The 57671-nt window shown below is 54.6% G+C and carries 54 protein-coding genes and 1 pseudogene (2 of these 55 running past the window's edge); 33 read left to right on the top strand and 22 right to left on the bottom strand.

Annotated elements, in window-relative coordinates; genetic code table 11:
• On the top strand, positions 1–628 hold the 3' portion of the coding sequence (locus PHA01_RS22280) for an NAD-dependent epimerase/dehydratase family protein (protein ID WP_271898535.1). The gene continues 356 nt to the left of window position 1, outside the view; the window shows 628 of its 984 coding nt (coding positions 357–984); its start codon lies beyond the left edge, outside the window; it ends in the stop codon at positions 626–628.
• A gap of 1085 nt (positions 629–1713) precedes the next feature.
• Positions 1714–2523: a VOC family protein gene (locus PHA01_RS22275; RefSeq protein WP_271898555.1), complete on the top strand. Its 810-nt coding sequence runs from the start codon at positions 1714–1716 to the stop codon at positions 2521–2523.
• 521 nt (positions 2524–3044) lie between these two features.
• Here the strand turns inward: PHA01_RS22275 and purB are convergent.
• The 5 genes from purB to PHA01_RS22250 all read right to left on the bottom strand — a co-directional run bounded on the left by purB (position 3045) and on the right by PHA01_RS22250 (position 8005).
• Positions 3045–4361 carry an adenylosuccinate lyase gene (gene purB, locus PHA01_RS22270; protein WP_271898534.1) on the bottom strand — a complete coding sequence of 439 codons (1317 nt, stop codon included), beginning with the start codon at positions 4359–4361 and terminating at the stop codon, positions 3045–3047.
• 84 nt (positions 4362–4445) lie between these two features.
• Entirely contained in the window at positions 4446–5174 is a 729-nt protein-coding gene (locus tag PHA01_RS22265; protein ID WP_271898533.1) for a DUF2259 domain-containing protein, read from the bottom strand.
• Positions 5175–5176: 2 nt separating this feature from the next.
• Entirely contained in the window at positions 5177–5848 is a 672-nt protein-coding gene (gene rpe / locus PHA01_RS22260) for a ribulose-phosphate 3-epimerase (RefSeq protein ID WP_271898532.1), read from the bottom strand.
• Between the two features lie 70 nt (positions 5849–5918).
• Positions 5919–6923 (bottom strand): P1 family peptidase, encoded by a 1005-nt coding sequence (locus PHA01_RS22255; RefSeq protein WP_271898531.1) that lies wholly within the window; start codon positions 6921–6923, stop codon positions 5919–5921.
• Positions 6923–8005: a branched-chain amino acid ABC transporter substrate-binding protein gene (locus tag PHA01_RS22250; protein WP_271898530.1), complete on the bottom strand. Its 1083-nt coding sequence runs from the start codon at positions 8003–8005 to the stop codon at positions 6923–6925. The genes PHA01_RS22255 and PHA01_RS22250 overlap by 1 nt, the downstream gene beginning before the upstream one ends.
• 225 nt (positions 8006–8230) lie before the next feature.
• Here PHA01_RS22250 and PHA01_RS22245 point away from each other — a divergent pair, with 225 nt between their 5' ends.
• From PHA01_RS22245 to PHA01_RS22210, 8 genes are all read left to right on the top strand, one after another.
• Positions 8231–8686, top strand: coding sequence for a flavin reductase (locus PHA01_RS22245; protein WP_271898554.1), 456 nt, complete (start codon positions 8231–8233; stop codon positions 8684–8686).
• Positions 8687–8699: 13 nt separating this feature from the next.
• Positions 8700–9611 (top strand): AAA family ATPase, encoded by a 912-nt coding sequence (locus PHA01_RS22240; RefSeq protein ID WP_271898529.1) that lies wholly within the window; start codon positions 8700–8702, stop codon positions 9609–9611.
• A 1-nt stretch (position 9612) separates the two neighbouring features.
• Positions 9613–10845, top strand: a complete 1233-nt coding sequence (locus PHA01_RS22235) for a vWA domain-containing protein (protein ID WP_271898528.1) — start codon at positions 9613–9615, stop codon at positions 10843–10845.
• 21 nt (positions 10846–10866) lie between these two features.
• Positions 10867–11199, top strand: a complete 333-nt coding sequence (locus PHA01_RS22230; protein ID WP_271898527.1) for an XdhC family protein — start codon at positions 10867–10869, stop codon at positions 11197–11199.
• Positions 11200–11201: 2 nt separating this feature from the next.
• Entirely contained in the window at positions 11202–11915 is a 714-nt protein-coding gene (locus PHA01_RS22225) for an XdhC family protein (protein ID WP_271898526.1), read from the top strand.
• Complete coding sequence (locus tag PHA01_RS22220; protein WP_271898525.1) at positions 11912–13531, top strand: molybdopterin-binding/glycosyltransferase family 2 protein; 1620 nt, start codon at positions 11912–11914, stop codon at positions 13529–13531. Before PHA01_RS22225 ends, PHA01_RS22220 begins: the two co-directional genes overlap by 4 nt.
• A 9-nt stretch (positions 13532–13540) precedes the next feature.
• Positions 13541–14416, top strand: coding sequence for an alpha/beta hydrolase (locus PHA01_RS22215; protein WP_417021011.1), 876 nt, complete (start codon positions 13541–13543; stop codon positions 14414–14416).
• Between the two features lie 124 nt (positions 14417–14540).
• Positions 14541–14963 (top strand): hypothetical protein, encoded by a 423-nt coding sequence (locus PHA01_RS22210; protein ID WP_271898524.1) that lies wholly within the window; start codon positions 14541–14543, stop codon positions 14961–14963.
• Between the two features lie 48 nt (positions 14964–15011).
• On the opposite strand, the gene PHA01_RS22205 is transcribed toward PHA01_RS22210, so the two are convergent.
• Complete coding sequence (locus tag PHA01_RS22205) at positions 15012–15923, bottom strand: diacylglycerol/lipid kinase family protein (protein ID WP_271898523.1); 912 nt, start codon at positions 15921–15923, stop codon at positions 15012–15014.
• A 71-nt stretch (positions 15924–15994) separates the two neighbouring features.
• Positions 15995–17293 (bottom strand): glucoamylase family protein, encoded by a 1299-nt coding sequence (locus PHA01_RS22200; protein ID WP_271898522.1) that lies wholly within the window; start codon positions 17291–17293, stop codon positions 15995–15997.
• Positions 17294–17448: 155 nt separating this feature from the next.
• Between PHA01_RS22200 and PHA01_RS22195 the strand changes: the two genes are divergently transcribed.
• The 4 genes from PHA01_RS22195 (at position 17449) to PHA01_RS22180 (ending at position 23115) form a co-directional block, all read left to right on the top strand.
• Positions 17449–18144, top strand: coding sequence for a fumarylacetoacetate hydrolase family protein (locus PHA01_RS22195; RefSeq protein ID WP_271898521.1), 696 nt, complete (start codon positions 17449–17451; stop codon positions 18142–18144).
• A gap of 301 nt (positions 18145–18445) precedes the next feature.
• Entirely contained in the window at positions 18446–18925 is a 480-nt protein-coding gene (locus tag PHA01_RS22190; RefSeq protein ID WP_271898520.1) for a hypothetical protein, read from the top strand.
• A 189-nt stretch (positions 18926–19114) separates the two neighbouring features.
• On the top strand, positions 19115–21736 hold the full coding sequence (gene mprF / locus PHA01_RS22185; RefSeq protein ID WP_271898519.1) for a bifunctional lysylphosphatidylglycerol flippase/synthetase MprF: 2622 nt from the start codon (positions 19115–19117) through the stop codon (positions 21734–21736).
• Positions 21733–23115, top strand: a complete 1383-nt coding sequence (locus PHA01_RS22180) for a virulence factor family protein (protein ID WP_271898518.1) — start codon at positions 21733–21735, stop codon at positions 23113–23115. Before mprF ends, PHA01_RS22180 begins: the two co-directional genes overlap by 4 nt.
• A 42-nt stretch (positions 23116–23157) precedes the next feature.
• Here the strand turns inward: PHA01_RS22180 and PHA01_RS22175 are convergent, their stop codons facing one another.
• Together PHA01_RS22175 and PHA01_RS22170 are read right to left on the bottom strand one after the other, a co-directional pair.
• Positions 23158–24957 carry a GGDEF domain-containing protein gene (locus PHA01_RS22175; RefSeq protein WP_271898517.1) on the bottom strand — a complete coding sequence of 600 codons (1800 nt, stop codon included), beginning with the start codon at positions 24955–24957 and terminating at the stop codon, positions 23158–23160.
• Between the two features lie 143 nt (positions 24958–25100).
• A complete protein-coding gene (locus PHA01_RS22170) occupies positions 25101–25850 on the bottom strand; it encodes a DUF1868 domain-containing protein (protein ID WP_271898516.1) in 750 nt (249 codons plus the stop codon).
• A gap of 259 nt (positions 25851–26109) precedes the next feature.
• Between PHA01_RS22170 and PHA01_RS22165 the strand changes: the two genes are divergently transcribed.
• The 4 genes from PHA01_RS22165 (at position 26110) to PHA01_RS22150 (ending at position 30506) form a co-directional block, all read left to right on the top strand.
• Positions 26110–27129, top strand: a complete 1020-nt coding sequence (locus PHA01_RS22165) for an iron ABC transporter substrate-binding protein (RefSeq protein ID WP_271898515.1) — start codon at positions 26110–26112, stop codon at positions 27127–27129.
• 208 nt (positions 27130–27337) lie between these two features.
• Positions 27338–28852 (top strand): ABC transporter permease, encoded by a 1515-nt coding sequence (locus PHA01_RS22160; RefSeq protein ID WP_271898514.1) that lies wholly within the window; start codon positions 27338–27340, stop codon positions 28850–28852.
• Complete coding sequence (locus tag PHA01_RS22155) at positions 28849–29910, top strand: ABC transporter ATP-binding protein (RefSeq protein WP_271898512.1); 1062 nt, start codon at positions 28849–28851, stop codon at positions 29908–29910. The genes PHA01_RS22160 and PHA01_RS22155 overlap by 4 nt, the downstream gene beginning before the upstream one ends.
• A 23-nt stretch (positions 29911–29933) precedes the next feature.
• Positions 29934–30506 (top strand): DUF1349 domain-containing protein, encoded by a 573-nt coding sequence (locus tag PHA01_RS22150; RefSeq protein ID WP_271898511.1) that lies wholly within the window; start codon positions 29934–29936, stop codon positions 30504–30506.
• Here PHA01_RS22150 and PHA01_RS22145 read toward each other — a convergent pair.
• Entirely contained in the window at positions 30503–31207 is a 705-nt protein-coding gene (locus PHA01_RS22145; RefSeq protein ID WP_271898510.1) for a GntR family transcriptional regulator, read from the bottom strand. The two genes, PHA01_RS22150 and PHA01_RS22145, sit on opposite strands and share 4 nt — an antisense overlap.
• A gap of 83 nt (positions 31208–31290) precedes the next feature.
• Between PHA01_RS22145 and PHA01_RS22140 the strand changes: the two genes are divergently transcribed.
• From PHA01_RS22140 to PHA01_RS22125, 4 genes are all read left to right on the top strand, one after another.
• A complete protein-coding gene (locus PHA01_RS22140; protein WP_417021010.1) occupies positions 31291–32889 on the top strand; it encodes a sugar ABC transporter ATP-binding protein in 1599 nt (532 codons plus the stop codon).
• A gap of 20 nt (positions 32890–32909) precedes the next feature.
• Positions 32910–34208, top strand: a complete 1299-nt coding sequence (locus tag PHA01_RS22135; RefSeq protein ID WP_271898552.1) for an ABC transporter permease — start codon at positions 32910–32912, stop codon at positions 34206–34208.
• 71 nt (positions 34209–34279) lie between these two features.
• Positions 34280–35212, top strand: a complete 933-nt coding sequence (locus PHA01_RS22130) for a substrate-binding domain-containing protein (protein WP_271898551.1) — start codon at positions 34280–34282, stop codon at positions 35210–35212.
• A gap of 183 nt (positions 35213–35395) precedes the next feature.
• Complete coding sequence (locus tag PHA01_RS22125; RefSeq protein WP_271898508.1) at positions 35396–35788, top strand: hypothetical protein; 393 nt, start codon at positions 35396–35398, stop codon at positions 35786–35788.
• A 337-nt stretch (positions 35789–36125) separates the two neighbouring features.
• On the opposite strand, the gene PHA01_RS22120 is transcribed toward PHA01_RS22125, so the two are convergent.
• Positions 36126–36539 (bottom strand): DoxX family protein, encoded by a 414-nt coding sequence (locus tag PHA01_RS22120; protein WP_271898507.1) that lies wholly within the window; start codon positions 36537–36539, stop codon positions 36126–36128.
• Positions 36540–37055: 516 nt separating this feature from the next.
• Here PHA01_RS22120 and PHA01_RS29480 point away from each other — a divergent pair.
• The 4 genes from PHA01_RS29480 to modC all read left to right on the top strand — a co-directional run bounded on the left by PHA01_RS29480 (position 37056) and on the right by modC (position 40050).
• Entirely contained in the window at positions 37056–37307 is a 252-nt protein-coding gene (locus tag PHA01_RS29480) for a DUF982 domain-containing protein (RefSeq protein ID WP_417021009.1), read from the top strand.
• 103 nt (positions 37308–37410) lie between these two features.
• Positions 37411–38205, top strand: coding sequence for a molybdate ABC transporter substrate-binding protein (gene modA, locus PHA01_RS22115; protein WP_271898506.1), 795 nt, complete (start codon positions 37411–37413; stop codon positions 38203–38205).
• A 73-nt stretch (positions 38206–38278) separates the two neighbouring features.
• Positions 38279–38980 (top strand): molybdate ABC transporter permease subunit, encoded by a 702-nt coding sequence (modB, locus tag PHA01_RS22110; protein ID WP_271898505.1) that lies wholly within the window; start codon positions 38279–38281, stop codon positions 38978–38980.
• Complete coding sequence (gene modC / locus PHA01_RS22105; protein ID WP_271898504.1) at positions 38977–40050, top strand: molybdenum ABC transporter ATP-binding protein; 1074 nt, start codon at positions 38977–38979, stop codon at positions 40048–40050. Before modB ends, modC begins: the two co-directional genes overlap by 4 nt.
• Here the strand turns inward: modC and PHA01_RS22100 are convergent.
• Positions 40022–40435, bottom strand: coding sequence for a winged helix-turn-helix domain-containing protein (locus PHA01_RS22100; protein WP_271898503.1), 414 nt, complete (start codon positions 40433–40435; stop codon positions 40022–40024). The genes modC and PHA01_RS22100 overlap by 29 nt on opposite strands.
• A gap of 185 nt (positions 40436–40620) precedes the next feature.
• On the opposite strand from PHA01_RS22100, the gene PHA01_RS22095 reads away from it, so the two are divergent.
• Positions 40621–41262, top strand: coding sequence for a cysteine hydrolase family protein (locus tag PHA01_RS22095; RefSeq protein ID WP_271898502.1), 642 nt, complete (start codon positions 40621–40623; stop codon positions 41260–41262).
• A gap of 217 nt (positions 41263–41479) precedes the next feature.
• Positions 41480–41665 carry an NUDIX domain-containing protein gene (locus PHA01_RS29475; RefSeq protein WP_417021008.1) on the top strand — a complete coding sequence of 62 codons (186 nt, stop codon included), beginning with the start codon at positions 41480–41482 and terminating at the stop codon, positions 41663–41665.
• Positions 41666–41703: 38 nt separating this feature from the next.
• Here PHA01_RS29475 and PHA01_RS22090 read toward each other — a convergent pair whose 3' ends face one another.
• The 6 genes from PHA01_RS22090 to PHA01_RS29470 form a co-directional block, all read right to left on the bottom strand.
• A complete protein-coding gene (locus PHA01_RS22090) occupies positions 41704–43653 on the bottom strand; it encodes a TniQ family protein (protein WP_271898501.1) in 1950 nt (649 codons plus the stop codon).
• A complete protein-coding gene (locus PHA01_RS22085; RefSeq protein ID WP_271898500.1) occupies positions 43653–44735 on the bottom strand; it encodes an ATP-binding protein in 1083 nt (360 codons plus the stop codon). The genes PHA01_RS22090 and PHA01_RS22085 overlap by 1 nt, the downstream gene beginning before the upstream one ends.
• A complete protein-coding gene (locus tag PHA01_RS22080) occupies positions 44732–46990 on the bottom strand; it encodes a Mu transposase C-terminal domain-containing protein (protein WP_271898499.1) in 2259 nt (752 codons plus the stop codon). The genes PHA01_RS22085 and PHA01_RS22080 overlap by 4 nt, the downstream gene beginning before the upstream one ends.
• Before the next feature lie 72 nt (positions 46991–47062).
• On the bottom strand, positions 47063–47692 hold the full coding sequence (locus PHA01_RS22075) for a hypothetical protein (RefSeq protein ID WP_271898498.1): 630 nt from the start codon (positions 47690–47692) through the stop codon (positions 47063–47065).
• 273 nt (positions 47693–47965) lie between these two features.
• A complete protein-coding gene (locus PHA01_RS22070; protein ID WP_271898497.1) occupies positions 47966–48619 on the bottom strand; it encodes a PIN domain-containing protein in 654 nt (217 codons plus the stop codon).
• A 609-nt stretch (positions 48620–49228) separates the two neighbouring features.
• Positions 49229–49471 (bottom strand): helix-turn-helix domain-containing protein, encoded by a 243-nt coding sequence (locus PHA01_RS29470; protein WP_417021014.1) that lies wholly within the window; start codon positions 49469–49471, stop codon positions 49229–49231.
• Between the two features lie 464 nt (positions 49472–49935).
• On the opposite strand from PHA01_RS29470, the gene PHA01_RS22065 reads away from it, so the two are divergent.
• From PHA01_RS22065 to PHA01_RS22050, 4 genes are all read left to right on the top strand, one after another.
• On the top strand, positions 49936–51603 hold the full coding sequence (locus PHA01_RS22065; protein WP_271898496.1) for an AAA family ATPase: 1668 nt from the start codon (positions 49936–49938) through the stop codon (positions 51601–51603).
• Positions 51603–52382: an FtsH/Yme1/Tma family ATP-dependent metallopeptidase gene (locus tag PHA01_RS22060; RefSeq protein ID WP_271898495.1), complete on the top strand. Its 780-nt coding sequence runs from the start codon at positions 51603–51605 to the stop codon at positions 52380–52382. The genes PHA01_RS22065 and PHA01_RS22060 overlap by 1 nt, the downstream gene beginning before the upstream one ends.
• Positions 52383–52480: 98 nt before the next feature.
• Positions 52481–52780, top strand: a complete 300-nt coding sequence (locus tag PHA01_RS22055; protein ID WP_271898494.1) for a hypothetical protein — start codon at positions 52481–52483, stop codon at positions 52778–52780.
• Positions 52777–53106 carry a hypothetical protein gene (locus PHA01_RS22050; RefSeq protein ID WP_271898493.1) on the top strand — a complete coding sequence of 110 codons (330 nt, stop codon included), beginning with the start codon at positions 52777–52779 and terminating at the stop codon, positions 53104–53106. Before PHA01_RS22055 ends, PHA01_RS22050 begins: the two co-directional genes overlap by 4 nt.
• Positions 53107–53242: 136 nt before the next feature.
• On the opposite strand, the gene PHA01_RS22045 is transcribed toward PHA01_RS22050, so the two are convergent.
• From PHA01_RS22045 to PHA01_RS22035, 3 genes are all read right to left on the bottom strand, one after another.
• A complete protein-coding gene (locus PHA01_RS22045; protein WP_271898492.1) occupies positions 53243–53548 on the bottom strand; it encodes a hypothetical protein in 306 nt (101 codons plus the stop codon).
• A gap of 122 nt (positions 53549–53670) precedes the next feature.
• Entirely contained in the window at positions 53671–54354 is a 684-nt protein-coding gene (locus PHA01_RS22040) for a nucleotidyltransferase domain-containing protein (RefSeq protein WP_271898491.1), read from the bottom strand.
• Positions 54355–54642: 288 nt separating this feature from the next.
• Positions 54643–55020 carry a hypothetical protein gene (locus PHA01_RS22035; RefSeq protein WP_271898490.1) on the bottom strand — a complete coding sequence of 126 codons (378 nt, stop codon included), beginning with the start codon at positions 55018–55020 and terminating at the stop codon, positions 54643–54645.
• Between the two features lie 273 nt (positions 55021–55293).
• On the opposite strand from PHA01_RS22035, the gene PHA01_RS22030 reads away from it, so the two are divergent.
• Positions 55294–57024 carry an adenylate/guanylate cyclase domain-containing protein gene (locus PHA01_RS22030; protein ID WP_271898489.1) on the top strand — a complete coding sequence of 577 codons (1731 nt, stop codon included), beginning with the start codon at positions 55294–55296 and terminating at the stop codon, positions 57022–57024.
• A gap of 368 nt (positions 57025–57392) precedes the next feature.
• Here the strand turns inward: PHA01_RS22030 and PHA01_RS22025 are convergent.
• Positions 57393–57671 (bottom strand): annotated as a pseudogene (locus PHA01_RS22025) (ImmA/IrrE family metallo-endopeptidase); it runs 462 nt beyond the window's last position.

Here is a 57671-nt window from a genome sequence, read left to right as displayed (position 1 = left end):
AGGTGTGCCTGCCGCCTGGATCACCGAGGATGTGCGGCCTGTCCCGAAGAACATCTATGGGGTGACCAAAGCGGCAGCCGAAGACCTTTGCCAGCTGTTTCATCGCAACCAGCGCTTGGCGACGATGGTGTTGCGCACCTCGCGGTTTTTTCCGGAAGAGGACGACGATAAGGGCGTGCGAAGCGGCTTTGCCGATGAAAACACCAAGCTGAACGAGTTTCTCTATCGCCGGGTGGATATCGAGGACATCGTCAGTGCGCATCTTCTGGCGGCCGAAAAGGCGCCGGCACTCGGCTTTCGCCGCTATATCATCAGCGCGACGACACCGTTTACAGCAGACGATCTGGCTGATTTACGCACCGATGCCCCGCGTGCCGTGCAGCGCCGTGTGCCCGAATACGCGGCCGAGTTTGCGCGGCGCGATTGGAGAATGCTTCCAAGCATCGACCGCGTCTACGTCAATGAGCGGGCGCGAACCGAACTCGGCTGGCAGCCGAAATATGATTTCCGGTATTTGATCGGGCGGCTGGCTCGCGGCGAGGACACACGCAGTCCCTTGGCGCGCTTGATCGGCACAAAAGGCTATCATGCGCGGAGCTTTACCGAGGGGCCATATCCGGTCGAATGAGCCAAGGGCGAGCGGCCCTGCCTCCCTCATGGGGCGTTTCTGCATTGCTTAACATATTGATATTACAGCGAAGTTAAATATTTATTTTTAGTGCCGCTGCTTGTCCCAATGGATATTCTTGTATTTGGCCGCCAGCGGCTCGTTCAGATACCACCGGATATGAATTGCCGCCGCGCTACATCAAGCTTGTTCACATCGAATCTCCAATCATTGGAGTTGAAGCGCTGGCGCTGGCGCGGATCGAAGTGGATGAAAACCATCATCGGCTTATGCGGTTGGTTGAGACGGTCGCTCAAAGATGGCTTTGATCGCCATCATCGATCCGTCCTTCTTTCGAACGAGCATCTTCATAAACAAGCGTGAATCCACGATCTCGAAGAATGCCCTGAACGGTGAACCCGCCAGATAGCCAGCGTCCCTGCTCCAATGGCCGTTCGCAGATGCCGACCTGGATGAGTCCGAGACATTTTGGGCAGTGGCGTTCCATCCATTATTCGCATTAACACTGAGCAATGCGCCCGCGAATTTGAATTCAACTGCGCAGGTTCGGCATTCGCCAGCGGTAGAAGCAATCTGCTGCCACTTACCTTCGAATGATGTGCCGCCGGCATGGGCGGCGCTTATTTGCAATGCGATGTATGTGAAGGATATCAATAGACAGCGAACCATTCTTCAAACTCCGTTGGGCGTAGCCAGCTTAAAGCGGTCTGTTTCCAAAAGGCGTTGCGAAAATGCCAAGCATTTTACCGATATGTAAGATTGTAGCAGGCGGCGACGCGGTTAGACGGCATTTTACGAGCGCCCTCATGGTGAGCTTGTCGAACCACGTAAAACAGTGGTGCGTGGTTCGACAAGCTCACCATGAGGGGCCTTGTGCTGTAAACAATCTCCCTCGGTGGGTTCAGTATTTGTGAACAAGCTGTTCGCTCGTGCCGGGCTTGTTTCGAGCCTCGATAAATCCGACGTTAGCAACAACGAAACTGATATGTTGCGAGGGGATGGGTATGAAGCTCACGCGCCGGAATGTGGTTGTTGGCGCTGCCGCCCTTGCTGTATCGACGGGAAGTTCCCGCGCGGAGACAAAAATGGACAAGATTTCCTTTGCAGCAACGGCGCCGACGCACGTGTCGAAGGTTGGCATCAAGGCCAGGGATGCCGATGCGCTGGCGAAATATTATGAGGACGTTGTTGGCCTGCGCGAGATTTCACGCAAGGGCCAGTCGGTCATTCTAGGTGCGGGCGAAACGCCGCTGCTCGAGATCGAGCAGGCCTCGGCCATCCGTGCCGATGATCCGCACAGCGCCGGCCTCTACCACACGGCTTTTCTCTTGCCGGCCCGCGCCGATCTCGCCCGCTGGGCCCGGCGGGCAATTGACAAGCGCACGCCGATCGTCGGCGCTTCCGACCATCTGGTCAGCGAGGCCATCTATCTGACCGATCCGGAAGGCAACGGCGTTGAAATTTATGCCGACCGTCCGCATGAGAGCTGGAAGTGGAACGGCTCATCCGTGCAGATGGGCACCGAGGCGCTCGACGTTGGCAATCTGCTCGGCGAACCCGGCAACGAGGTGCCTTTCGACATGGCTCCTGACGGGACGATGGTTGGCCATCTGCACCTGCGTGTCGGCAACGCCAAGGAGGCCGAAAGCTGGTGGCAGGATGAGCTCGGGTTGCAGACGGTTGCCGGGTTTGGCGGCAGTGCGGTGTTTATGTCAACCGGCGGTTACCATCACCACGTCGCCGCCAACTCCTGGCAAAGCCGCGGCGCCGGGCGCCGCGACAATGATCGCTCCGGATTGGCCTGGGCCGAGTTCAGCTCCGCCGATGCCAAGGACGAACGCGAGATCGTTGACCCCTGGGGCAATGTCATCAGGATCGTTCCGGCAAAGGGTTAGTTGGCGCTTACGCGACGTCCTTCGTCCTGGATCCATCTCTCCGTCATCCTCGGGCTTGATCCGAGGACCCACGGCTGAGCAGCGCTATCGTGTCGTGCTCCCACGGAATCCAGCCGGACGATTTCTCGGTGATAAGCTGCCTCACCATTTTTCAATAACTGGACGCCGCCACAATGGTGGATATCGCCTCGCTCCTTTGCCATGGGTCCTCGGGTCAAGCCCGAGGATGACGGACAGGCAGGTATTTGATGATAAAGCGAGAGCTCCGTACCCGCCGTCACGGCGTTTCAACCAATCAAACGTCAGCGCGCGCAAAATCCCGGTAAAATTAATCGAACGCTCGTTCAATTAATTTCGTGAACCATCCCGTTCTTACTGGCGGTTTTTCGCTGTTGCACCTGATGTAACCGCTATTTGGGCGGGTGAATTACGCAACTTCGTCCGATTCACATTCAGGAATGTTCAATTCCTATGCAAGAATCCTCGAATCCGGAATGCTTTTATCAATCTGGGGCTTTAATCTAGTTGCTGCCGGTTGAGCCAAACACGCGTCTGAAGATCGTATCGACGTGTTTGGTATGATAGCCGAGGTCGAACTTCTCGCGGATCGTCGCTTCGGGCAGGGCAGCCCGAACATCGGCGTCGGCGAGCAGTTCTTCGAGGAAATCGGCCCCGTGCTCCCAGACCTTCATGGCGTTACGCTGCACCAGACGGTAGGAGTCCTCGCGGGAAACCCCGGCCTGCGTCAGCGCCAGAAGCACTCGCTGCGAGTGGATCAATCCGCGGAACTTGTTCATGTTTTTCAACATGTTATCCGGATAGACCAACAGCTTTTCGATGACGCCGACCATACGCGCCAAGGCAAAATCGAGGGTGATTGTCGCGTCGGGGCCGATCATGCGCTCGACCGACGAGTGCGAAATATCGCGTTCGTGCCACAGGGCTACATTTTCCATCGCCGGCAGCGCAAAAGCGCGAACCATGCGGGCGAGCCCGGTCATGTTCTCGGTCAACACCGGATTGCGCTTGTGCGGCATGGCCGATGAGCCCTTCTGGCCTGGCGAAAAATACTCTTCCGCCTCCAGAACCTCGGTGCGCTGCAGATGGCGGATCTCGACGGAGAGGCGCTCGACCGACGATGCGATGACACCAAGGGTTGCAAAGTACATGGCATGGCGATCACGCGGGATCACTTGTGTCGAAACCGGTTCTGCCTGCATTCCCAATGCCTTGGCGACATGTTCTTCCACGCGCGGGTCGATATTGGCGAAGGTACCGACAGCGCCGGAGATAGCACAGGTTGCAATCTCCGCGCGTGCGGCGACGAGACGACTACGGCAGCGTTCGAACTCGGCATAGGCCTGCGCCAGCTTGACGCCGAAGGTCGTCGGTTCGGCGTGGATGCCATGGCTGCGCCCGATGGTGACCGTGTCCTTGTGCTCGAAAGCGCGCTTTTTCAGCGCTGCCAAAAGGTTGTCCAGATCGCTCAGAAGGATATCGCTGGCACGCATCAACTGCACATTGAAACAGGTGTCGAGCACGTCCGACGAGGTCATGCCCTGGTGAACGAAACGCGCGTCCGGGCCAACGATTTCGGCTAAATGTGTAAGGAAAGCAATGACATCGTGCTTGGTCTCGCGCTCGATCTCATCGATACGATCAATGTCGAAAGTGGCTGCGCCGCCCTTTTCCCAGATGGTTTTGGCCGCTTCCTTCGGGATGACGCCAAGGTCCGCCAGCGCGTCGCAGGCATGCGCCTCGATTTCGAACCAGATGCGGAATTTCGTTTCCGGGGACCAGATGGCGACCATTTCGGGACGCGAATAGCGCGGGATCATATGTTTTCCTGTCGTTTTAGGCTTTAAACGCGGTCTATCAGAGGTGGGGCGATCACTCAACGCGCCATTTGGCGACTTTTCACACTATCGTTGCTGGGTGACTGCCAGCCAGCGATAGTCGGGGCCTTCGAATCCTGTGCCGCGCACCGCAATCATCACCGCAATTACCGGTTTCCCGCCGTCCGGATATAGGGTCTGGACCGCGCCGATACTATAGCCGAGCGGACAGCCGCGACTGGCCGGAACGGAGGCGTCTTCGTGGAGCATTTCGGGCTTGGCGTCAGTCTTGTCTTCAAGCAGCGTCAGGCGGAAGCCCTTGATTTCACCCAGATTTTGACAGGTTTCACTCGGCGGGACGGCGATCTCTTCAAGCTGTATCGTCAGCGCTGCGTCAATCGCGGGAAACACGAATCGCGGGTTGATTTTGACCTTGAACGGATCAGCCGAAAGCTCCGTGACAGGGTTCGAAGCTACCGCATTGCCGGCATTGGCGCGCAATTCTTCATCGCTGAGCGATGTCACGCCTTGTGCATCGCGGCCGACCTTGTCGCGAGCGTTTTCAAGTGACGAATTTTCGTCGTCGAGCCTGACCCGAACCGGCGTTTTGGCCAGAAACTTGTCGGTTGCCGTGTCGATATAGAACCGGTTGGCGTAGGGGAAACCAGAGCCATCCTGGACGCCATATTCCTCGAAGGCGAATGTGCCGCCATCCTTGGAAAAGCCAATGATATCAAGCTTTGCAGCGTCTCCGGCCCATGCCGCGACTGGCGAAGACGCAACGACAAGGCTAAGAAAAACGCGGCGTAATATCATTGTCATCCTTTGTGGACCGAACTTCGGATGAGGTCAATGTTGGATCTATAGGCCGCTTCGCTTCCGCCTTTGTAAACAGCGGACCCGGCGACAAGTGCGTTGGCGCCAGCCCTTACTGCCAGCGCAGCCGTTTCAGGGGTAATGCCGCCGTCGACCTCGAGATCTATAGGTCGGTCGCCGATCATAGCCTTGATTTTCTTGATCTTTTCCAGCGTTTCCGCAATGAATTTCTGCCCGCCAAAACCGGGGTTGACAGTCATGACGAGGATGAGGTCGACGTCGTTCAGTACATATTCGATGGCGGATTCTGGCGTCGCGGGATTGATGGCAACGCCAGCCTTCTTGCCAAGCGCCCGAACAGCCTGAAGCGAGCGGTGCAGGTGTGGTCCGGCTTCTGCGTGGACCGTGATGATGTCCGAACCGGCCTTGGCGAAGGCTTCGAGATAGGGGTCACAGGGCGAAATCATCAGGTGCGTATCGAAAACTGCGTCCGTCAGCGGACGGATCGCCTTTACCACTTCCGGACCAAAGGTGATGTTCGGGACGAAATGCCCGTCCATCACATCGATATGGATCCAGTCGGCGCCTGCCCGCAAAACCGAGTTTACTTCCGCGCCAAGTTTTGAAAAATCCGAGGCCAAAATGGAAGGTGATATGACGAGCGGACGGCTCATGATCTGTCTCCGGTAGAAATTCTGTGGGCGCCGGTTATCACGCGCGGCTGTATCGCACAATCGAAACTGTTCAGCGAAGTGATCGCCAGACCGGAAAGGGATCGTTATCCGCAGGCGTAGCGGAATAAACGCCTCGTGCTATGGCGCGGGCCATTGTTGAGGCCGCCGCGGCACAAAGGTCAATGAATTCAGCAATTTCCGGCGTTCTGCCGCTGGTTCCGGTGGCGAGGGCGAACACCAGATCACCGTCAAAAGGCGTATGTGCCGGCCAGACTGCGCGGGAGTAACCATCATGGGCGGCAATGGCCAAGCGCTTGGCCTGAGCGCTCGTAAGGATCAGATCGGTAGCGATGACCCCTATTGTCGTATTGGCATCCCGCGCCGCGTCGCTGAACTTGGTCCCGATTTCGGCGGCGTCGGCAGGAAAGGGATGCGGCAGGCCAAGTCCGCCGAACTCGTTACCGATTTCGAAAGGTGCAGCCCAGAAATGCCTGCTTTTTCCGATGGTTACCATACCAAGCGCATTCACCGCGACGAGGGCGCCGATGGTCACGCCACTTTCGAGGATCGACGAGGCTGAGCCCAGCCCGCCCTTCAGCCCTTTGACAGTTGCTCCTGTCCCGGCGCCCACGGTCCCAAGCGTGAAATCACTCGATGCCGACTGCGTTGCTTCATAGCCAAGCTCACGATAGGGCGGGTAATGACCCCACTCCTTGTCGCCGCCATTCAGCAAATCGAAGAGAACGGCGCCCGGGACGATTGGAACACGCTGCGCGCCGACTTCAAAACCAATGCCCTCTTCTCGAAGGGCGGCCTGAACGCCCGACCCGGCATCCAAACCGAATGCCGATCCGCCCGACAAAACCAACGCATTGACCTGCTCAACCGTGTTGTGCGGCTCGAGTAGGTCGGTCTCGCGCGTGCCCGGTGCGCCGCCGAGCACCTTGACTGCCGCGGTTGCCGGGTTCTCGCATAACACGACTGTACAGCCGGATTTGAGTTTGCTGTCGGAAGCGTTCCCGACTTTTAACCCAGCGACGTCAGTGATGAGGTTGCGTGGACCGGCCTTCAACATCAATTAGTCTCCAGCACGAACTGGTTTCCATCGAATTTCTGCAGGCGGTAAGTATCGGCGATGCGCTCGCCTTTGGCATCGAATTGCATCGTGCCAAGCGCAGTTTCAAAGACATTCGTGTGCAGAATCTCCTGCAGGGATCCTGCCTGTGATTGCGCGGTAGTGAGAGCTTGCATTGCCACTTCGGTCGCAGCGTAAGCCGGTATCGTATAGCCTTCCGGCACTTTTCCGGCCAACTCGATGGTATTCTTGGCGTTTCGAGCACTTTCCAGAGTTTGTGGCTCGCGTGGTGCGATCATCAACGTGCCGATGGCGAGCGCGCTGCCATCGCCTGCCGCCTCAAGAGCCTCGCCACTGGCGATGACAAGCGAATAGTTTAGCGCCGCCGCGCTTCGCCCTATGGCTGCAACATCATCGCGTTCACCGCCAACGAAAACTTGTGTGGCGCCTGCGCGTTTCAGCCGGCTGACCAGTGCATTTTGATTGTCGAGGCCGGGGCGATATGTATCGGCAAAGACCGGTTTCAGGCCTTTTTCCTCCAGACGGGCCCGCGCCCCTGCTGCAAGTTCCCGCCCGAAGATCGTGCCGTCATCGATGATGGCAAACGGTTCCGAATGCCACAGACCGGCCAGGATATCACCGGTTTCGTTGGCCTCATTGCGACCGGATGGCGCGGTTCTGAAGACGGGATAAGGCTGATCGGCGCGCAGCTCGGTCAGTGTTTGGGCCCGTATTGCCGGAGTGACGATTGGAATGCCCTTCTGGCTAAGGATAGGCAGAGCGGCCTCGAGCGATTCAGTGCAAAGAAAGCCAATGACTATCGCAACATCCGCCTGAACCAGCTGTTTTGCTGCCGCGTCGCCGCCTGCCGCACTGCATTGGTCATCGGCCGTTGTAATTGATATCGCCTGGCCGCCTTTGTTCGCAGCCACCGCAATCGTCGCACCATCGACAACTTGCGTTCCAAGGCGCGCAAAGGGACCGGAAAGCGGCGCGATAACACCAATCTTGTCTTCCGCATGTGCGACACTTGCGGCAGCTATGCAAAGGCCAAAGGTTGCGGCGCGTATTGTGGGGTTCATTGCGAAAATGTCGTTTCCTCTTTGATGGGTATTAGTTGCACGTTTTCGGTAGCTGTTTCCTTCATTCTTAGCAATCTCGCGCTATATAAAAGGAAGTTATCGTAAAATATGACCTGCCCCTATGGTTGGGACACATGTTGCGATAGTGATGGTTCGGACAACGGAAATAGAATTGTGCTAATTGCCAAAGATCAGAAAATAGAGCCGCTCGCATTTCGCAATGCCATGAGCCATTTTGCCGAGGCGGTTCATATCCTTACCACCGATGGTCCGGCAGGCCGCCGCGGCCTTACAATTTCGGCAGTATGCTCGGTTTCGGACAATCCGGCGACGATGCTCGTGTGTCTCAATCGCAATCATGATTTCAATCATCTGTTCATCGAAAATCAGGTTTTCGCACTGAATACGCTCTCGTTCCAACAGCAGGCGCTTTCCGAAGCCTTTTCAGGCAAGGGCGATCTGTCCCAGCCGGACAGGTTTGCGCTCGGGCATTGGCAGACACTGCAAACCGGTGCTCCAGTGCTCACCAACGCCTTGGCGAGCTTCGATTGCCGCATCATAGCTACACACGAAGTCGCAACGCATTATGTGATCTATGGTAAAGTCACCGCCCTCAATATGGGCGACCCTGGCCGTTCATTGATCTATCTCAATCGCTCCTATCACAGTTCGGGAGACTAGCACCGGAGACGCCATGGCTGAACTGCCGCAATCGATCGAAGAGACGCTGGCGCTGCTCGAGGCTGGCGGATATGTCGCGGACCGTGCGTTGGCGACGGTGCTGTTCCTCAGCTTGCGAATGAAGAGGCCGTTGTTCCTGGAAGGCGAGGCGGGCGTCGGAAAGACCGAGATCGCCAAAGTACTCGCGGCAACGCTGGACCGACCGCTGATCCGCCTGCAATGCTATGAAGGGCTCGACGTTTCTTCTGCTGTTTATGAATGGAATTATGCAGCGCAGATGATCGAGATTCGCCTCGATGAAGCAAGTGGCAAGGTTGATAAGAAAGCCATAGAGCGCAATGTTTTTTCAGAGAAATTCCTGATAAGGCGGCCCGTTCTGCAGGCGCTGTCGGGCAACCCGGGTAAGGCCCCGGTTTTTCTTATCGACGAACTTGATCGAACCGATGAAGCCTTTGAAGCCTTCCTACTCGAAGTGCTGTCGGACTATCAGGTCACGATTCCGGAACTTGGAACGATCCGTGCTGCCGAACCACCAATCGTCATCATAACGACCAACCGGACTCGTGAGATCCACGACGCACTGAAACGCAGATGTCTCTATCATTGGGTAGACTATCCCTCCGCTGCACGGGAACTTGAGATCGTCCGCCGCAAAGTCCCTGCTGCGAATGAACGCCTGTCGGATGAGATCGTCCGGTACGTGCAGAAATTGCGTGATATGGACCTATTCAAGCTGCCGGGTGTGGCCGAAACCATCGACTGGGCGGGGGCCTTGACCGAAATGGACAAGTTGGCGCTCGATCCGGAGACGGTATCCGATACGATCGGTGTTTTGCTCAAATATCAGGATGACATAGCCAGGATTTCCGGCGGCGAGGGGCGGCGAATACTCGATGAGGTCAAGGCGGAACTGAACGCGGCGTGACATGGAAACATTCGCCTCATCACCCGAGATAGCAAGGACGGAAAGCCGCCTTGCGGACAATATCGTCTATTTTGCCCGCACCTTGCGAAAGGCCGGGTTGCGGGTTGGCCCGGCTTCCGTCAGGGACGCGATAGAGGCGGTTTTGGCCGGTGGTATCGGCTCTCGGGATGATTTTTATTGGACATTACACAGTGTGCTCGTCAACCGCCGCGAGGATCATGCGACATTCGATGAGGCGTTCCGGCTTTACTGGCGCTCCCGCGAGTTGATCGAGAAAATGCTGGCCATGTTCTCGCCCGTTGCCTTGGCGCGCGAACGATCGAAGCCAAGGGCTGCCGAAGCTCGCGTGGCCGAAGCGCTGTTCAAGGAAAGCTCGCGCAACCAGTCTGGAGAACTCCCGCCCGAGATCGATGTGGACGCACGTTTGACATTTTCCGGCAAGGAGGTGCTGCGGACCAAGGACTTTGCCCAGATGTCGGCCGATGAGCTCAGCCAGGCGCGCCGGGCGATGGATGACCTGACGCTGCCCGTCGATGAAGTCGAGACGAGGCGTTTCCGAAGTGACCCGAAGGGCGCGCGTATCGATCCGAGAGCGATGATGCGTGCGAGCCTGCGGACCGGTGGTGATCTCATTTTACCAAAATTCCGCTCGCGTCGCGAAGTGCATCCGCCATTGGTCGTGCTTGCCGATATTTCGGGTTCAATGAGCCAATACACCCGCGTTTTCCTGCATTTCATGCATGCGATGATGGCCAAGCGTCGCCGGGTCCACTGCTTCGTCTTTGGCACACGGCTGAGCAACATCACGCGGTCCCTGCGCTATCGTGACCCGGACGATGCGATTGCCCATTGCACGGGTGCTGTACAGGACTGGTCGGGCGGTACGCGCATTGGCGAAACCATGCGGGAATTCAATCGTTGTTGGTCGAGACGCGTTCTCAGCCAAGGTGCGGTGGTGCTGCTCATCACCGACGGACTGGAGCGCGAGAATACGAGCGGCCTGGAAGCGGAGATGGAGCGCCTATCGAAATCTTGCCGTCGGCTGATCTGGCTCAATCCCTTGCTCCGATTTGAAGGTTTTGAGCCACGCGCCCGTGGTGTAAAAGCTATGTTACCCTATGTTGACGACTTCCGTGCTGTGCACAATATGGAGGCTTTGGAGGATCTGTGCCGGGCACTCAGCCGACCGCGCGGTAACGATGACGATCCGAAGCGCTGGTTGCACCAATCTTGAAGTTTGTGGTACTGTCATACAATGCAAAATCCGACTGAACAAATACGCGATCCGTTGCTGATCGCCGAAAGCTGGATGGCCGAAGGCCGCGACGTGGCGATTGCTACTGTCGTTGAAACCTGGGGATCGGCACCACGCCCCGTCGGCAGCCATCTTGTGATCGACGAGGCGGGCCATTTCGAGGGCTCGGTTTCTGGCGGCTGCGTTGAAGGTTCGGTCATTGCCGAAGCCATGGATGTGATCAGCCAGGGCACACCGCGCATGCTTGAATTTGGTGTCGCCGACGAAACCGCCTGGCAGGTCGGTCTGTCCTGCGGCGGACGTATCAAAGTCTATGTCGAACGGCTGGGCTGAGCATGGATCCCTATTGTCTGAAGAAACTCAATGCAGAACGGCAAGCCCGCCGTGCGGCATTATTGCTGACCGATCTCGGCGACGGGCGTGACCGCGTGATCAGGGAGGGCGATCCGGTTGCCGGTCTGCTCGGCGATGCGGTCAAGCAGGCGTTCCTGTCAGGAAAATCGGGCCTCGCCGAGATTGAGGGCCGCTCGTTCTTTCTGAACGTCCATGTGCCGCCGCCGCGTCTGGTGGTGATTGGCGCTGTGCACATCAGCCAGGCCCTGGCGCCGATGGCAAAGATTGCTGGATACGATATGGAAATCGTCGATCCACGTACAGCGTTTGCCACGCCCGAGCGCTTTCCGGATATCAAACTCTTTGCAGAATGGCCGCAGGATATACTGGAGCAGCGACCGCTTGATCCCTATACGGCGGTTGCTGTCGTCACGCATGACCCGAAAATCGATGATCAGGCGCTGGAGCGGGCTCTAAAAGCGGGATGCTTTTACGTCGGCGCGCTGGGTAGCCGCAAGACCCATGCAAAGCGTGTTGAGCGGCTCAAGGCGCTGGGGTTCAGCGAGGATGAGATCGCTTTGATTCATTCGCCTATCGGCCTTGATATCGGTGCCGCCAGCCCCGCCGAGATCGCCGTTGCAGTTATGGCCGAGGTGATCAAGGCATTTCGTGCGAGAGGACTCCAAACCGCGCGGCATCTGGAAAAGACAGCATGATCTTTGGTGAAATTCCTCTCAAGGACGCTCTTGGCGCTATCCTTGCACACTCAACCCATACCGGGAATCTGAAGCTGAAAAAAGGACATGTCCTCAACGAACATGACCTTGGGCAATTGCGCGAAGCGGGCGTGACTCATGTCATTGCCGCGCGCTTGCAAGACGTTGATCTCGAAGAAAACGAAGCGGCCAGACGAATAACTGCAGCATTGCAATGGTCGGGCGTGCAGGCGGGGCCAGCATCGACCGGCAGGGTCAATTGCTATGCCGAAACGGCCGGGCTTTTCACAGTGGATGCTGACTTGATCAATGCCATCAATGCTGTCGATCCTTCCGTGACGATCGCCACGTTGAAAGCGTTCGACAGGGTTGAGCAGCAGCAGATGGTTGCCACTATCAAAATCATCCCTTTTGCCGTTCCTGTGTCTGTAATTGATAGGATCGCGGAGCTGGCGCGTGGTCGCACGGCCTTTGGCGTGCGCGGTTTTGCAGGCTCACGCATCGGCTTGATCCAGACGACGCTGCCGTCAATCAAGCCGACGGTACTCGAAAAGACGCGCCGCGTCATCGAAGCACGGATTGCAGCCAATCATGGAGTTGTGACATCCGAACTGCGCCCGCCCCATGCGAGCAAACCGCTTGCGGAAGCCATACGCAAATTGCAGGAAGCAAATGACTTCGTCGTCGTCTTTGGCGCCTCCGCGGTGGTCGATCAGGACGATATCGTTCCCGCGGCAATCAGGGAGGCAGGCGGCGTCGTTAGTCATATCGGCATGCCGGTCGATCCGGGAAACCTGCTGATCCTTGGCGAACTTGATGAAAAGCCTTTGATTGGCGCTCCCGGTTGCGCAAGGAGCCCCAAGGAAAACGGCTTTGATTGGGTGCTCGACCGGTTGATGGCGCATGTGCCTGTGACCAAGGCAGACATCGTTGGAATGGGTGTCGGGGGTTTGTTGATGGAAATTCCAACGCGTCCGCAGCCACGCGATCCACGCCCGTCGGTGGCGCGGCCCCATGTTGCGATCGCGCTCCTCGCTGCCGGCCAGTCGACCCGCATGATGGGTCCAAACAAATTGCTGGCCACTTTCGATGATGTGCCGCTGATACGCCGCTCGGCTCAGACTGCGATCGAGGCGGGTGGGCGTCCTGTCGTCGCCGTGCTCGGGCATATGGCAGAGCAATGCAGCGCTGCGCTGGATGGGCTCAATGTGATGATTGCCCTTAACAAGGACTATGCCAGCGGGCTAGCCTCATCGCTGCAAACCGCGATCAGGAACGTACCATCGTCGTCCGATGGCGTGATGATGCTTCTGGCCGACATGCCTGCTTTGTCCGTGACCGATCTGCAGGCCATGATCAGGCGTTTTCAAAGCGCCGGCGGTCAATCAGTCGTGAGGGCGACTTTCGAGGGTAAGCGCGGCAATCCGGTGATCCTGCCGCGTATCTTGTTCAATGAAGTATTCAGTCTGGCCGGTGATGTTGGTGCACGTCATTTGATCGAGCGTGGTGATATTCCTGTCATCGATGTGGAGCTTGGCGAGGCGGCTGCCCTTGACGTCGATACGCCGGATATGCTGCATCGCGCGGGTGGTACTATTACCGAGCCCATCCGATAGGAAATTCGCTTGATCAGGTCCTTTATTCTCGGCGCATTGGCGTTCGTTTGCCTTTCGAGCCCCGCGGCGGCATTGCAGCTCGAACCCTACAAAGATGATCTCTTTGCCTATCCGGGTATTTTGAAGACCGGCGACGGTGGTGACTATGTCGTGGTCGATTATAACGAAATGCGGGATATCAACGGTCGCGATCAGGTGCCGGAACGACGCGTCAAACAGAATTACATCTCACTTCAGCCGAAACGTTCGCAAAAGGACCTTGTCGTTACGACAGACAAGGGACCGCTAAAGGTCATGACGGTGGGGAAACTTTCAGGCGCGTCTATCATTACCATTTATCTGCACGGCCAGGGCGGCAATCGCCAGCAAGGCATGAACGACTTCACGTTCGGTGGTAACTTCAATCGTCTGAAGAACCTGATGGATCGCAATGGAGGACTCTATATCACACCAGAATTCAGTGACTTCGGCGACAGGGGCGAAAGCGAAGTTGCGGGTGTGATAGATTATTTCAAGGCGCAATCGCCACAAGCAAAGCTCTTCGTCGCCTGTGGATCGATGGGGGGCTCATTGTGCTGGAAGCTGGCGCAGGATGCCGAAACATCCAAAAACATCTCAGGCCTGATCCTTCTCGGATCGCTATGGGATGAGCACTTCATTGGATCTGCTCCGTTCAAACGCCGTGTGCCGGTCTTCTTCGCCCATGGCAGTCGTGATCCGGTTTTTGCTGTCGAAAAGCAGCAGGCGTTCTACCAGAAGATACGGACATCGGCACCGGGCTATCCCGCGCGGTTGCATCGATTTGAGAGCGGCAATCACGGTACGCCAATTCGCATGACAGACTGGCGCGCGGTACTCAACTGGATGCTGTCGGCCTCCCGCTGACGGACTGGGATGGACTTGTGGCAATAAAGTCCCATTGTGGCAGTTGTGCCACTAGACAAATGATAAAAACCGAATAGTTTCCGGCCTATATCCAGTCCTGCGATAAGACTTTGCGGAGAGAACCATGCGCCTGCCTACCGATATTTTAAGCCGGATTGCCCCCTTGGTAATCCTCATTCCAATGGCCGCATGTTCTACCACCGGCGCACCCAGCATGATGCCGACCATGCCGACTTTTGCGCCCGTACGTCCGCCTGTGAACGCCGCTCTAGCTCAACCGTGCATTGCTGCAGCGTCTTCCAAATATTTCATGGGCGAAAGCAACATCAAGGCCGTCGATGCCGAACCAATGGGTGGCGGCCTAAATCAGGTGCGCTTGAAGGTCGATATCCGCGACGCAATGTGCACCGTTACCGACAAGGGTAAGGTGCGCTCTGTCGTCGACACGATGCCGAAGAGCGCCGATCAGCTCGCTGCCGAAGAGGCCGCCGCAAGGAAGGCGGCCGGAGAGCCGGCGCCAGTCAAGAAATCAAAGAAAAGTAGCTGACATCGTATCCAGCTAGACTTGAACGGCGCGGTCAAAACCGCGTCGTTTTCATATGGAAAGTGTGTCTTGAGGGACAAGAACCTTAAGTTCTCCCGCATGAATGGCAATTTTGACGTCTCGTGGGAGCGGGATCAACTCTCCGTCGATGGTCGCTTTCGCGCTGCGCCGCAGGTGCGGAAAGTGCAACTCAACTTCCTTGGCAAGGGTTTCGTCGACGTCGGGGTTGCGGCGCCATGACCCGGTCAGAACGCTAAACGCCAACTTTATTATTGTGCCAGGGGTCAGGCCTCCGGCAACGTAAACGCCCAATTCGCCGTGGTCGACTTTGTCAGGTACCGGCAAAACGCCGCTACCATAAGGATTATTCGAAATCGAGATAGCGGAAACGGTTCGCTCTGTCGGGGTGCCGTCGATGACCATGCGCACGGCGAAGCGCGGCGGATTGCCCATGGCTTTTGCAAATGCGCGGATGCTTGCAAGACGCTTACCCCAGCGGGAGCGATACTCCAAGGTGTTGCGAAGCTTGATCATCTGCGGCTGGAAACCAATCGAAAACTGATGAACAAAGCTTTCCTCATTGGCGGTGGAAATGTCGACCGCCTGAATGGTGCCGCTGGCGAGGCTCTCCAAGGCTACGTTTAGGTCCAGCGGAATTTTCAAGGCGCGCGCAAAGAGGTTCATAGTTCCGGCGGGTAGTACCGCGAGCGGCACCTTGGCCTTCCAGGCAACATCAGCGGCGGCCGAAATCGTGCCGTCGCCGCCGCCTGCCATCAGAACGTGCTCGCCCGCCTCGGCAGCAACTTTTTGCAATGTCTTCACAATGCTTTTGCCAGCTACAATCTCGCTCTCGAACGTATGGCCATGCTTTTCAAAAATTTCCTTGGCTGTTTCAGTGAACAACTTGATATCCATGGTGCGAAACGTACCGCCATCGCGGTTGAAAACAGCATGGATTTTCATGTTTGATCCTTGATTGGGAGGATGCGGAGTTCGATCAGAAGATGATCAATTGCCCCGACAGAAGCAATGCCTCAACCCTTGTTTGGTTCCCGTGGTCCGACCAGATGAGGGCTTGCAAAGCCAAGGTTTTGGAGAGAATTCTGGATTTCCGGCGCGCTCATGAAGAGCTTCCACAGTAGGCCGCTTCTGTGATTTTCGATCATGGCAATAGTCGGGCCCTGATCTATGGCGAGGTAGGTTCTGGCGAACCATTTTCTGGAAGGCGAAAACGCATCGACGAAACCAAACCTGCCATTCACCTTGCCAAGGGGAAGTGTCAGGAAATGACGCAAGGCGCGCATCGAGAATTCTGGTACGTAGGGCAGGCTGCTGAGAGCCGCAGTGGGCGCAATCAAACCGAAATCTGAACCGGGCGAACTTACCCGGTAGCCTCTCGGACCGTGACTGGAAGATAGGCCCCAGCAATCTTGACCATAGCCGATATAACCATTTGGATTGTGAACGCTGTGCAGGTAGTTGATTTCCGCGTGGCTGCAATTTTGCAACCAGTAGTCGGCGTATTGGTCTATAAGGCCCCGCGGATCCAGACCGCAGAAAGAATAGTGCGCAAAGAACATGGGGCCGCCAAAGTCCGGGCCCAGTGGTAACCTGACGCCGTAGTAGTCTCGCCCATTGATGAAGGCGCCATTTGACGCAAAACCTTCGTGATAGATCTCTGGATCGATACCATGGTCAGGGGAGGCGGCAGCCAGGACGTAAGTGATCAACGCTTCGTTCCAGCCCCGGATCGGCACATTGCGCGCCCAGCCAAATTTTGGACTGTGGTGCCAGTAGAGAACCTTTTCCCCCGGTTTGATGTGGGAATCCCACTGGACCGATCGCCACAGCCGATTGATCCTGTCACGGATGGCGGTGTCTTTGGCGCCGTTGGAGGCAAAATATTGCCGGACACAAATCATTCCTTGAACGAGAAGCGACGTTTCAACCAGGTCACTACCATCATCTAGGCGGGTGAAGGGTACGGTCGTGCCATCCACTCCGTTGATGAAGTGCGGAAAGACGCCTTGATAGCGTTTCGTGCGTTCGAGCGCCGACAACATCTTTTCAATGCGGATCTGTGCCTCATCGCGTGTAATCCAGCCGCGCTCAATGGCAACGAGGATAGCCATGAAACCGAAGCCCGATCCGCCAATAGCGACGAGGTCATTATTTGGATCAGAAGTCCGGCCGGAGCGGTCGCGCGCGAGACCGCTCCGCGGATGAGCGCCTTCCCAGAAATAGCGGAAACTCGCCCGCTGGACTTGTTCCAGCAGGAAATCGTCGCTGTCGTCCGCATGCAACGGATCTTGCAGATCAAGTCTCTGATGCATGGGAAAGGTCGAAATCCTTGTTGAGGGCGTTATGCCGCTGCATATGACAGGTTGCATTGGCGATTTGTCTGATCTCTATAACACCTAGTATGTGTCATGCTGTCTGAGAAGACTGAGATCGAGGTCAGCCAATTAATTTGAGGTGAGGCGTAAGAATGCATCAGAATGAATTTGTTTTCGAGCCGCTTCCGCAACCGACTTTGCGGGTGATCGGCTCTGACAAGCTGTTTCCGGTTCATCGGATTTATTGTGTCGGGCGGAATTATGCTGATCACGCCATCGAGATGGGACATGACCCTGACCGCGAGCCGCCGTTCTTCTTCCAAAAAAATCCGGATTGCCTGCTTACCGATGGCCGCGATTTCCCCTATCCGTCTGCGACGAAAGATGTCCATTTCGAAATGGAAATGGTTGTTGCTCTTGGAAAGGGTGGCTCCGACATTGCCACTGAAAATGCGCTCGATCATGTATTTGGCTATGCGGTTGGTCTCGATATGACCCGCCGCGATCTGCAAGGGGAAGCCAAGAAGCTTGGCCGTCCTTGGGAAGTTGGAAAGGCATTCGAAGCTTCTGCGCCCTGTTCGGCTGTCGTGCCTGCCACACACATCGGTCATCCGGCCAAGGGGGCAGTCTGGTTGAAAGTCAACGGAGCTGAACGACAGCGCGGCGACCTGGACCAAATGATTTGGAAAGTGCCGGAGACGATCGGTTACCTCTCGACACTGTTCACGCTGCAAGCTGGTGATCTCATCTATACGGGCACTCCAGCTGGTGTGGGCGCTATCTTACCTGGCGACGAGATGATCGGAGGTGTGGACGGAATTGGTGAAATACGCGTGCGTGTTGTCTGACGCCGATGTTTTGTCAACGAAATGAAACAGTTGCCTCTGCCAATCTGCAAAAAGCGCAAAATAAATTTCATCGCATTGTTTTCGAAAAGGCCGCAAATATTCCGACGAATAATTCGGTTTTGGCTCAGAAATGGATGTTTCCGCGGGGATTCCCCGTTGTTGATTTTAACTGCACTGGTAGTGTGTCGGCTAAGTTAAAAAAGCTCAAAATTCCGTGAAAGACCTGAGTATTGTCTTTGCTGAAAAATGCTCTATTGAGGAACTCCCTTAGTCATAATTCTGTCACTTAAAGTCACGCTACATGAACCACCGCATTCTTTTTGGCTCCTATCCAATCCCGCGTTTCGCGGGGATTGTCAGCCATAATTTTGTTGTCTGGACCGATGACACCGGCAGGCCACTCTACGAAATCAATGGTGGTGCCGCCCATGCGGATGGCAGTTTCAACTATTGCGCGATTCGCGGGCCCCTGACTGCCGTTGTCACTGATTATACTAAACGCGACCTTGTATATTGTCCTGAATTCTATGTGCGGCCTACGTCGCGCACGACGCTGCTTCTGGAAGGTAGTGTTTCGTCCATTGCGGCGCGTTGGCGTACAGCGGTGGATGTTGCCGAGCGGATTCGGCTGTCCAAGCTGCGTTATTCTTTTCTCGTTCAAAACAGCAATTCTGTTGCGACAGCCATTACTGAAGGCATGGGACTAAAACCGCCATCGGCCGCCGTCGGTCGTGTCAAAGCACCGGGAAGCCATCGCCACCTGGTACTGGATGCGACTTAAGTCGAATTGACCATAGAACCAGTATTCAAATAACAGGTCCAACGTGCTTAATCGACGTTGATGCAGGCGTTGTTTAATTTGCCTTTGTTCTCGGCTCAATCCCGCCATTATTGCAGGGCTAATGACGCCGTCCCAATTTCATGGTGAAATCGAAATTACTTTAATCCGTTTATAGCTTCGGAACCCCTTATGACGTCCATTCCTGACAACGAAAAGCAAACACGCAGGATTGAAGCCCGCGCGCAGTCAAGACTGCCGTGGGGCAAGAAGACAAAATCCGCGTTGTTCGCGTTTTTCGGAATTGCCGTTGCCGTGATCGGTTTGCTGGTTCTGGATCATCTTTCCAGCGGCATTTCGATCCGCGATGTCAAGCAGTCGCTCCATGCCATACCAGGCAGTGTCCTGTTGACTGCGCTATTCTTTACATTTGTGAGTTTCGCAGCCGTTGCGCTCTATGATGTGGTTGCTGTCGAAACGATCGCACCGGGGCGGGTGCCTTATCACATATCAGCCATGGCAGGTGGTGCGGGATATGCAATCTCGAACGCTCTCGGGTTTTCCCTGCTTACCGGCGGTGCACTTCGCTATCGGGTCTATGCTGCAGAAGGCATCGATATTGCGGATATTGGCCGGATTATCGGTACCTCCTGGATGGCGATCTGGTTTGCTTTCACCATCCTGATTGCTGTCGCCCTCGTCATTGATCCCTCACGGATACCCTGGATATTATCGTTCGGACCGGTTCTCGATCAACTGATCGGTATATTGGTTCTCCTTGCTGTGGCGGTCCTGTTGTACTGGCTTTCTCGCCGCGAGCGCACGCTTAACATCGGCCGGCTATCTGTTCGCTTGCCCTCGTCGCAGGGCGCCCTGCTGCAGATCTTGGCCGGTCTGGTCGATGTGGCTGCGGCGGCTGCGACGCTCTATGTCCTGCTTCCGGCAGGCTCTGTGAACAGTGTTCCTGCGTTTGCTCTTGTCTATGTGGTCGCTGTTGCTCTTGGTATCATCAGCCATGCACCCGGTGGCATCGGTGCATTTGAAGCAACTATTGTTGCGGGCCTTGGGCTGGGGCAAAACCCCGACGCCATAGCGGCGCTTGTCGCATACCGCGTCATCTATACCCTCATTCCGTTTCTGGTAGCGATAGCGGGTTTCGTCGTTTCTGAAGTCTTGCGCCGCCGCCATCTCATCGCCGGTCCAACCATTTCCGCTGTGCGAATGTTTGAGCCGCTGATCCCGCCACTCTCGGCTGGTATCGCCTTTCTTGGCGGTATCGTTCTGCTGATTTCCGCAGTCATTCCCGATCTTCACCACCGGCTAGAAATGCTTGCTGACATATTGCCGATGCCGTTTCTGGAAATGTCTCATCTTGGCGCGAGTTTCGTCGGGTTGGCCTTGTTGATCGTCGCGCGGGGCCTCGCACGCCGTCTCTGGCGCGCCTGGTTCCTTGCGCTGATCCTCTTCAGCTTTGGGGCGATCTTCGCACTGACCAAGGCCCTTGCCTGGGAAGAAGCGCTCATGCTTGCCTTGATGGCAGGCACGCTTCTTCTGTTTCGCGATTCATTCTATCGCAAACCGCTGGGGGAACATTTCAGCTTGTCCTGGGGCTGGCTGGCCAGCGTCGGCACAACGGCGTTTGCCATTCTCTGGCTCGGTCTTTTCGCCTATCGGCATGTCGAATATGCGAATGAACTGTGGTGGGAGTTTGCATGGGATGCGCAGGCATCGCGTTTCCTGCGCGTCTCCGTACTCATCCTGACCGTTCTCGCGGCGATAACGATCAATACGATCATCAATGGCGTCGGCCGGAGCAAACTGCGCGCTCAGCCCATTCCCGAACAAGTGCCCGATCTCGTTGCTATGTCCCCGAGCGCTTCAGATGCGCTTGCCTTGCTTGGTGATAAGCGCTTCCTGATGGATCCCCAAGGCAAAGGCTTTGTCATGTATGCCCGTTCGGGCGGGAGCCTGGTTTCAATGGGTGAGCCAGTGGGCAGCGATGATGTGATCGCCGATCTGGCCTGGGCTTTTCGAGGACTGGCAGATCGCACCGGCACTAGAACGGTATTCTATGGCGTGGGTCCGGAAAGACTGCCTCTGTTCCTGGACATGGGCTTGACCGCCCTGAAGCTTGGCGAAGTCGCACGCGTTGATCTCAGCGATTTCTCGCTTGAGGGCTCCAAGCGCCAGCCCTTGCGGTATGCCGCCCGGCGCCTGGAAAAGGAGGGGATCAGCTTCGAAATCCTTCCAAAGGGCCAAACCGCGGATATCATGGATGAGCTTCGCGCCGTGTCCGATGCCTGGCTCGAAATGAAATCTGGTTCCGAGAAGCGTTTCTCGCTTGGTTCGTTCGAAAATGCCTACCTTTCACACTTTGACATTGCAGTCCTGCGCAAAGAAGGCGCGATCGTGGCCTTTGCCAATGTGTGGCGCGGTGCAGGTAATCAAGAAATTGCCGTCGATCTGATGCGGCATGTGCCTGATGCATCCAGCGTCATCATGGATGGGTTGTTCGCCAATCTCCTGATGGCTGCGAAGGACGAAGGCTACCGCTGGTTCAATCTTGGCGCTGCGCCCCTGTCAGGCCTTTCCGATAGCCATCTGGCCTCCCGGTGGAACCGTATCGGTTCATTTATCTACCGCCGCGGCGCTGAATTTTACCGGTTTGACGGACTGCGCGCTTTCAAGGATAAGTTCGGCCCGAAATGGACTCCCTATTATCTGATTTGCCCCCCGGGCCTCGCGACACCTCGTTCGCTGATCGATGCGACAAATCTGGTGAGCGGCAGCCCCTTCGAGGTCTTTAAACGATGAAATTCATTCGCAGGCCCTACCTCTTCGCCATACTTGCACTTGTTCTCGTTAGCGTGGGTCTCTCCGCAACGCTCCATTTTTTCCCTCGACTTGGTTTCGGGTCTTCGGGCGGCCGAATCCTCATTTCGTCCGAGCGCCTTAACGACGTCCCGCTGTTGAAACCGTCTGGCAAGCCGACGGGTATTGCCATCTTGGTGTCGCAGAAAGGTGGACTTGGCACTGATGACGAAACCTTGACGAACCTGCTGCTGGATCGCGATTTTCTCGTACTGACGGTTGATCTGGAGAAATGGCGCAAGGAACTCGATCAGGACACGGGTGATTGCACCTATTTTGTTTCCGATCTTGAAGGCATAGCAAAGGAAGCTCAGCGCCAGATTGCCATCGATACCTATATGCATCCGGTGGTTATCGGTATCGGCGAGGGTGGTGTCATGGCTTACGCGTCGATGTCCGATGCACCGGCCGCAACGCTTGCCGGTGCGGTTTCAATCGATCCATCAGTAGCGCTCAAAACGAAGCTCCCCTCGTGCGAAGGTGCGGACTACGAAGCCGTTCCGGGCGAGGGGTTCAGCTACTCCTATGACGCCGATCTACCCAATCCGGCGACGATTGTGCGGGAGAAGCCTGACACTGATCCCAAGGGTCCTCCGAGTGCCGGATTTTTTCTAGCGCAGGAAAAAATTGGTGCCACCAAAGCTGAGCGGTTTGTAATAGCGGCTGATGCAGCAGTCGATATTGCCAAGGAAGATGCTTCAGCGGAGGCCTTACCCACCATCGACGTTCCTGCCGCTGATGGCCAGGCTAAGTACCTCGCGGTATTCTTCTCGGGCGATGGCGGCTGGCGTGATATCGACAAGTCCGTTGGCGATATTATTGCGAAAAGGAGTGTGCACGTCGTCGGCGTAGATTCGCTCCGCTATTTCTGGTCGCTGCGCAAACCGGAAGACATTGCCAAGGACATTACGAGGATTGTCGCCAAGGCTGACCCCTCCGGCAAATTGCCCGTGGTTTTGCTCGGCTATTCCTTCGGCGCCAATACGATCCCGTTTTCTTGGCCCTTTCTACCGAAACAGTTGCAAGATCGCATCAGTCTTGTCGGCTTGATCGGCACGGAAGAGACCACGCCGTTCCAGGTTTCTGTTGGTGCGTGGCTTGGCTTGGGCGGCGATAATGAGGTAGCGCCGGCGGTTGCGAAGCTGCCGTTGGACAAGGTCCTATGCGTTTATGGTTCGGAAGAGGATGACACGGCGTGCACGGCTCCATCGCTTTCTGCAGTTCAGAAGATCGAGCTTGCCGGCGACCATCACTATGATGAGAAATATGAGATGCTTGCTGGCAAGCTGATGGAGGCTGTTGCATCGCGGCAGCCAAAGTAACGACCATGTCGTGGCCTCGGCTTCTGTCCGTGGGCCGCGACGCTACATTTCGCTCAATCCGCTAAAAACCAGGCCTGTCACGCTTTCCTTTGCCGAAGCCTTGATGGTGGCGATTGATGCGCTAACGCGATTTACGTCGACCTGCATATGGCCTTGCGCGATTTCCAGTACGGCGACGCTGCACCGCATCAGTGGGAATAGACGTTCGCCGCCCGTCCTGTCATGGGCGAGGATAACACCAGCTGCGCGGTCTTCCGGGCTGTAAAGTTCGCGGACTTTGACGCTGAAATCCAGCAACAGTTGTGTCAATACTGGTTCCAGCTCGCCGCGTGTTCCCCCTGTAATGCCGACGAAAAAGTCATCGCCACCGACATGGCCCAGGAATTTATCTTCTCCGACGAAATGGTGTCTGAGCAAAGAGGCGAAAAGAGCAATGGCGAGATCGCCCTTCTGAAAGCCATAGTGATCATTGAAGGGCTTGAAATTGTCGAAGTCGAAATAGCAGAAATAGCGCGCGTCGGAGCCGTCGCGCATGACATCCTGGACATAGTCGCGAATGGATCTGTTACCCGGAAGGCTGGTTAGCGGATTCTGGTCCTGGGCCGTCTTGAGTAGCTTTTCATTGATGATTTTCAAAAGCGACGAAGCTGAGAGCACGCCCGCATAACGCAGATTTTCTGTCAGGATCACGCAATCGCTGCCATTCATGCCAGCGAAGATTTTAAGCATTTGCTCCGCAGGCGTATTGATATCCGCGATGGGTGCCCCGGTGACGAAGTGCGCTATCCCGCGCTGATAAATGCGGTTCTTCAATAGGTCACGACCGAATGGGTGATAGATTTTGCCCTTGACATGATGCTCATGCAATACGCCGCGTGGCTCGTCATTAGCACCGAGGATGGGAAAGAAGCTTTGTTGCGGGTTATTGCGGAAAAGCTCGAAAACCTTGTCGAGATCATCATTTTCTCGCACGGCCGGCAGGCGCTGTACCTGCGCTCTGATCAGGATGCTGTCCAGCGTTGTCGTCTGCCTGCGCAAGGATCCCGCCTGTTCGAGATGAGGATACGAATCCTGCAGTTCGCCAAAATGCGTGGTAGGGCGTGCGATGAAATATCCTTGCACCAGATCACAGCCAAGTTCCCGGCAGATTACGAATTCTGCTTCGGTTTCAACCCCTTCAGCGATGATCCTGGCGCCAAGCATATGCGCGGTCTGAACGATCTGTTTGACGATGTGCCGTTTGCGCGGTGTAGAATCCAGCTTTGACACGAAATGGCGATCGATTTTGACATAGTCCGTTGCGTAGTCGCAGAGCAGCTTAAGGCCATTGAAGCCGACACCAAAATCATCGATGGCCAGCTTGAAGCCGGAATGACGCAGCTTTTTGATGAGTTCAGAAAATGCCGGATCCTGCGCGTTGTCGAAGCGTTCGGACAGTTCGAAGCAGATTGAGGAGGGGCGTATACCCGCTTTGGTTAAATGATTGGTGAGTCGTTCCACGATACCGGTACCGAGGCCAATGAGCCTTGCATCCATGTTGATAAAGAGCATTCGCTGGTTATAGCCGGGCAGTCCGCCGAACTCGGCAAAGGCGCGACTGTTGACCATTTGCTCAAGCTCCAGCAATTGATCGACGTCGTGAGCTTTGTCCAGGAGCTCCAAGGGTGATTGGAAGCCCAGTCGGTCATAGCCACGCATCAACGATTCATAGCCAAATGTCGCGCCGCTTGCAGCTTCAACGACGGGCTGAAAGGCGGTTTCAATAGCTAGTTTTGCGAGTGTAACGAGCTGATCATCGCCAAAACGACGCAAAACCAACATTTCCGCTGGACGAAAACTCATGGGAAAACTCCGGGGAGGGGATAATCATTTAGATGTATATTTTTCCCTGACCCTTCAATTTTTCGTTTCCCAAGTATGACAGTTTTATGAAGTTATGGGCTGCGGCGCCCGGCAGTCGACGCAACCGGAACGGCGATGCAGGCCTATTTCGCCATGCTCGACGCAGATGCTAGATGATGCTTGTTGCCCAGAACCAGCAACTCTTCAAAATGATTCATGTCCGTGAAGCTGCAAAAGGCGGGTGGGTGAATTTCGATAATGGGCGTTGTCCTCACAAGATAGAGGAGGCACTCGTCCAGTAGCTTTTGCCAGGCGGGAAGGCGGTCATCAGTCAGCCATTCAACGGGATAAGCGAAGGTGATATGAAAGACATAGGCATCGTGATCCGGATGGCGGTAGCCGAACGGAACGGCGAGTGCGTCGCGCCATTTCTTTATGACAGCTTCGTCTTCCGAAGTAGCCCCGCTGACGGTCAGACCCACAGGAGTAACGTCGATCACCTTGATTCGGAACGACCCGAGGCTTTCGAATTGTCTGAGCCGATCCAGGTACAGCCGTGTCATCTCGTGAATGCCGGTATTGAGAGGAATATCCAGCGGCCAATATGGCAGCGCGCGACGATATTCGATGATCCCCTGAAACAACGTCATGTGCAGGCTGGACACAGGCGTGAATGTCAGTTTGCCAGAATCGGGCATCGATAGCATTCGGTCTCGCACCTCAATCACAGCGCGCTCTGAGGCTGAGCCGTCCACCAGATGACAGACAACGGTATTACCCGGTTCCGGCAGGAAGGTTCCAATCACATCATAGCGTGTTCCCAAATGTCGAGGAATGTCGAAATTGGTGCTTGCGGCGTATCGGGCGAGGGACGGTTTGATGGATTGAGACATACAAATTCCATAGCATGCAGTTCGCATTGAGCGCCTGCGGTTCGGTAATTAGCAGCCCGTGCGAATCGCACAGTGAACCCCAATTTGCCCGGTGTATTTGTCAGCGAGATGAACGCAATCGGGTGCAGCAAAAATCGCTGGTGCATGCCACTCGGCAAGCCTTCCGGATGCGATATAAGTTGACAATTTTCATCATAAATGATTATCGGAAAGCAAGGTGTAGCTGTCCAAGCCGCATGCTCATAAAACGGAGGTCGCCATGAAATTCTCTTTATCATCCTTGGCCGGAGTTGTGGCATTTGCCGCAGGTCTTGCCGGCTCAACAATGCTGGCAACGGCACAGAGTGAGTCGGAAGGCATTGTTGTCTACAACGCACAACACGAAAGCCTGACCGAAGCCTGGGCGGCTGGCTTCACCAAGGAAACGGGAATCAAGGTAACTTTGCGCAACGGTAGCGATATGGAATTCGCCAACCAGCTTGTCCAGGAAGGAGCAGCTTCACCTGCGGACGTATATCTGACGGAAAATTCACCAGGTATGGCGCTCGTCGACAGCGCTAACCTCTTCGAGCCTCTAAATGCGGATATTCTCGCACAGGTGCCCGAAAATTATCGCCCGACCAATGGTCATTGGGTCGGTGTTGCAGCCCGCTCCACCGTTTTCGTCTATGACAAGAACAAGCTGACCGAGGACAAGCTGCCGAAATCGTTACTGGATCTCGCAGAGTCCAGCTGGAAAGGCCGTTGGGCTGCATCACCATCCGGCGCTGACTTCCAGGCAATTGTTGGTGCACTTCTCCAGCTCAAGGGCGAAGAAGCGACTGCTGCATGGCTGAAGGCGATGAAGGAAAATTTCACGCCCTACAAGGGCAACAGCACGGCCATGAAGGCCGTCAATGCCGGCGAAGTCGAGGGTGCAGTTATCTACCACTATTATTACTTCGGGGATCAGGCCAAGACCGGAGAGAACAGCAAAAACATCGCCTCACACTACTTCAAGAATGAAGATCCGGGCGCATTCGTAAGCGTCTCGGGTGGCGGCGTTTTGGCCTCCAGCAAGCAGAAGGAGCAGGCACAGGCATTCGTAAAGTGGGTTACCGGCAAAGGCGGCCAGGAGATCCTGCGAGACGGCACATCCTTCGAATATGCCGTAGGTGAGGGAGCCACATCCAACCCCAAACTGGTTCCGCTTGCTGACCTGCAAGCCCCTAAAGTCGAGCCGTCGAAGCTCGATAGCAAAAAGGTCACCGATCTGATGACCGCTGCTGGTTTGCTCTAGCCGTAATACACTGGTCGAGCTAACAGTTCGCCAGCGACATCCCCGGCGCTTCTTTCGGGGATGTCGTTCAATTCCAAGCAGCTACAGTCAGTTGTTGACTGAACTATAGCTGCAACAATGAAAGCAATTTACTTTGCCGCCAAGCCAGTCACTTTACCAGCCAGGCGACCTTCTCCAAGCTTCCCACCCGCTCAACCGGCGCCGTTGGATGTCGAATGCGCCTGTGGTTCTGGCAGCAGCGATCGTTTCGCTTGTCTCACTGCTGCCCGTCGGGTTTGTCATCTGGATCGGCATACAGACTGGCTGGGAAACCGCCTCGGCCCTGATTTTCCGCCCACGGGTGGGTGAGCTTCTGATCAATACCGCAATGCTGGTGGCGGTCACGATACCGATATCCATCATCCTTGCAGTTACGCTTGCATGGCTCACGGAGCGCACCGACTTGCGCGGAGCGCGCATCTGGTCCTGGTTCGCAGTAGCACCACTTGCGGTCCCAGCTTTTGTGCAAAGCTATGCTTGGGTTAGCCTGATACCCGGCCTGCACGGGCTTTTCGGCGGTGTTCTGGTGTCGGTTTTGGCATACTTTCCATTCTTGTATCTACCGGTTTCCGCCCAGCTCCGCCGGCTGGATCCGGCAATCGAAGACGCCGCCGCTTCGCTGGGCAACGATCCATGGCGTGTCTTCTTTTTCGCAGTATTACCCCAATTGCGTCTCGCTATTTGCGGGGGCTCGTTGCTCATCGGGCTTCATCTCCTTGCCGAATATGGTCTCTACGTCATGATACGTTTCGATACGTTCACGACGGCCATTGTCGATCAGTTTCAGTCGGCCTTTAATGGTCCCGCAGCCAATATGCTCGGTGGCGTGTTGGTCGTTTGCTGCTTCGGCCTTTTGGGCCTTGAAGCACTTTTGCGAGGCAATGAACGCTATGCCCGGGTCGGCTCGGGCGCTGCACGCGATCCGATTAAACAAAGATTGGGCTTGCTAGCGATACCCGCCTTTCTGATTTGCCTGATCACAGCCGGGCTGTCTCTCGGCGTTCCATTCGTTACTCTCACCCGTTGGCTGTCTCTCGGCGGCATAGGCAGCTGGCGCTTGGACCTGATTGGCACGGCTCTTGGCCAAACTATTATATTTGCGGTTGCAGGTGCTCTCCTGACCACGACCATCACCGTGCCAATGGCTTGGCTTTCAGTTCGCGCGCCGGGCCGTTTTCAACGGATTATGGAGGCGTGCCACTACTATGTCGGATCTCTGCCGGGAGTGGTGGTGGCATTGGCACTGGTGACCGTAACCGTACGCGTCGCGCTTCCTCTGTATCAGACAGTGTTCACGCTGCTGCTCGCCTACGCCTTGCTGTTTCTTCCCAGGTCGCTCGTTGGCTTGCGCACCAATATTGCGCAGGTGCCGGTCGAGCTTGAGCAGGCAGCCATGGCGCTTGGACGGTCACCCGCGCAGGCAGTCAGGCAGATTACCATGCGCCTTGCTGCTCCCGGCGTTGCGGTCAGCATGGCGCTGGTCGGCCTGGGAATAACCAACGAATTGACGGCGACGCTGATGCTGGCACCAAACGGCACCCGGACGCTTGCGATGCAGTTCTGGTCGCTCACCAGCGAGATTGACTATGTGGGTGCGGCACCCTACGCGCTTATGATGGTGCTCTTGTCCCTGCCCATGACGCTTCTGCTTTATGCACAATCGAAGAGAATGGGCGGACGATGACATTTTTAACGGTCACCGGCATTAGCAAGCGCTACGGCAAAGTTGCCGCTCTCGACGATGTCACCATCGATGTGCCGGCGGGCAGTCGCACTGCTGTCGTGGGCTCCTCCGGGTCTGGAAAAACTACGCTGCTACGTTTGATCGCTGGGTTCGAAGTACCTGATACCGGTCGGGTCGTGTTGGACGGAAGTGTTCTGGCGAACGGACCGGCCGTGGTGCCTGCACATCGTCGCAGTATAGGCATCGTCGCACAACATGGTGCCTTATTTCCGCATTTGACTGTCAGCGACAACATCGGGTTTGGGCTCGAACGAAATACTCCGCAACGCGACAAACGCATTCTGGCCCTGATGGATCTGGTTGAACTCACACCGGCGATGCGGGATAGACGTCCGCATCAATTGTCGGGAGGTCAGCAGCAGCGTGTTGCACTCGCTCGCGCACTGGCCAGACAGCCGAAACTAATGCTTTTCGATGAGCCGTTTTCCGCTCTGGATGCGGGTCTCCGCGAAGGTATCAGGACATCGGTGGCCGAGGTGCTGCGTACTCAGAAGATCACCGCCATATTGGTTACCCACGATCAGGCCGAAGCTCTCTCGTTTGCTGATCAGGTTGCCATTTTGCGGGAGGGCAAGCTTCTGCAAGTAGGTTCACCCGAAGATCTCTATATGAATCCCCGCGATCCATACACTGCCGCCTTTCTGGGTGACGTCATCATCCTGGATGCCCAGCTCAACGATGGCTGGGCCGTTTGCCGACTCGGCCGTATAGAAACCAGTTCACTTCACTCAGGTCCTGCGAAGATCATGCTCCGGCCGGAGCAGGTGGTTCTTTCTCCGGTCTCTGCTGACACCAACGATGATACGGGTTTTTACGGGAATATCACCCGGACTGAATTCGGCGGTGCTTCTTGTTCTATCGCCATTTCACTGACTGATCCTAGTCATGGCAAGCCGGATAAGCCTTCGCTGGTGATCAAGACGACAAGTATCAATTTGCCCGCGGTTGGGAGTCGTGTTCAGATAGTCGTGCTTGGTAAGGCACATGTCTTCGAATAAACACAAGTGCGAGATCTGGATCCATGGGCAATTTATTCAGCTGGTTGAATGAACCGGCGGCCTTCAGCGGCGATGCCAACGAACTCCACCTTGCGACCAAGGAAAAGACCGACTTCTGGCAGCAGACGTTTTACGGTTTCAAGCGTGACAATGGCCATGCCTATTTGACGCCGGTTAGTGGTGATTTTACAGCCAGCGTTACGGTTTGCGGTGATTATCAACAGCTCTACGATCAAGCGGGATTGATGCTGCGCATCGACCCGCACCATTGGATCAAGACCGGTATCGAATACACGGATGGACTGATGCATTTCAGCGTTGTCGTCACTAACGGCACGTCAGATTGGTCTGTCATCCCCCTTCATGGTTCGAGTACTAAAGATGAGATAAACGTGCGATTGACGCGTCACGGGGACGCAGTGCGCGTGCAGTTCTCGCTCAACGGTGGAGCATGGCAACTAGCCCGTCTGGCCCCATTTTCATCGGGTGACGGTTCAGTAGGTATCATGGCGTGCTCACCCGAGAGAGGCGGTTTCGAGGCGACGTTTCGCGATTTGACTGTCGGTTCTGCGATTTCGCGCAATCTTCACGACTAGCTTCCAAACAGTTCCGGGCGTTTGTTTCTGAGATGCAAGAGCATTTTGCCCATCTGGGCTATATGTGCTTCCATCGTCTTGGCGGCCTTGTCGGGATCCTTGTCGGCGATGGCAGAGATGATCGCCTCATGCTCCGCCAAAGTCTCGATCATCCGGGTTTCGTAGTGAAGCAAAAGTCTTCTGACGCGATCGATCTGACTGCGTTCCTTTGAAGCGATCTCACGCAACCCCACTAGTCCTGCGGCATCGCAAATAAGATCATGCAGCGCCTCATCGAGTTCGTAGAACTGTTCGAAATCCTGTTTGTCGGCGGCCTTGCGCTGACGTTCCAGATTTTGCCGAAACCCAGCGATGGTTTCAGGTGTTGCACGCTCTGCAGTGCGGCGAATGGCGGCTGTCTCGAGCGCGACGCGGACGAACTGCGCCGTTTCGATCTTGTCGAGCCATAGTCGTGCGACGAAGGTTCCTGTCTGCGGATAGATCTCAACAAGGCCCTCATCCGCGAGCCGGTTTATTGCATCGCTGACCGGGGTGCGGGAAACACCTAATTGCACCGCAACAAGCTCCTTGCGAATGGTTTCGCCCGGTGACAATTGCGACGAAATGATCGCCTGTCTCAATATTGTATAAACTTGGTCCTTGCGCGTGACCGAGACAACTTTTTGCTCTTTGAAGTTTCTGCTCGGAGAACGAAGCTGCAAGTTCAGACCCCCATTGTTTCTCTGCGAAAATCCTGTGAACGCTCAAAACTAAAATATTTGACTCTGATCCAATAACATCTAACATGTTACACACCAACTTGAAAGAATGTTTTGGGAGGAGCATTTTGGAGAGCCAGTCCCCAATCGTCTCGTTACGCGGGATCAGCAAATCCTTTGCTCACGTCGAGGCCCTGCGAAGCATAGATCTTGATGTTTATGCTGGCGAAATCCACGCTGTGATGGGTGAAAACGGTGCGGGCAAGTCAACACTCGTCAAGGTTTTGAGCGGTGTTCACCGTCGAAGTAGCGGACAAATGACGGTTCGTGGACGCGAGGTCGATTTTGCGACCCCCAAGGAAGCGGAGCGCAACGGCATCGCGATCATCCACCAAGAACTCAATCTCATTCCAAGTCTCAGTGTTTCAGAGAATATTTTTCTGGGACGGGAACCGCTCAAAGCCGGTTTGTTTATCGACTACAGCGAAATAGAAACCCGAAGTGCAGAAATTCTCGCAAGGTTCGGCATTGATATCGACCCACGTGCGGACGTCGAGAATTTGCGTGTTGGAGAGCAGCAACTTGTGGAGATTGCACGCGCGCTTTCCCTGGACGCGGATGTGCTTGTGCTCGACGAGCCAACATCAGCCTTGTCGGAGGCAGAGGCACAGCGCCTCGCCAGCTTCGTTCGCGGACTGGCACGCCAAGGGGTGGCGATCGTCTATATCTCACATCGTATGAGTGAAGTTTTCGCGCTGGCTGACAAGATCACTGTTCTGCGTGACGGCAATTTTATTGCTACGCGGCGATCGGGCGAAATCAGTGAGCGCGATGTGATCCGGATGATGGTTGGACGCGAGCTGAAAAAGCAGGAAAAGAAAGCATCAGTGACCAGCAATCCGGTCGTCTTGTCCGTCAGAAATCTCGGCCTTCAGAGACCGAACTCGCGCGGCCGGATTCATGGTGTGGTCGATGACGTGAGTTTCGACCTTCATGCCGGTGAAATACTGGGCATTGGCGGTCTCCTTGGCTCGGGCCGGACCGAAGTGCTGGAACTCATATTCGGTTCGGCAATTGGCAAGCGCTCAGGTTCGATTCAACGTGCAGGAGCAAGCTCTGACGCTCAGTCCCTCACACCCCGAGGTTCGGTGGCCAGGGGTGTCGCGTTTCTCACAGAAGACCGCAAAGGTACGGGTCTTTTGATGCAGGCGGATATTCGGTCGAACGCGGTTCTTCCTTCACTGCCATGGATCGCGCCGCTCGGTTGGGTGACGCGATTTCAGGAGAATGCCGTTGCCAATCGAATGATCAAGGCTATGCGCGTTCGCTGCCAAAGTCCGGATCAACAAATCGATGAACTGAGTGGCGGAAATCAGCAAAAGATCGTTCTTGGCAAATGGCTCGAAACGAATCCAACGGTTGTCTTGCTTGATGAGCCGACGCGCGGGATCGATGTTGGGGCAAAGGACGAGATCTATGATCTTTTGAGAAAGCTTGCCCAATCGGGGGTGGCAATTGTGATGGTCAGTTCGGAACTGCCGGAACTGTTGGCGCTTTCAAACCGGATTCTTGTTATGTGCGAAGGCAGAGCAGTGGGGACCATCGAGAGCCATGAGTTCTCAGAAGAACGGGTAATGGAGCTTGCTACACCCCTGGGGAATGCGCTCACGGGAGAGGCTGCATGACGAATACAAGCGAGCAGATCATGCAATCATCAAACAGCACTGAACGATTGAAGAGCGTTCTTAAGTCCACAAAGCTCTATTGGGGACTAGCATTGCTTTTTCTGGTGGGTGTTATTTCCTCGCCCGTCTCATCAAAAGGTCATAACATCTTCTTGTCGTTCGGAAATCTTTCCGACGTATTCAGACAAATCTCCGTTACCGGCATCACCGCGGTAGGAATGACGCTGGTTATTCTCATCGCTGGAATCGATCTTTCTGTCGGTTCGGTATTGGCATTGGGATCGGTCGTTTGCGCAATGCTTTTGACCAATGAGGGATGGTCCTCCGCTTATCTACTAGGCGTCCCGGCGATATTTCTGTTGGCGTTTTTAGTAGTATTTGGCGCTCTCACTTTCGGCATAAAATTGCAGCGAAGGGCTATACTCGACGCGGGCGCGAACCAGCCGGCCATCTCAAAATTGCTGCTGGCCGTTGCAGCAGCAGCAGCTCTTGTCCTGGCATTTGGAGTAGCGTTGACCTCAGAAGGAAAGGCAGGAGTTATCCTCGTCCTCCTGGTCGTGCCGGCAGTCGGTTTCATGCTTGGTACCATCAACGGATTGATCATCGTCGGCGGCCGGTTGCAACCCTTCATAGTCACCTTGGCCATGATGGTCGCCGGCCTCGGAATCGCGCGATTGACTGCCGGCCAGAACACTGCCGTCTGGCCTGTTTATACGGGAAGCAATGCCACGGAAGATTTCGAGGCGCTGCGCTCGTTGATATTCGGGATCATCCCGGTCCCCGGTGTCATCTTTGCCGGCATAATCGTCCTTTTTTGGGTAATCCTGAAATTTACGAAATTTGGGCGCTATGTGTACGCAATCGGGGGAAATGAAGAAGCTGCCCGCTTGGCCGGTGTGCCTGTTTGGCGTGTAAAGATCACCGTCTATGCCATATCGGGCTATCTGGCCGCTCTAGCCGGGATTCTTTATGTTGCGCAGTATCGGCAGGGAAAGCCGGATGCCGGGACGGGACTTGAGCTCGACGCCATCGCGGCCGTTGTCATTGGCGGTACGAGCCTAATGGGCGGGCGAGGGTCGATGATCGGCACACTCGTTGGTGTCCTGATATTCGGGTTTCTCAGCAATATCCTCCAACTCAACAACATCGACAGCAACACCCAGCTTGTTCTGAAGGGCGCGATCATCATCATCGCTGTTCTGCTGCAGGAGCGGCGTTCCAGCGGATGGTTGTTCTTTCTGTCGCAACTCCGGGCACGCGATGTGATCGACAAATCCGAACCCCATCAAATCAAGAATCCGCAAGGATCGGACGACTAACTCACGGCAGTTAAACCCAAAGGGAGAGAGAGAAAATGAGTATTAACCGCAGACAATTTGCAAAATGGGCCATGGCGACAGCCTTGATCGCGCCGCTCGCATTCAACGCGTCCGTCGCAGGTGCGAAGGATAAGTATGTGATCGGCTTCAGCCAGACGACGACCGTTGAGCCTTGGCGCGTCCAGTTCAACAAAGACCTTGAGACTGAGGCCAAGAAACACGCCAATGTCGAGCTCCTCGTTGCGGACGGGCAGGATAAGACGGAAAAACAGGTCGCCGACGTTGAAAACTTCATTCGTCAGGAAGTCGATGCGATTTTGATTTCTCCGAAAGAGTCTGCAGGCCTCACAGGTGTTGTCGAGAAAGCCATGGATGCAGGGATTCCAGTCATAGTGCTGGACCGTAACGTTGACACAGAAAAGTACACGCAGTGGATCGGCGGCGACAATGTCGTCATCGGGGAAGCGGCGGGTAAGTATGCGGTCGAACTCCTTGGTGGCAAAGGTAAAGCCAAGGGTACTGTCGTCGAAATTTGGGGCGGGCTCGGCACGCAGGCCAGCCACGATCGCAGTAATGGCTTTCACAAGAACACCGACGCTGAGCCAGGGATCAAGTACCTTCTCGACAAGCAGTCAGGCGACTGGAAGCAGGATCAGGCCTATAACATCATGGCGACTGCGCTGCGCAATCATGAAGACATAACGCTCGTCTATGGTCACAATGATCCCATGGCTTATGGCGCCTACCTGGCCGCAAAGGACGCCGGCCGCGAGAAGAACATTCTCTTTATCGGCGTGGATGGCCTACCGAACGAAGGCGTTCAATGGGTTAACAAGGGAGAGTTGGCCGCGACGTTCCTTTACCCAACCCCCGGTGCCGAGGGCTTGCGTCAGGCTTTAAAAGTGCTTGCAGGCGAGAAGGTGGAAAAGAAGATCGTCCTGGATACGCAAGCCATTACCAAGGAAAATGCTCCGGAGATACTGAAAGCCAACGGGCTACAATAATCAAAAGAAAACGGCGGGCCGCGCTCAGTGTGCGGCCTGTCAATATTTACCCTACCCTTCGTTTTTACGTCGAATTCTATTTTATCACGGAAATATAGTGGTAAAATGTATGGGTTGATCACGATCACGTTTCGTACTGCAACTGATTCTGATCTTGTGGCATTGAAGGGCAGGAGTAACGAAATGAACGTTGTCAAATCTCTCGCAGTCACAAGCGCACTTCTGATCTGTCTTTCTACTCAATCCAAAGCAGAGCCGCTGAAGACGATGGACGATGTAGGGCGCGCTATCGACACGTGCTGGCAAGCACCGTCCGACGCCAAAGGTTCCGTAACCTTGAGCTTCAGTTTCAAACGAGATGGAACGCTGATAGGCAAGCCGCGGCCAACGAGCATCGCTATCGACGGGGACGACAAGGTCCGTCAGCAATTCATTGCATCGGCAATCGATGCGCTTAGCAGTTGTACGCCGCTGACTTTTTCGTCGGGACTCGCCGCAGGAATCGCAGGGCAAGTATTCACCATGCCGTTCGCCGCGCCAAAAGATTCGTCTAGCCCGATGGTCACCACGCAGTAGTGTTCATCTGCCGAATTGCCAGCGTTGTCTGGTAACGCAGATCAGGGGGCTTCGCTTACCAAGCCGGCATTTGGAGTATGGCCGGCCTTAGCCGTATCCATGAAGCTTGTACCCACAAGCCAGCATGCCCCCAGAACCAAGACAAATAGAATCGCAAGGATCAGAAAGTCCCGAGGTTCAAGCTGTCTGTGGTGAGTTCCACGCATTTGATTGCCATCGTGTTGACTGTGCTCGCTAAATCCTAAGTAGATTGACTTAAATTCGTGTTAAAATTGCACGAAGTATATGTGTCGCTATAAGGGTTGTAGAAACGACTTCTGGCATCGGCCCAGTTCGACTAACTGGTCAAGCCAATCAGCGATCGGACACGAACATCGCGCAGATACAAGCCGCCCCAGACCATCAGACCGAGATAGACGCCAAACAACAGATGACTGAAGATGGGACTGCCGACACGTAGTTGTGTGGCGATCGCTCCGCCAAGGTAACCGGTCAAAAGGATTGCGCCGAGCACCGAAGTTCGCGGAAATGCGTAAAGCGCAGTGCAAGCGAGACCGAGCACTCCGAGGCCCCGGGCGAGATTGACGCTGTCCGGATACCCCAGTTGAGCATTGGTTTGCATGACGATGTCCAGTGGCACCAATTTGATAATGCCGTCGAATAGCATGAACAAGATGACGAGGCCGCTGAGAATGCGACCAGCCCAAACTGCTTTGTTCGAGACAGTTGTTGTCTGTGAAGTGAATTCCATAATGTCGTCCTCCAATGGTTGAAATGGTTCAAGATTTCACCAAGGACGGGCCGGGTATGATTGTCCCGACAGCTAGGCACGAATATTTTTTCCGGCTGCTCGGTTGTATCAATTTTGAAGTTTCAGTTTAACAGATTGACAAGCGGCGTACGCTATAATGCACATATGGAAAAAGCACCGAACTACTATCTCATCGGCCTAGCCAGCATGTTGGTGCTGTGGACATCGATATTGTTGATGATGCGGACTGCCGGCATCTAATCAAACTCGATCAAGCCCCGGTTCACTACCGGCTTGCTTGTGGATTGTTTCGGGAACACTTTCGCCCGAGCTATTATCTCCATTTTCCCTGCATCTTAGCGACTGAGTCTCCGGTGGATCGAATTTGCCGACGAACTTCCGCGCATCGATGAACACTCTGGGCTGCGGCGGGATAGGCGAATCCGCTTAACTCTTTGCCGGTAGGTTTCAAACACCGGTGTTGGAACTCAAATTGAACCATCGCGTTCAATCGATATGACAAGAATGGCTTTTGAACATGTCACCATTACAGATCGCATGCGTCTTATAAGACGTGTGTCATGCGTTGAATCGGCTGCCGAAGTTCTAGCAAAATACTGGCCAAAAAACTGTGGCGAAAAATATGTGACAGCACAGCAAGCATGCCTCGAAGCCGGGGCGGGACGGTTGGATCCTGACGAAGTCAGGCGCGCCTTCATTGATGCAGCCAAGGAGGCGTCAATCTACGTCAATGAGCGGTCACGCTAATGATCCGTTCTCCATTCAATATATTCCTGAAAATATAACACTAGCTATCCGCGAGGCACCGATATATTTAGGAAAATATTTCGGAGTCTATCGGAGGTTGGATATGGGAATTCATCGTCGTCAATGGATTAAAATGACTGTCGCCGCACTTGCGGTCGCATGGCTTGGTATAATTCCGCTGGCAGGCTCTGCACAAGCTGCAGAAAAGGTAACCGTTTTCGCAGCGGCTAGTCTCAAGAACGCACTTGATGACATAACAGCCGCATGGCAGAAAGAATCTGGCAAGGAAGCTGCAATCTCCTACGCAGCGAGTTCGGCTCTGGCAAAGCAGATCGAGTCTGGCGCGCCTGCCGATATCTTCATCTCAGCTGATCTCGACTGGATGGATTATGTTGCAAAGAAAAATCTGATCAAGGCCGACACGCGCAAGAATCTTTTAGGCAATCGGATCGTTCTGGTGGCATCGAAAGACAAGGCAGAGCCCGTCGAAATCAAGAAGGGTTTCGATCTCGCGACACTTTTGGGCGAGGGACGTCTCGCTATGGGTGCTGTGGATTCGGTTCCGGCAGGCAAGTATGGCAAGGCCGCTCTTGAATCTCTTGGTGTGTGGTCGTCAGTGGAAGGCAAAGTTGCCGGCGCGGAAAGCGTGCGCGCGGCGCTATTGCTGGTGTCGCGTGGCGAAGCGCCCTATGGCATCGTCTATCAAACGGACGCGGCGGCAGACAAAGAAGTCAAGATCGTAGGTACGTTTCCCGAAGACAGCCACCCCGCAATCATTTATCCCATCGCAATTCTGAGCGACAGCAAGAATGCTGATGCGGTGTCGCTGTTTGATTACATCAAATCAGAAAAAGCTATGCCATTCTTTGAGAAGCAGGGATTCACCGTACTCAAGTAAAATGCCGCTGGCTCCGCTTCTAGCACTGCGGGAGCCTCGCAAGAGCACACGACCGGACAGGGGGCTGACATTTTTGGACTGGTTCTCACTGAGCAATGAAGAGTGGACAGCAGTTCACCTTACTCTTCGAATTGCGTTCGTCGCGATGCTCGCCAGCCTCCCTCTCGGCATTCTTGTCGGTCTGTTGCTCGCGCGAGGAAAATTCTGGGGCAAATCCATCCTCAATGGCCTCGTCCACCTTCCTTTGATTCTTCCTCCCGTCGTCACCGGCTTTATTCTTCTCATACTCTTTGGTCGGCGTGGCCCGGTCGGAGCGTTTCTGGCCGAACATTTCGGCATCGTACTGTCGTTCCGCTGGACGGGCGCAGCATTGGCCTGCGGGGTGATGGGTTTCCCTTTGATGGTTCGCAGCATCCGGCTGTCCATAGAAGCAGTGGACCGCAAGCTCGAAGATGCCGCCGGTACGCTTGGTGCAAGTCCGCTATGGGTATTCGCGACGGTCACCTTGCCGCTCATCCTGCCAGGCATCATCGCCGGCATGATTCTTTCGTTTGCCAAGGCAATGGGCGAATTTGGTGCGACGATAACGTTCGTTTCCAATATCCCGGGAGAAACACAGACACTGTCAGCTGCAATTTACACCTTCACACAGGTGCCGGGTGGCGATGCGGGTGCTTTTCGCCTGACCATCATATCAGTCATCATCTCCATGGCCGCGTTGATGGCTTCCGAATTCATGGGCTACCTTGTCGGACGCAGGGTAGACATCGAATGATCCTGACTTTTGAAGCAAAACATATGCTTGGAAAATTCGTACTTGACGCCGCCTTCACGTCCGACCGCGGCGTTACGGCGTTGTTTGGACGTTCAGGTTCAGGAAAAACATCGATCATCCGCATCATTGCTGGCCTTTCACGGCCGGACCAGGGCAGGGTCGTTTTTGACGGCGACGTACTGGTTGATACGAAGAAGGGTATATTCGTTCCCAAATACAAGCGCCGTTTCGGGTACGTATTTCAGGAAGGCCGGCTTTTTCCCCACCTGACGGTTCAGCAAAATCTCAATTACGGCCGCTGGTTTACTCCCAAATCGCGACGCTCGGAAGATTTGTCGAAGATTGTCGAACTCCTTGGTATTGGCGATATTTTGGACAGACGTCCTGGCAAACTGTCAGGCGGAGAAAAGCAGCGCGTCGCGATCGGCCGTGCCTTATTGTCGTCGCCACGTATGCTCCTTATGGACGAACCGCTAGCGGCGCTCGATGATACAAGGAAGATCGAAATCCTTCCCTATCTTGAAGCTCTGCGCGATGAAATGAATATCCCGATCATTTATGTGAGCCACTCGGTGTCAGAAGTGGCGCGTCTTGCCGATCGCGTCATTGTTATGAGCGAAGGCAAGGTGGCAATGGCTGGCACCGCAGCCGATGTCTTGAGCCAAACCTCAATTTCAATCGTAACCGATCGCCGCGAAGCAGGTTCATTGGTGGAGGGGAAGGTCGTAAATTACGATCCAAAGCACAAGCTGACGACCATCGGGTTCCAAACATCCAAAATTTATATTTCAGGAACGGAGGTTGCTGTGGGAAAGGGCGTTCGCGTCCACATCCTTGCCAAGGATGTGATGCTTTCGACGATTCGACCTGAACAGCTAAGTGCGCTCAATATTCTCGAAGGGACCGTAAGCGCGATTACCTTCGAGTCGGGCATAGCCGATGTTCAAGTCGATTGCCAGGGAACGATAATCTTGGCACGCATTACTGAGTTATCCTGCGGAAGGCTTGATCTGCGGCCGGGCATGCTGGTCTTTGCGATTATCAAGACCGTCGCGTTGGAGCCTCACTGATATCGGCCTCGGATGCCGAGGATGTGCTTTTGCTGCGATTGGCATCAAGCCAGGCGATATCTGACGCAACTGCAGTCTCGATTTTCTCTTCCATTGTACGAAAGCGGCTGAGCAATTTCTCGCCGAATTCTGTGACCACCGCGCCGCCGCCTTGTTTGCCGCCGCGCTGAGAATCCACCACGGGGTGGGAGAACATGGCGTTCATCGCGCTGACCAGAAGCCAGGCGCGACGGTACGACATATCCATGGCGCGGCCAGCGGCTGAAATAGAGCCGGTTTCGCGAATGTGCTCGAGCAACTGCATCTTTCCACGACCGATTTTCTCATTATGAGGAAAATCGATCCGCAAAACTGTTCTCAAATTTTTACTTGAAGATGGACCCATAGTCGTGACCGCACCGTTGGACTGTCGCATTTATCTATAGCAATGCGCACAGTGATGTACACGGCCATCTCGACTTTGTGCCTTCTCTTGGTGGCCGGTTGTAATTTCTGAACGCGATGGTGATAACGTAGATTCTTGATTTGGCGAAAAACAAGTTGCCCAAGGTCAGCCAAGGAGAAGACTCGATGCAGAATTTTCTCGGCCTTATCGTTCCCGAAAACCTCGCTGAAGCCGCATCACCCGAGACGACAGCTCTTATTGTCTACGACATGCAGATTGGCATACTGCGCCAATTGAAGGATGGCCCAAAGATCTTGGAACGCGTGCTGCAGGTTCTGAAAGTTGCCCGTTCGGAAGGGATACGCATATTTTTCATGCGCCATATGTCCATGCCGAAACGGATGGCTGGCGTTTTCCAGGTTCGGCAAATGATGGCTTGGCAACGTAAAACATCGGCGGACGACGTGGAACCATGGTTTCTGCGCGATAGCCCAGGCTTTGCACTTGCCCCGGAACTCGAAGTTGGTGATGACGAAGTGATTTTTGACAAAATCACATTCTCGGCCTTTGAGGGCACGCCTCTGGCAATTGCCATGCGCGACTCTGGTTTGAAGAGTTTTGTTATCTGTGGCGTTGCAACTGAAATTGGAATTGAACCCACCATAGGTCATGGTGCAGATCTTGGACTTATTCCGATCATGGTGACCGATGCTTGTGGCGGTGGTGACGTGGAAGCGGCCAGCCGGGCTATGGAAGGCATGAAGTACAAGGGCGATGCAATGTTTTGCACGATTGAGGAATTGTCGACAGTCTGGGCCAGTAGATAAGCTGCGGAAAAGGTGGTGGGGGTGTTTCCCGTCTGCAAAAACCACAGCGGTTTTGATAAACGAGACTGGGCGATATCGAGCTCTCGATATCGCCCAGTGATTTGTCGTGCCCCTATTGTGTGGGAGGAGACTACCTCCTCCTCCTATCCTATTGGACGGAGACCCAATGTTCCGTATTTGCCTATCTGCAAGGTATTGAAATTGTTGACGAATAAAATTGGCTATTTTCTGCGGACCCAAAGTTCTGTTCCAAACGGACCCAAAGTTCCGTTCAGGGTCGCCAAGAACTCATTCATTTGCTTCTGGTGCGTTCACGGCGAAGGCTTCAGGGGAAGGATGGAGTCTGCCCGCTGGTGCAATCGAGCCTGGCGAGACGCCGCAGGCCGCTGTCAGGGCTGCTTGAATAGAGAGTAGTATGGCAAGGACGAAAGTATTCTTGCGTCAACCAATATGGACCGGATTACAGTCGACTCGTTTTGCCAAATTCTGCGCTTGAGCCTTATCATATTGCCAGAAATTTGGATCAATGTTCTGGGCTTTGTCCACCTGCTCGCGCTGGTAAAAAAATGATTGGTACTCGTCCGGATCAAAAGACGCCTCAATTCCTACCGCCCTTAACAACAATCGCACCTGCTTGTGGTGCAAGCCGCTGCGCTGAGTAAGCTCACCCAGCGAGACGTAGGTATCGAGAAACTTCTGCGCGCTGGACCTCGAAACGACAGTCGAAATTCTCCTGGCTTCCGGATTGAATTCTTCCACGGTTTCAAGCTGACCATCGCGAATGAATTTTGCGACGGAGTCGCGGCCCATGCCCGGAATGAAGTTTTTTAACTCGACCTTGGTCAGCCCGATCTTTTGGACGTCGGAACGAACAATCCGAGTAATCTCATCGGCATCAACCAGCAGGCCAGTGTAGTCAGACGTGCCTGCAAGCCGTCCCTTCCACTTTAATTCTCCGACCATGATCAGCGACAAAATCTGGGAATTCGAAGCGCAGGCAGCATGCCTGGCATATTGTACCGGCAGTTGCCTTTCTCCCGGATCTGTTACTAAAACCGCTCCCTCAAAAAGCCTATCCATGAGGCAATCGATTTCGCTCTTTGAAAAACGGTGTTTGGCGTATGCCTTGCCTGTAGACCCTGTAATCGTTGACAGATAACCGTCAGCGATGAGCACTTTTAGCGGAATTCGTGGGATACCCGTCATTTTCTCGACTTGAGGGGTGCTGAGTGCATTCCTTAAAGATACGACAACGCTATGAATCTCAGAGGCATCGACAGTTACCCGGTGATCGACAAGTCCTGACGCGTATCTGCCGTCGGTGATACCGCGCCCCTCAAAGAGTTTACGGATCGTAAGCGCATGCGCTCCGGAGTCACGAGATGCAGTTCGAATTGTATGAACGACCCGTTTATGGACGACTACACCGAGCACATCTGTCCCGGGCTCGATGGGCATAGTTTTGATGGCAAATTCTCGGACCAACCGCCGGAATTTATCGTAAGCAGGATCGCTCACTGTTTTTTGTAGAAGACCGTAGACCAGGCCATAAGTGTCTCGCGGCCCCCAAACTCCTCGGGTTTTGGATTGCAGTTGATTGAGTTTTTCAAGCAGTGCGCAAATGGCGTCAGGCCCCGCGCGCGCGATCGCATAGCCTCTGTCGGCGGCTTCAGCCCATTGAGGTTCGGTTAACAAGCTCGTTTTTACTTTTGGCGGATGCAGAGCTGACACGCCCAGCGCTTCGCAAAAGCTGACTGCCGCATACAGCGGCACATCGTCCAGCCAATTCTCTTCATTTTTTCCACCGTCAATCCTGTGAAGTAGCCAGTCCTGAAAAGGAGATGGGAGAGCGTTCACAGAAGCGACAAGGATTTCCCCAAGGTTCGGGATAAGCCCCGCGACTGCCCGAGAGAAATCGAAAGGCTCGAATCTTCTGCGGTCCGGATGATAACTGTCGAGAAAAACTTGATGACGTACGCAAGAACGAAAGTGAGTGAGAGTCCATTCCAAGCGTAACCAAGGACGCGCGGTTGGCGGGCCTTCGTAAGATCGGAGATCTTCTTGGATACAGTGAGCGCAGTAGCGAAAATACGTACGGCTGATTGACAAGCGTCCAAACTGCTGGCCGTTCACAAGATAGAATTTATCGCCCAGCGGTTCGGGAGTATATCGAGATAGCATTTCGCAATTCGCGTTGCCGAGTATGGCGACTGCTTTGAGGGCTGCCGTGTCAGATTTGTCGACAGTTCTGGGGTGGATCATCATGTCGCGAAGAAAACGCGGCATGCTTCTTCCGTTCAATGCCGCCAGCCGCGAAGCAAATCCTGCAACGGTTTCGCGCCGCTCCAGACCATGGTGCCAATCGAGTGGCTTATGTACCCGTCCACGCATCAGTCATCGCGCCACTTTTTTAAGAATGAACCCGGAGGCAACCGTTCCCAGTCGTCAACGAGAAACGGGTTCATCTCATCATGACCTCTAGCGTGCGATAGTCCAAGGTACGCGTAGGCGAAGTGTTCCCGGCTTAGATGTGGATCCCCTCGTTTCAACGCAACCTGAATTGCTTCCAACATGACTTGGGTAATGCGACCAAATCTATATCGTGCCGCATGGGTGATACGTTCCGGAAGATCGCTGTTGACGACCTTGTCTGCTTGTAAGCCCGCCGCTTCAGCAGATTTGTTGATGATCTTTAGAACTAGGGCGCGGCTCTCCGGTAGTTCAATATCCGGTAGATCGATGTAGTACCCGCGTCGCTCAATTTGTTCATCGAGTCTCGCAAGCTCCGTTGTTTCCGGCATTCCCGACATGATGAAGCTTACCGGCCATGGTTTATAATTCATCACGCCTTTGAAGGCTTTTGCGAGGTTCTCTCGCTCCGTGTCGGTCTTTGTCTGCTTCAACATGTGTTGAGTTTCGTCAACATGGATAATGAGAACTTTTCGGTGGTGAAGCTGGGCTGGCAACATGTCCCAGATCTCGCCCTGTTCCATGTTCTGGACCAGTTCGTATCCTGCTTGCCGCAAGATACTCCGACCGAGAATTTTGAGTGTGGAGGGCCCTAGCAGCGCAACCGAGATCACGGGTTTGATAGTTCCAAACGACTTCACCTGGGGTTGCATCGTCTCGTTCTCGGCTAGCAGATGTTCGATCGAATAAGTTTTTCCGGCACCACTAGCGCCGGTGACGAAGAAAGCACGCCCGTCGTCCCGGAGCCCGTTGCGTCGTGCAAACATTTTCTCTAGAAAATCGTCAAACGAGTTCTTCAAAACAGCGTCTCTACCGCTGGTGATATATGTGCTCTTGACCTTACTGATGATTTCGATCGTTTCCCGACTTTTGGCCGGTAGTTTGGTAATAATTGAATCGAAGAAGTCGTCATCAGAAAAATCATCAAGTGGTGTAGCCGACGCTTCGCTTGGCATAGATGAAGAGGATTTGACTGGCCTTCCAAGAGCTTTCACGCGGGTCATTCGTCTTCTCCTGGCACGTTCATTGAATCAGAGAATTTGAGCGGCCGAGGCAAGGAGGCGCTGTCCTCAACTAATTGTTTTACGATGACATCGGTTGGACCAGAGGACTCTAACTCTGACGGTGTCTTGCCCGGAGCACGTGGTTTAGTTCGAGCGGATTCGGCGACGACTTTGCCAGGTCGACCGCTCTCGGTGATCACGGGCGCTTCGGCATAGTTTACGCCGGTCAGCGCAGCTTTACCCTTACGCTCCAGTCGACGTTTAATGGAGTCATAGTCTTTTTGCGTAATTTCGGCCGCCGGCACCCCGGCAATACGTTGGCCATCCTCTGCAATATCGAGCAATTTGCCATGGGCCGCCAAGCGGATTGGCCGGCCTGCCTCTTGCTGCTTTCGGACTTCTTCCATAACGTCTTTGTTGGCTTCCAGCACATCAACCAACGTCACGCCTTCTCGAAACGCCGTCTGACATTTAGCCTCGATATAATCCTTGTTTTCAAACGCTTTGCGGTCCTTCACATATTTTGGAACACGGACGAGGATCATGCTGAGGTCATCAGGATCGATAATAATATCGAGCAACATATCTCCAACTAAAGGATACAATGCTCCCAAGTCTTCAGAATGGTACTGTTGGTTGACATAGGTAATGCCTTCTTTGTCAACTTTTCTGGTGTCGCGCAGGCCAAATGCCACAATAATCTGCTGTCTGGAACGGGTAGGGGGAAGACCTCGAGAGGCCTCCGAATGCCATTTGCCATACGGAGTTCCGCCGTTTAGACCGCGATGAGCTCGATGGTGATAATAGTCCACGATAAAAATGATGAGCGACTTATAGAATTCCTGATAAGTTAACGATGCCATTTTTTCGGCGGGGTAGTCTCCCTTTTCGACAACGTTGGCAAACGACCTTCCAGCAAAATAGCGACAAAGCCGTTTGAGCGTCCGAAAGAACGATTCTACCGTCCCACGCATCCTCGGATCCTTTTCGGGCAGACTCCGCGAAACCGCCGACATGCGAAGAGCTTCTTCATACTCTCCGAGAAAAACTGCCCCACCGTCGGTCGACAGATATTCTGGTGTACCGTGCATGTTCCAGTCGCTCTTTGCTCCCGCGAACTTGGCTTGCGGCGACTTGTCGATCATGATGGAGCGAAGCGCCGATTTCGCTGTGGCAGCTGAAGGAGGGTGGGGACTCAGATGCATCCCGACGACACATCTACTCAACTTTTCGATGCCGATAGTGAGGGTGCAACGGGTACGTGGGACCTTTGCTTTAGCCTCTTTAGAAAGTTTATTCCAGACGCTGGACTTCACAATGAGCGTGTGTAGGTCGGCTTCCCAGTCATCCATCTCAGTGTGCTCGAGCAAGCGCGTCACAACCATTCCCCTGCCTACGGGGGTATACTTACGCAAAGCATAATCTTCACCATATCGAGCAGCGTCTAAAAGAAAGGGGTCCATCATGTGGATTCTTCTGCGGACTGCTTTGTCGCTTACCTTGATATGATGTTTCCCGTCTAAGTTCTTGTTAAATTCATAAAACTTTGCTTCAATATTCTCATAAATATCGCCCATAAGCGGTCGGAGAACGCTGCCAAACTTTTTGACCTCTTCCTCAATGAGTGCCAGAGCGCGCGTGTCGAGCTGATTGCGATTTCCACACTCCGCGTAGTTCGGACGGAAGGCGTCCATGCGATATTTGAATTTAGCGAAAAGCTTCAACCAGTCGCGAAGTGTGCTTGCGCTGGGATAATCGAATGCCTTTCGGAGTTCTCCTTTTCGACGGCGGCCTGGCGGACGACGTGTGCCGAATTGATCCAAGTACCATTGATCCATGTTGTCCATCTCATTTGAAATGAACTGCTTCATATCCGCCGGATTGCGACTAGGCCTCCAAGCCGCGGCTCGATCTCCGGAGTTCGTAAGAAACCTGACGCACCATTCTTTTTTCCAGGCCACGGTGCGCAGCTCATCTTCCGATAGATCACCGAGGTCGGAGCTGTCGTATTTCATACGCAACAGCGACAAGGTCTTCGAAAAGTATCCCTCATCGATCCGAAGCCGATTTTTTGAAATCAGATCATTGATTTCTCGGTCAGTTTTAGTGACGAAGAAATCTTCGATCAGATTGTCGTTGATTAGTTGCAGGTAGTGGACACCTTTTACTTTGTCGTCGACCCTGTAGCACTGGCCGTCGATGACCAAACGGTCATGGCGTCCGAATAGATGCGCGCGCTCCCTTCGATCTGTCATGTTATCCCCGCCTAAGCTCGTTGATTTCGACGTGCCGGTTGGAATCTGTTAAATAAAATCGGTGACCAATGTTTAACGCGCTTCACATCCGTGAAGTGCGTTAAAGACCAATGCGCTAGGTTCAAGCGGTTTGTTCGCGGCGCAAACAAGATCGCCACTCTGGACCAAACTCAGAGCTGCGCGGTACCCGCGTTCGCCAAGGCCAGTTGCACTAGCGATTTCGCCTAGCCGTACTTCGCGGCCAACTGAGTGCAACAGCATCCTCACGGCGCGTTGTCCCTCGAAGTCGAAATCCCGTGCACTGGCAATGATCAGTTTCGAATTTTCAATCGTGATCTGGTCGAAGTCAGTTTCGCTTAGGGTGGAATATTCGTCGGCGACAACGTCGCCAAGCGAGTCCCTGATCGCACATAAGTCAAGCAAGAGCTCGCGGTCGATATCCTGACTGTACTTAGCAGCAAATGCTGTCACCGAGCCGTCGGTCCAGCGGACAATAAAATCAAAGAAATGCTTACGATCACGCCCCTGTCTGACGAACCTGACTAATTGTTGTTCTCGGACTTCCGCCACAGTCGGCATTGCCACGAGTACACTAAGCAAATTTTCCTCCAGACCACTCTCGTACCAGATCTTCCGTCGCCGGAAGGGATCGATAATAAAGCCAATCTTCGACCCACGTTTCCTTTTCTTAGGCTCGCGCATCGCTACGGATTCATCAATATGGATGGCGGGCCTGTCACACGACCAGCTGTCGTCATTGGCAGCTACGCTATATGATAGCCTCCTACCAAGGTTTTGCCGCGCCACCCTGCAAAATCGTCATTTGCAACGGATGGACCATCTGAAATGCCAAACGCGCGGGACTGAAGTTTGGCGTCCAGGAGAGAGCGTGGCTTAAACATAGGATATTCCTTTCATACAAAAGCCAGAGGTAAACAACCTGCTGCACGAGCACCTCAACGACGTTTCTACGGGCTACGAGCAGTCGTAATTTTTTGCATAATTGCTTGTTTCGGTAGCCATGGTAGCTTCCTTTCCATGGGGTAGTAGCCCGCCCATTTTTCGATTTGCCGCAACATGACAGTGCGATAACTGTTTCGTCGATACGCTACCGTCCTGAGCGATTTGGATTACCGTTAGGGATGGGATGACTTCTCGAAACAGGCCGAAAGCTTTCTTCGCGGTTAGCAAAGTTGCTTGGTGCTGTATGGCCAAAGCACACAACAAGATGTCACCTTCGCTCAGCCCCAGTCGCTGGCTCGTGGCCGCGATTACCCAGTTTTGAATACATGCGGGCCATTTTCGATACTCGGCAATCTTTTTTGGTATGCATCGTTCGGCGATTTTTGCCTTGACCTCACCCCCGATCACCGCTGTCTCCTCGGTAATTTCAAAAACTTTGTTTGAAGAAGCGGTACTGATAAGGCGGTCCAGGTCATCGATCCACGGAACCCCGTTGCTCATTGCAAGCATTCTTCCAAAGTTCAGATCTTGAAGAGCGGTAGGTGAAACGCAAAATTCATAGTCGCGCCGCAAAGCAGACAACAACTTTTGAACGGCCATTCCATGAGGAGTAGTCGTATCGGAACCGATTGAGAGCACGGATGTGCAGAGCATAAGGTAATTCATAGTGACCTCGATCAATGGTGTTGTAAGTTGCCAGGCCGGTCTCCCCGGCGATGCTGGCGCGACTTCACAATCGTTTCGTGGCACGTCACCGCGGCGAGAGTTTTGCTCGCCGACTATTCGAGTGTTACTTTCAGAAAAATGTAAGATATAGTATTTTTTGCCATTTGTAAAGGAGAAAAATAACAAATTTTCATCTATACGCCGATAGACGATGGTGTATCAAGAGTAAGAGTTTCTCTTGCCCCGAACCATGGCGATGCTAATCGCTCGCCTAACCCGACTATACCTATTTATAACATTGAAAGACAAGAGTAAACGGTATTAATTTATAATTTCTGCTTTCATTACGCATAATTATACTATTTCGATGCGAATTTTTCTCCATGGTTAGGGGATGGTGAATACCTCTAATTCGCTTGGCGGATTTGAAAAGGACTCCGTGAGAATGCAAAGAAGCAAAGTATTGTTGACATTTTTGATCGAGGCGTAAGTGATTGCGAGTTCGCGGATTCCACTCCGCAATCAAGCGACTTAAAATAAGTACTATTGAGTGCTGCAGCTAAGGGTCTTGCAAAGACCGATGCGATCAGGTAGCCGGCATCACTCTCGTTAAAGTATGCTCGGGTCAACTCGGAATCCTGGCCAATATGCCGGGTCGTCTTCGCTTAGCAGAAACTTGATGCCCTCACTCTCCAAGGTTTTTCGAATACGGTGGATAGTGTCGAGAGTTCCTTGTCCCTGTTCAACGTTATAGACAGTACGTTTGCTCAAACCGCATCGGTTAGCCAGTTCGCTTTGGCTTATGTCCAAGGCAACGCGTGCGGCACGTAAGAGGGCTGAAGGTGGCTCCATAGGTGCCAAAGTTCCCCCTTTCGAAAAAATGTCAACAATTAGCTCGGCTTGAAAGAGGCCGTGCGAAATTGGGGAATGTATTTGCGAAAAAAAGGAATAAATTTGCGAAAAAAGGGAAGCAAGTGTATATAAGTTCTCAACGATCACGAATCGGTCGCCAGACAGAGACACGAACCGAATCCTTGCGCGTTGCGCAACGGAGTGAGCTTAAAGGATTGGTCCCTCTGGGCTGCAGCCAATCCATTTGCAAAGCGTTTCTTAGCGACAAAGGGGTTTGAGCCAGCATGGTCTCCAAAATTATACCATATTTCCTTCAACGCCTTGTCCGCCGCGAAAAACGGAGATTGGCTGGTCGAGCGCTTGCAAAAGGGATCCTTCAACAGCGAACTACTACGGTGGATGGACATGCCATTTCGGCGTTTGATTTGTCACCTGGGGTTAATCCGGAAACCGTAGGCCACCTTATGAAGGTGTTCAAAGGACCGCTTTCCGCCTCACGAGATGTAGGACCGCCGACGCTCGAAACCATGTGCGCCCAATTGAACGACGAATGGGATGAGGTCGATGAGGTTGCCAGTATAAGTGCTGAGCGTGATCCTGGGTACCGCCGCTCGAATCCTTTGTCGGGTCAGGAATCGTTGCGGGCCGGCGCTCAGCCCCACGGTGAGGATCGTTTCGAGTCGACGTGTACTGCTGCAGGATTCATCCGCGGCTTGGCGCAGCGACCAGATACGGCAGAGGTCTGCACCTGCCTGCTTCTGGCGGCTGCATTGGAGAAAGTGCAAGGCGGACTTGCGGGGATTCGTCGAATTCTGCGGGAGCCGCAGCCGTTCATCAATTTCTATGCACCCGTTGAGGGAGTGGAGGATGTCCTCATCGATTTGCTGGAGTTCGGAATTGTTATTCCCGGCAGCACCTATGCGATGATCGATGGTTTCAAGATCACGCGACGTGGCACTTGGCCGGAACCGGTCAATGAGATTGCCACCCGGGAGATGATCGTTTTCCAGGGCTCGAAGTGGGGCTCGCAAAAGGCCGAGCACTTGCAGTGGAAACTTGCAAACGCGGTAAAGTCCCGGTTGCCGATTCTTGGGGTGGCAAGCAAACCGGATCCATTGCCGGAATGGATGGAGATTTCGGCAAAGGTCAATCTGGTAACGCCAACGATATCAATGGAAATCATCAGAATGACGATGCGCGTTGTGCTCGACGAAGAGCCGGACGGGAAAATTCCTGAGGACCTGTGCGAATTGTTGACACTGTTCGACATGTCGACGGCGATCAGAACCGGGAACACCGCAGACGAGGCCCTCGAGAAACTGCACCGCTTCGCGATCGCAAGGACAGAATTCATTGCCGAGGACGATGAAACCGATCCACACCCGGTCTTTGGACGCAGAGCATCCAAATCCCTGGGCAAGCGGCGCTCCCACAAAGTCATTGAACCGCAGGCTGTCGGCGATCCGCAAGGACTCGTTCCTGTCCCGACTGTGGAAACCTTGCCAGGATTCGATGAGGCGCGAGCGTGGACGGAAAATCTTCTGTTTGGTCTCGGGGAGTGGAAAAACGGATCGATGCAGTGGAATGAACTTGCAAGCAAAGCCTTGCTCTTCGGTCCCCCGGGCACCGGCAAGACGACATTTGCCGAAGCTCTTTGCAATTCGGCGCGAATTCCCTTGGTTGCCACGTCTGTCGCAGCATGGGCCGGGGCCGGAAGTCTCGATGACCTGATCAGGGATATGGAAGCGGCATTTGAAGAAGCACGCCAGCTTCGACCCGCAATCCTTTTCATTGACGAGATTGATGGGCTCGGCACACGCCAGGAGTCGGGTCATTCCTCCGGTTTCTGGAATTCCGCTGTCAATCGCATGCTTGAGCTTTTGCAAGGCATTTCCGATTTGCCGGGGGTCGTTGTTCTCGCTGCCACCAACCGCGTCGACAGCGTCGACAGAGCTATCATCCGTTCAGGCAGGCTGGAGAAGCATCTCGCGGTCAAACTTCCCGATATCAGGACGCTGTCAGATATTCTGCGCTTTCACCTCGCTTCTGATCTCGATCATGTCGTCGCTACCCGCCCGGTACCGCCACCAGAGACTTCCCCTCGAACCGGTCAACACGGAAGGAGCCAGTGATGGAAAGAGAAACCGCCGCTGGCGATGCCTCAAGCGTGCTGCGCCGTCTGGCAGCGCAGGCAGCGGGCATGAGCGGGGCTGACGTTGAAAGGCTTGTGCGGATTGCCCGACTTGAGGCCCGCCGGGACGGCAGAACCATAACATATGAGGATCTTGAGCGTTTGCTCCTCGCCGACAAATCAAACGGGAGTCCGGAGACGCTAAAGAGGATCGCGATCCACGAAGCGGGTCACGCGGTGGCGCGGCTGGTGCTGCAGCAAGGGACGATTGATGTCATCAGCATCAATACCCACGATGGCAGAGCCTTCAATACGGGGAGGAGTAAACCGCTCGCAGATACGATGGAAACCGATCTTGAAGCGGAGTTGGCCTGCATCCTGGCGGGACGTGCGGCCGAGGAGGTGATAATCGGTTCTATCTCGGCTGGCTCCGGAGGAACGGCCGACAGCGACCTCGCCAAGGCGACGACACTAGCATTCACGCTCGAATGCTCCTTCGGTTTCGGCGAACACCAGCCGTTGCTCTTTTTCGACAAAGACGTGGAAGCAAGCATCCTTGGCTTGCGGCCGATGCTGGCGTCAGCCGTCCATGAGCGGCTCGTGGATGCTTATGCCCGCGCCAGGGCGATCATCACCACAGCAAAAGCTAATGTAGAACACCTAGCCACAATCCTGATCGAGGAAACCACATTGGAGGGGAGTTCGCTGCAGCAGGCCATTGATCATCTGGATTTGTCAAAGGCAGGACGGCGCTGCCCCAGTCCCGCCAGCTCCGCTTGAACAGTGGCGGGTTTCATCCAAATCCAGCCTCCGTTCAGCATCGTAGAGAACTTGAAGCATGCCCTGAATATTTTCTGACGAGAAGAGGAGAGAAGCTCATGATCGAGATCAAGGATTGGGTCGTATTTGAAGGAACCGGTGCGGCGGCCGGGCAATTTTTCGTCAAGCCATACACGATCCAAAACTACACAAATGCCATCGTTACTTTTGATAGCGATACCAAAATCGGCGTTGATGTCGATGGTCTCGTGTTCAAGCTTGTCGGTGACACGGATCCTCAACGGACCGGTAAAGGGGTGTCATGGCACTGGTTCGGGGAGGGGGACAACAAACGCCAAGTAGACATGGTTGAATCCAGTCTCGAAGAGATGATCTCACATCTCCACAATACCGCATGAGTGCTGCTCCTGTTGTCGAGGAACCCGAGGTGGCCCTGACCAAATGGGCCATCATCCGGGCGGCTGACAGCGGCCACTACCATTTCATCGGTATGAAAAGCAGCGGGATTGGGAGGTTCTCCACCCGGATCATCGCCTTCAGTCTGTCGACAATGACGGGCAGGACGCAAAGCGGACGGATCTACCGTCTTCAAGGTGACCCTGACTACGAGAACACACGGCTTCGGGACTGTGTTGCAAGAAGGTGGGACTTGAACCGGGAAGATGTTCAGGTCGTCTCGCCGACGGAAGCGGCTTTGGCCATGTCGGTTTTTGGCCATGCTTGAGTGAAGAAGTCAGTCCTCACACCACTTGTACGGACTTGTCCGATGTCCTGAGCACGATCGAGCGGTGTCACATATCCTGTTGGCGGTTTGCGTCAATGATTACGAACCCGCGATCTCTGGCGCGTGACCCTCATGATTACCCGTTTTGCCGCGGAGTCATCTCTCGAACCCATCGGACGTTCTCGATATCCTCCTCGACATCCCAAAAACGGATTGCTTGAGAAAGTTCTTCGAAGGAGATGGTGCCTTCAATCACCATATCCATCATCACCTCCGCTTGGACCTCCCGAAAAAATGCGCGGACATGTGGACGCCACTGCCTTTGGGTGTTGCGGAGCAGCAGACAAGCAAGAAGGGTGTCGGCGTCGATGTGGATGGGCAATGGCGAATTGACAGTGGTCAGCGCTCGCCAGATCGCCCTGCTGTTGACTGTCGTTTTCATTGCAAAGCCGTATCACATAATCCTGTTAACAGGCTGTCGAGATCGGACAGGAGGGTCGGGCGGTTTACCAGGGCAGTACTGAGAGAAAAAACCTCAAAATGCTTTAACGAATTTCTGGGCCATCAATCTCGGTCCTTCCTAACGATGTTTTCGCCGCCTGCACCATGGCTGCCTGGGACATTTTCTGGGCGATCACCGATAAGGACGACTGCATCCACTATTGTGGTCGTCCACCAAGGGTCGGAATCTGCGGCGAGGCGAACTACATCCTCTAGGTCGAGCCCGACAACATTCGGAACGAAGCTGAGTCTTTGGGACTGCTCCCGAAGGTTTTCCCGGACTGCCTCCACGATCTCCGAGAGATGGTCTCTGTCAACGATGAGGCCAACATCAAGGTCGCTCTCCGAACCGTCCTCCTTCCTGGCAACGCTTCCATATATCCAAAGACTTCTGACCATCGAGCGTCGATCTCCGGCGCTGTTTCGAACTGCGTCGACGATCGCGGAAAATCTGTTTGCCTCGACATCGAACAGAGCGGCTATCTGTGGAGCGAGAAAATGTCCCGGATTGAAGCGATGGAGCTTCGTGAATCGAGTCCCCTCAGTGATGACAATGCCTGATTGTTCCAGTGAGATCAGTCCGAGCCGGACGCTGCTTTTGGACAGCCCGGATCGGCTCTGGACGGTGGAACTCGACAAATACCCACCATGCCTGACGAGTTCCCGCAGGACAGCGACATTGGAATCCACACCAAAAATGCGTGTCAGCGGATTGCGGATCGCACTCTGAGGTCTTGACCTTGCCATGGTTCCCCGTCACAAAAATGCAATTGCCTTAAAATCAAATCATTTGATCTGATATTAAACCATTTCTCACGTGAGTCACAGGGGTCTCGGGGCCGGAGGCAAATCAGGTGCGATTGAGAAGAATGGATTTCCGGTTCATCTTTGCTCGATAAGGGAAGCGAAGATGAGACAGAAAGCTGGGCAGCCCCCCGGCCGGGCAAACACCATTCCGCGGATTGCGAGGCGGAGCGGGCCAACGAAAGTGCTGATATATGCGTGCAGGAAAACAGCACCCTGACGTCGGCCGACCTAGATGCGGCTAAGACCTTCCGGTAGATAGGGCAGGGACCGGTCCGCTTCGCGTACGAGTTCGTAACGTTGCCCCGTTTGTCGGTAGAACTCCCGGTACAATTCCAGCGCTCGAACATAGCGCTTGTATTCGGCAGCGCGGGCTTTGGCGTCGGCGGTTGCATCGTCGGGTACACAGAAATGCCGCTTTCTCAGCTTCAGCGTGACGTGGTTCAGGTGAGTGTAGTGTATTTTGCCGCTCCCTTCCTCAAACAAGACCGTCCCAGAATGGTAGCGGGGAGTCGGCATCCAATCTGAATTGAGGCTATATGCTTCCCTTACGTAGATGACGTAGTCGCCTTTGGGTTTGCGGGTTTGTCGCGAGGTGGTGTTTGCCATTGCGGTCTCTGTGTTCTCTGGTGGTAGCGGGTACCATTCAAGGATTGCTCCACAACACCGCCGGCGCAACCACATATATCTCTGACTCTGAGACCGGCAGGAAAAGCGGACATGCTTAACGCGTCTCGACCTATCACGTGCGGTTCGAATCTGGTCCGGTGCGCCAATCTCCAACAGTCCAGAACAAGACTGGGATCCGGGGCCCTGCGATGGACATCTCCGGATGGTCCCAATAACATATGTGCGAGTGAATTTTCTGAGGCACCTACCTCAATGGTCGAAGAACGCATCCAGCGCCGTCTTGCCGCCATCCTGGCCGCTGACGTGGTCGGCTACAGCCGTCTCATGGAAGCGGACGAGCAAGGAACCCTGAAGGTCCTGAAGGCCCGACGGCGCGATATTCTGGCTCCACTGATCACGCGATATAGAGGTCGCTTGGTCAAGGTCATGGGTGACGGCGTTTTAGTCGAGTTCGCCAGTGCGGTCGATGCCGTCCAGTGCGCAGTCGATCTCCAGTATGGCACGGCCGAGGCCAACCATAGCTTGCCGGACTCGCGGCGGGTAATCCTGCGCATCGGCATCAATCTCGGTGATATCATCGTAGATGGTAGCGATCTCTATGGCGACGGCGTCAACGTTGCCGCTCGGCTGGAGGCATTGGGCGAACCTGGAGACATCTGCATATCGGGCAGCGTTTACGATCAGGTCAAGCGGAAGGTGGAGACCGATTTTGACGATCTAGGCCAGAAGTCGTTGAAGAACATAGCTGAGCCAGTGCGCGTCTACCGGGTGCGGCATTCGGCAATTGCAGACCGGAAAGGCGAACCTGAGCCGCTGCCTCTGCCGTCTGAACCATCGATCGCCGTACTGCCTTTCACCAACATGAGCGGCGACGCCGAACAGGATGTGTTCACAGACGGGTTGACTGAAGATCTCATCACCGATCTGTCGCGGAACGCCAGCCTGTTCGTGATCGCCCGCCATTCGACCTTTGCCTACAAGGGAAAGTCGATCGATATCCGGCTGATTGCCCGTGATCTTGGCGTCCGCTATTTGCTGGAAGGCAGCGCCCGCCGCGCTGCCGGTCGTGTGCGCATCAACGTTCAGTTGATCGATGCCACCAGCGGAAATCATCTTTGGGCGGACCGCTTTGACCGCGATCTTGAAGATATTTTCGCTGTGCAGGACAAGGTGACGGCCAGGATCGTCGAGGCTCTGATCGGCCGCCTGGTGACACAGCCGCCCCGTAGCCGGCCAAACAGCATGGAGGCCTATGATCTTTGCGTGCGCGGGCGTGGGCTGATCGGGATTTCGCCGGCGGCGGCGCGCGAATCGCGCGTTCTGTTGCAGCGGGCGATCACTCTCGACCCGGATTATGCGGAGGCGCATCGGCTCCTGGCATTTCATCTCTGGCAGGCTTGGGCGCAGTGGGGCGAGCCAGAAGTACCCACCCGGCTTGTGGCCGTTGCCATGGCTGAAAAAGCGGTGAAGCTCGACCCGAACGATGCCGGCTGCCGCTTCGTCCTTGGTCACTTGCTGGCGTATGAACGGCGCTGGCCCGAGTCGGATGCCGAGTTCGCGACCGCGCTCGAGATTGACCCGAATTACGCCGACGCCTGGGCGGACATGTCGGACTTTTCGGTGTTGAGCGGTAAGCCGGCCACCGCGGTTGAACAGGTCCAAAAGGCGCTCCGCCTGAACCCACATCCCCCCAAATGGTACTATTGGGATCTGGGGTTCGCGCAGTACGCCGCTTGCCAGTATAAGGCGGCAGTCGTCACGCTACGCAATGAGGCTACCTACCAAACAATTTCGCGGCGCGTGCTTGCAGCGAGCCTTGCACAACTGGGACGAACGGACGAGGCCCATCAGGAAGGCGAGCTGTTCATGGCGAGCAATCCACATTTCACAATCAGCCATTGGGTCGCTTCACAGCCCTTTCGAGATCAGGCCACATGTGACCATTTCATCGACGGATATCGCAAAGCAGGCCTGCCAGATTGAACGAGAGGTGAGCTCACTGCTTCGCCCCCCAAAACGGCCACTTCTCCAGGCAAAGTCCTTTGTTCCGCTTTTGGGCGCAGTGGTGCCGCGTGGCCCAGTTGTAGGGTGTCCGTTTTCGAGCGGCCGCCATGATTAGTTCAACGGCTGAAATGCGGGCGCGAAGCGGTCAGTCGCGTCACAATCGCCAAACGCTAGATTCGGGGCCGGAAGCGGCACGACGGCTTTCAGGTTAGCTAACGGAGAAGCGGACGATCCGCATGTCGGCCTCTCCATCGACCGAAATCGGCCAGAGCCTGCGACATGTGCAGGGTGGGCGCGTACTCCCATTCGCCGTTGTTCGCAAAGATGTGCCTTCGCAAAAGCAATTGCTACTCGCGATCCCATTTATTCGGAGGATCATTTGGAAAGAGCAAGAGGGACAACGCGAGGTCGTGATACTCATCGAACAAAACCGATTCCTGTACCGCTTCGACCTTGTTCCAGACGCCAGGCGGATGATCGACTTCAGTCAACCCCCACGCGGGGCCAAGGGCGGCCAGTGACAACGCCGGCAACGGGATCGTCTCCTGTTTCGCGCGGAAAAACACGCCCGACTTAAACAGCGGATCGCTGCCACGCGCCCAGTCAATGAATCCATTGTTGCTGAC

It is taken from the genome of Candidatus Phyllobacterium onerii, from assembly GCF_028331445.1.
GTDB classification, from domain to species: domain Bacteria; phylum Pseudomonadota; class Alphaproteobacteria; order Rhizobiales; family Rhizobiaceae; genus Phyllobacterium; species Phyllobacterium onerii.
Note: the sequence above shows the minus strand (reverse complement) of the source record. Positions and strands in the feature narration are given on the sequence as shown.

Coding starts and splice junctions, on each gene's coding strand:
- PHA01_RS22275 (WP_271898555.1), top strand. CDS start 1,714: ATGGACAAGATTTCCTTTGCAGCAACGGCGCCGACGCACGTGTCGAAG.
- purB (WP_271898534.1), bottom strand. CDS start 4,361: ATGATCCCGCGCTATTCGCGTCCCGAAATGGTCGCCATCTGGTCCCCG.
- PHA01_RS22265 (WP_271898533.1), bottom strand. CDS start 5,174: ATGATATTACGCCGCGTTTTTCTTAGCCTTGTCGTTGCGTCTTCGCCA.
- rpe (WP_271898532.1), bottom strand. CDS start 5,848: ATGAGCCGTCCGCTCGTCATATCACCTTCCATTTTGGCCTCGGATTTT.
- PHA01_RS22255 (WP_271898531.1), bottom strand. CDS start 6,923: ATGTTGAAGGCCGGTCCACGCAACCTCATCACTGACGTCGCTGGGTTA.
- PHA01_RS22250 (WP_271898530.1), bottom strand. CDS start 8,005: ATGAACCCCACAATACGCGCCGCAACCTTTGGCCTTTGCATAGCTGCC.
- PHA01_RS22245 (WP_271898554.1), top strand. CDS start 8,231: ATGAGCCATTTTGCCGAGGCGGTTCATATCCTTACCACCGATGGTCCG.
- PHA01_RS22240 (WP_271898529.1), top strand. CDS start 8,700: ATGGCTGAACTGCCGCAATCGATCGAAGAGACGCTGGCGCTGCTCGAG.
- PHA01_RS22235 (WP_271898528.1), top strand. CDS start 9,613: ATGGAAACATTCGCCTCATCACCCGAGATAGCAAGGACGGAAAGCCGC.
- PHA01_RS22230 (WP_271898527.1), top strand. CDS start 10,867: ATGCAAAATCCGACTGAACAAATACGCGATCCGTTGCTGATCGCCGAA.
- PHA01_RS22225 (WP_271898526.1), top strand. CDS start 11,202: ATGGATCCCTATTGTCTGAAGAAACTCAATGCAGAACGGCAAGCCCGC.
- PHA01_RS22220 (WP_271898525.1), top strand. CDS start 11,912: ATGATCTTTGGTGAAATTCCTCTCAAGGACGCTCTTGGCGCTATCCTT.
- PHA01_RS22210 (WP_271898524.1), top strand. CDS start 14,541: ATGCGCCTGCCTACCGATATTTTAAGCCGGATTGCCCCCTTGGTAATC.
- PHA01_RS22205 (WP_271898523.1), bottom strand. CDS start 15,923: ATGAAAATCCATGCTGTTTTCAACCGCGATGGCGGTACGTTTCGCACC.
- PHA01_RS22200 (WP_271898522.1), bottom strand. CDS start 17,293: ATGCATCAGAGACTTGATCTGCAAGATCCGTTGCATGCGGACGACAGC.
- PHA01_RS22195 (WP_271898521.1), top strand. CDS start 17,449: ATGCATCAGAATGAATTTGTTTTCGAGCCGCTTCCGCAACCGACTTTG.
- PHA01_RS22190 (WP_271898520.1), top strand. CDS start 18,446: ATGAACCACCGCATTCTTTTTGGCTCCTATCCAATCCCGCGTTTCGCG.
- mprF (WP_271898519.1), top strand. CDS start 19,115: ATGACGTCCATTCCTGACAACGAAAAGCAAACACGCAGGATTGAAGCC.
- PHA01_RS22180 (WP_271898518.1), top strand. CDS start 21,733: ATGAAATTCATTCGCAGGCCCTACCTCTTCGCCATACTTGCACTTGTT.
- PHA01_RS22175 (WP_271898517.1), bottom strand. CDS start 24,957: ATGAGTTTTCGTCCAGCGGAAATGTTGGTTTTGCGTCGTTTTGGCGAT.
- PHA01_RS22170 (WP_271898516.1), bottom strand. CDS start 25,850: ATGTCTCAATCCATCAAACCGTCCCTCGCCCGATACGCCGCAAGCACC.
- PHA01_RS22165 (WP_271898515.1), top strand. CDS start 26,110: ATGAAATTCTCTTTATCATCCTTGGCCGGAGTTGTGGCATTTGCCGCA.
- PHA01_RS22160 (WP_271898514.1), top strand. CDS start 27,338: ATGTCGAATGCGCCTGTGGTTCTGGCAGCAGCGATCGTTTCGCTTGTC.
- PHA01_RS22155 (WP_271898512.1), top strand. CDS start 28,849: ATGACATTTTTAACGGTCACCGGCATTAGCAAGCGCTACGGCAAAGTT.
- PHA01_RS22150 (WP_271898511.1), top strand. CDS start 29,934: ATGGGCAATTTATTCAGCTGGTTGAATGAACCGGCGGCCTTCAGCGGC.
- PHA01_RS22140 (WP_417021010.1), top strand. CDS start 31,291: ATGTTACACACCAACTTGAAAGAATGTTTTGGGAGGAGCATTTTGGAG.
- PHA01_RS22135 (WP_271898552.1), top strand. CDS start 32,910: ATGCAATCATCAAACAGCACTGAACGATTGAAGAGCGTTCTTAAGTCC.
- PHA01_RS22130 (WP_271898551.1), top strand. CDS start 34,280: ATGGCGACAGCCTTGATCGCGCCGCTCGCATTCAACGCGTCCGTCGCA.
- PHA01_RS22125 (WP_271898508.1), top strand. CDS start 35,396: ATGAACGTTGTCAAATCTCTCGCAGTCACAAGCGCACTTCTGATCTGT.
- PHA01_RS22120 (WP_271898507.1), bottom strand. CDS start 36,539: ATGGAATTCACTTCACAGACAACAACTGTCTCGAACAAAGCAGTTTGG.
- PHA01_RS29480 (WP_417021009.1), top strand. CDS start 37,056: ATGACAAGAATGGCTTTTGAACATGTCACCATTACAGATCGCATGCGT.
- modA (WP_271898506.1), top strand. CDS start 37,411: ATGGGAATTCATCGTCGTCAATGGATTAAAATGACTGTCGCCGCACTT.
- modC (WP_271898504.1), top strand. CDS start 38,977: ATGATCCTGACTTTTGAAGCAAAACATATGCTTGGAAAATTCGTACTT.
- PHA01_RS22100 (WP_271898503.1), bottom strand. CDS start 40,435: ATGGGTCCATCTTCAAGTAAAAATTTGAGAACAGTTTTGCGGATCGAT.
- PHA01_RS22095 (WP_271898502.1), top strand. CDS start 40,621: ATGCAGAATTTTCTCGGCCTTATCGTTCCCGAAAACCTCGCTGAAGCC.
- PHA01_RS22090 (WP_271898501.1), bottom strand. CDS start 43,653: ATGCGTGGACGGGTACATAAGCCACTCGATTGGCACCATGGTCTGGAG.
- PHA01_RS22085 (WP_271898500.1), bottom strand. CDS start 44,735: ATGACCCGCGTGAAAGCTCTTGGAAGGCCAGTCAAATCCTCTTCATCT.
- PHA01_RS22080 (WP_271898499.1), bottom strand. CDS start 46,990: ATGACAGATCGAAGGGAGCGCGCGCATCTATTCGGACGCCATGACCGT.
- PHA01_RS22075 (WP_271898498.1), bottom strand. CDS start 47,692: ATGCGCGAGCCTAAGAAAAGGAAACGTGGGTCGAAGATTGGCTTTATT.
- PHA01_RS22070 (WP_271898497.1), bottom strand. CDS start 48,619: ATGAATTACCTTATGCTCTGCACATCCGTGCTCTCAATCGGTTCCGAT.
- PHA01_RS29470 (WP_417021014.1), bottom strand. CDS start 49,471: ATGGAGCCACCTTCAGCCCTCTTACGTGCCGCACGCGTTGCCTTGGAC.
- PHA01_RS22065 (WP_271898496.1), top strand. CDS start 49,936: ATGAAGGTGTTCAAAGGACCGCTTTCCGCCTCACGAGATGTAGGACCG.
- PHA01_RS22060 (WP_271898495.1), top strand. CDS start 51,603: ATGGAAAGAGAAACCGCCGCTGGCGATGCCTCAAGCGTGCTGCGCCGT.
- PHA01_RS22055 (WP_271898494.1), top strand. CDS start 52,481: ATGATCGAGATCAAGGATTGGGTCGTATTTGAAGGAACCGGTGCGGCG.
- PHA01_RS22050 (WP_271898493.1), top strand. CDS start 52,777: ATGAGTGCTGCTCCTGTTGTCGAGGAACCCGAGGTGGCCCTGACCAAA.
- PHA01_RS22045 (WP_271898492.1), bottom strand. CDS start 53,548: ATGAAAACGACAGTCAACAGCAGGGCGATCTGGCGAGCGCTGACCACT.
- PHA01_RS22040 (WP_271898491.1), bottom strand. CDS start 54,354: ATGGCAAGGTCAAGACCTCAGAGTGCGATCCGCAATCCGCTGACACGC.
- PHA01_RS22035 (WP_271898490.1), bottom strand. CDS start 55,020: ATGGCAAACACCACCTCGCGACAAACCCGCAAACCCAAAGGCGACTAC.
- PHA01_RS22030 (WP_271898489.1), top strand. CDS start 55,294: ATGGTCGAAGAACGCATCCAGCGCCGTCTTGCCGCCATCCTGGCCGCT.